We start from the raw sequence: 42,728 nt of genomic DNA, 5'->3' as shown, positions 1-42,728 counted from the left end.
GGCCATGGCCGCGCAGCTCACCGGAGACGGCGCCGGCGTCGCCGATCAGGGTGTGCAGCACCCCGTTCGCGGTGGCAGCGGGACACGGCGGCAACAGCAACGACGCCTCCCCTGCCCCATTGACACCGGTCATCACCGCATCCAGGCGGGCTCCGCCGAACATCCGCACCAGCAGCGGCTCCCGAATGGTGCCGCCCCGCAATCTGCGCATGTCGAAGGTGTGTTCACGCACCCGCAGCAGACCGTGCTGCAAATGCAGAGTGTCGGTGGTGTCGGTGTGCCGCCTCCGCAGCACCAGGTTGCCGTAGGTCAGCAGCGACCGCCCCACCGACAGGACCACCGAGGCCACCAGCACCGCTACCGCCAGCGCCGCGATCGACGCCGCGACGCCGAACCGCTGTGCCGCATCCAGCCCGGACTCCACGACCTCCGAGCGTTGCAGAGCCGGACCGACACCCGCCTGATAGACCAGTCCGAACGCCGCGGCGATCATCACCAGCCCCGACAGGCTCAGGGGGCTGTACCGCAACCATGACGGCTGCCACCGGGCCAGTACCGCGTCGTCGACCTGGACATCGGGGCGCCGCTGATCGATCTGGGACAGCAGCACCGACCGTAACCGCGCCACCTCCTGAGCCGGAACCGCGTCGAGCTCGAACACCTTGTCCCCGTGGGCTTCCTGGCCGGTGCTGACCCGCAGCACGGTCAACCCGAGGAGCCGGTGCAGCAGCCGGGCATCGGTCTGCACCGACCGGATCCGGTTGCGCGGCACCGACAACACGTTCCGCTGGACCACACCGGAGCGCAGCTGCACGTCGTCGGTGTCGATGCGGTAGGTGGTGGTGAACCAGCGCGCCAGCCCGTAGGCCAGGATCGCGGCCAGACCCAGCAGCGACCACAGTGGATTGTTGGTCGCCGATCCCAGCACGATCGACCCGATCAGCAGCGGCAGCTGCCGCAACACCTCGTGCACCGGATGGACCAGCAGCATCCGGGGACTCAGCCGGCTCCAGACCGGTTCCGGCGGGCAAGGCGGCACCGGCGGCTCAGGTGGCACCGGCGGCTCAGGTGGCATCGTTGCCGCCGAGTGCCGCGATATCGGTCAGCCGCGCGACGATGTCGTCGGCCACCGGCGCATCCAGGGCCACGATCCGCACCGCACCCGCCGAGGACGCCGTCGTCACCGTCACGGTGGCCAGCCCGAACAGCCGATCCAGCGGGCCACGTTCGGTGTCGACGGTCTGAACCCGAGAGATCGGCGCGATGCGGCGCTCTTGCACCAGCCAACCGGTGCGCGTGTACACGGCCTGGTCACTGATCCCCCACCGGTGCACCCGGTAGCGCCACACCGGAACCACCCCCACCGACACGATGGCGCCGATCACCGCTGCCGAGATGGCCCCGACCTGCAGCCACAGCAGGTGCGAATCGAGGGCAAACCACACCCCGAAGCCGATCAGCACCATCGTCCACGGGACGGCCGCACCCAACGCCCACACCACCGGGGCCTTGGCGCTGGGACGATTCACCGGTTCACGCAGAGTCATCGCCGGGGTCGCCGGCACACCATCCATGGTGTCGAGCATGCCCTGTCCGTAATGTGCCTCGCATGACCAAGCACGTGAGGATCGCAGCGCAGCGAGGACCGGAACGAGCGGAGGCCGACCGATGAAGTGGAGCGAAGCCGATGTGCCCGACCAGAGCGGCCGCATCGCGATCGTCACCGGCTCCAACGCGGGGCTGGGCTTCGAGACGGCGCGCGTGTTGGCCGCCCGCGGCGCACACGTGGTGATGGCCGTCCGCGACACCGAGAAGGGCAACGCGGCCGCCGCAAAGATCGTCGGCACTGTGCCGCGCGCAGATCTGAAAGTGCAGCCGCTGGACCTGGGGTCGCTGCAATCGGTGCGGACCGCCGCCGCGGAGATCAAGGCCGCCTACCCGAAGATCGACCTGCTGATCAACAACGCCGGCGTGATGTACCCGCCCAAGCAGACCACCCAGGACGGCTTCGAGTTGCAGTTCGGGACCAACCATCTCGGACACTTTTTGCTCACCGGGTTGCTGCTGGGCCAGCTGCTGCCGGTGGAAGGGTCCCGGGTGGTCGTGGTCGGCAGCATCGCGCACAACATCCGCGCCGGAATCCATTTCGACGACCTGCAATGGGAGCGCAGCTACAACAGGGTGGCGGCCTACGGTCAGTCCAAGCTCGCCAACCTGATGTTCGCCTACGAGCTGCAACGCCGGCTGGCGACCGCCGGCGCCCCCACCATCGCCGTCGCCGCCCACCCGGGTGTGTCGAACACCGAGCTGATGCGTCATCTGCCGGGAACATCGCTGTCGCTGGTCAACCGGCTCACCGACCTGGTGACCAACAGTCCGGCGATGGGCGCGCTGGGCACCTTGCGGGCCGCCACCGACACCACCGTGGCGGGCGGGCAGTACTACGGCCCGGACGGATTCCGCGAACTGTGGGGATCCCCGGTTCTGGTGAAGTCGAACGCCGCATCACACGACGTTGCGGTCCAGGAACGGCTGTGGACGGTCTCCGAACAGCTCACCGGCGTGAAGTTCCCCGTCTGAGATGCGCACCGTCGAAGAACACCAGCGTGTTGTCGCAAACCTGATCACCCCCCGCAGCGGAGTCCGGCTGCCGCTCATGGACGCCGAGGGATTGGTGCTGGCCGCCGACGTGGTGGCGCCGATGTCGCTCCCCGGTTTCGACAACTCCGCCATGGACGGGTACGCCGTGCAGGCGGGCGACGTTGCGGGCGCCTCCGCCGAGCACCCGGTCCGGCTGCCGGTGGCCGAGGACATCCCCGCCGGACGCACCGACACTCTCACTCTGGCTCCCGGGACCGCCCACCGGATCATGACCGGCGCGCCCCTGCCGGCGGGCGCCACGGCCGTCGTGCCGGTGGAGCAGACCGACGGTGGCACCGTCGACGTCGAGATCCGCAGCAGCCCCGGCGCCGGCCAGCACATCCGAACCGCGGGTGAGGACGTCACGGCAGGCGCCACGGTGCTGCGGGCCGGGCAGCTGGTCAGCCCGGCCGCGCTGGGACTGACCGCCGCTCTCGGGGTCGTCGAGCTGGAGGTGCGGCCCCGGCTGCGGGTGCTGGTCATGTCGACGGGCACCGAGCTGGTGGCTCCCGGTGAGCCGCTGCAGCCGGGGCAGATCTACGAGTCCAACGCGCCGATGCTGGCCGCCGCGGTGCGTGACGCCGGAGCCGACGCGGTGGTGGCCTCCACATCGGCCGACGACGTCGACGAGTTCCGGGCCACCCTGAGCAGGCACGCGGCCGATGCGGATCTGATCATCACCACCGGCGGGGTCAGTGCCGGCGCCTACGAGGTGGTCAAAGATGCCCTCGGCCGGGTCGGCGACGGGTCGGTGGACTTCGTGAAGGTGGCCATGCAACCCGGGATGCCGCAGGGCGCGGGCCGTGTCGGCGACACCCCGATCGTCACCTTGCCGGGCAACCCCGTCAGCGCACTGGTGTCATTCGAGGTGTTTGTCCGGCCGGCGTTACGGGCGGCAATGGGCCTGGCGGACACCGACCGGCCGCGACGCACCGCCGAGCTCACCGAGACGCTGACCTCCCCGGCCGGCAAACGGCAGTTCCGCCGCGGGGTGTACTACGCCGCCACCGGCACCGTCAGCAGTTATGGGCCGCCGGCGTCACATCATCTGCGATATCTGGCATCGGCGAACTGTCTGCTGGAGATCCCGGAGGAGGTCACCGAGATTTCGGCGGGCACACCGGTACGGGTCTGGGACCTCACGGGCTGACAGGTAGCTCGACCCCGTCGGCTGCATACCTACAATGGCCGTCGTGGCCAGACGCCCCCGCTCGTCCGAAGCAACACACGTGATCGACCTGGTGCGCTCCACGGTTCCGCCGATGCACCCCGCCGGGTTGCCGTTTGTCGGCGCCAGCCTGGCCGTGGCGGCACTCGGCTACCGGTCGCGGTGGCTGCGTACCGCGGGTCTGATGGCCGCCGCCGCCAACGCCGGATTCTTCCGGCATCCGAACCGGGTACCGCCGACCCGCCCCGGTGTGGTGGTGTCCCCCGCCGACGGCCAGGTGTGCCTGATCGAACATGCCGTGCCGCCGCCGGAGCTCGGGCTGGCCGACACCCCGCTGCCGCGGGTCAGCATCTTCTTGTCCGTCCTCGACGCGCACGTGCAGCGGGCGCCCATCGGCGGCGAGGTGATCGCCGTCGCGTACAAACCGGGCCAGTTCGCTTCCGCCGACCTGGCATCGGCCAGCGCCGACAACGAACGCAATTCGGTGGTCATCCGCACCCCCGAGGGTGTCGAGATCATCAGCACCCAGATCGCCGGACTGCTGGCCCGGCGCATCGTCTGCGATGTGCACGTCGGCGACACCGTCGGTATCGGCGACACCTACGGCCTGATCCGCTTCGGCTCCCGGCTCGACACCTACCTGCCCGAGGGATCGGATCTGCAGGTCAGCCTCGGGCAGCGGGCCATTGCCGGCGAGACCGTCCTGGCTGTCCTTCCGTGACCGGCAACCGCGGCGGCTCCAGCGGCAGCAAACCCCGCCCGTCGGCCATGCGGATCCTGCCCAGCGCCACGACGGTGCTGGCGATCTGTTGTGGTCTGACGTCCATCAAGTTCGCGCTCGACGACCGGCCGCACATCGCGTTGGCGTTGATCGGCGCGGCGGCGGTGCTCGACGGGATCGACGGCGGTATCGCCCGCGCCCTGGATGCGCAGTCACGGATGGGCGCCGAGATCGACTCGCTGGCCGACGCCGTGAACTTCGGGGTCGCGCCGGCGTTGGTGGTGTACGTGACGCTGCTGCCGACCTCGCCTATCGGCTGGATATTTGCGCTGTTGTACGCGGTGTGCATCGTGCTGCGGTTGGCGAGGTTCAACGCGCTGCTCGACGACGACACCAAACCGGCCTACACCCGGCAGTACTTCACCGGCATGCCCGCACCGTGCGGCGCCGTCGGTGTCATCGGGCCGCTGGCGGCCATGCTGCAGTTCGGCGACGGCTGGTGGACCTCACCCTGGTTCATCTGCCTGTGGTTCGCCGCGAACGCCACCCTGTTGGTCAGCCGGGTACCGACGCTGGCACTGAAATCGGTGTCGATGCCGCCGAACGCCGCCCCGATCCTGCTGATCGCCATCGCCGCGGCGGCCGCGGCTCTACTGCTGTTCCCTTACATCCTGGTGCTGCTGATCATCGTCGGTTACGTGTGCATCATCCCGTTCACGGTGCGCAGCCAGCGTTGGGTCGCGGCCCGGCCGGAAGCCTGGGACGCCAAACCGAAGGAACGACGCGCGCAACGCCGCGAGATCCGCCGGGGCAAGCAACCCAACCGGCGGTCGATGCTGCGGCTCGGGTTGCGCCGGCCGGGCAGCTGACATGTTGACGCTGACCGCCCGGTTGAACACCTCGGCGCTGGACGCGCGCCGCGGGGTGATCCGGTTGCATCCCGAAGCCATCGCCGCGCTCGGGATCCGCGAGTGGGACGCGGTGGTGTTGACCGGGGCCCGCACCACCGCCGCCGTCGTCGGGGTGGCACCGTCGGGGACCGCACCGGGGACCGCCCTGCTCGACGACGTGACGCTGGCCAATGCGGGGCTGCGCGAGGACACCGGGGTCGTGATCGCGCCGGCGACGGTGCACGGCGCCCGTTCGGTGTCGGTGTCCGGTTCGAGGTTGGCGTCGGGCTCGGTCTCCCCCGCGACGCTGCGTCAGGCGCTGCTGGGCAAGGTGATGACGGTCGGTGACACGGTGTCGTTGCTTCCGCGCGACCTGGGGCCCGGCACCTCGACGTCGGAGGCCAGCGCCGCGCTGGGACGGGCGGTCGGTATCACCTGGACTTCCGAGCTACTGACGGTGACGGCGGTGGACCCGGCCGGACCGGTGAGTGTGCAGCCCAATTCGGTGGTGGCCTGGAGCAACGGAACCACCCCCACCCCAGGCGCCGGCTCTGCGACCGGGACCGGATCGGGGCGCGACGCGCGTGCCCCCGAACACCCTGAGGTCGGCTTCGACGACCTCAAGGGCGCCCACACCCAGGCCGGCAAGTTGACCGAATGGCTCAAGCTGGCCCTCGATGAACCCGAACTACTCGAAACCCTGGGCGCCACAGCCAATCTCGGGGTGTTGGTATCCGGTCCCGCCGGGGTGGGCAAGGCCACGCTGGTCCGCACCGTCTGCGAGTCCCGCAACCTGGCGCAGCTGGACGGACCGGAGATCGGCGCACTGGCCCCCCAAGAGCGGCTGGCGGCCGTCGCGACCGCCACCAGCCGGGTGCGCGAGGCCGGCGGAGTCCTGCTCATCACCGATGTCGATGCGTTACTGCCGGCCTCGACCGATCGTCCACCCGAGCCGGTGGCCAGCCTGATCCTGTCGGAGCTGCGCACGGCCGTCGGTACCGGCGGGGTCGCGTTTGTCGCCACCTCGGCGGTGCCCGACGGGCTCGATCCGCGACTGCGCGCCCCGGATCTGTGCGACCGAGAGCTCGGGGTGCCGCTGCCCGACGCCGATGTGCGTCGCCAGCTGCTCGAGGTGCTGTTGCGCACGGTACCCACCCGGGATCTGAACCTGACCGAAATCGCCTCTCGCACACCGGGATTTGTGGTGGCCGATCTGGCCGCCCTGGTCCGCGAGGCGGCACTGCGCGCCGCCGCCCGCGCCAGCGGCGACGGTGGCCCACCGGTGCTGACCCACGACGACCTCAAGGGCGCGCTGACCGTCATCCGGCCGTTGTCCCGCTCGGCCACCGAGGAGGTGTCCGTCGGCTCGGTCACCCTCGACGACGTCGGCGACATGGTGGCCACCAAACAGGCCCTCACCGAAGCGGTGCTGTGGCCACTGCAGCACCCCGACACATTCACCCGTCTCGGCGTCCAACCGCCGCGGGGCGTGCTGCTCTACGGGCCACCCGGCTGCGGTAAGACGTTTGTGGTGCGGGCGCTGGCCAGCACGGGACGGCTGTCGGTGCATGCGGTCAAGGGCGCCGAACTGATGGACAAGTGGGTGGGCTCCTCCGAGAAGTCGGTCCGCGAATTGTTCAGACGGGCAAGGGATTCAGCGCCATCGCTGGTGTTCCTCGATGAGATCGACGCGCTGGCGCCCCGGCGCGGGCAGAGTTTCGACTCCGGAGTCACCGACCGGGTGGTGGCCGCGCTGCTCACCGAGCTCGACGGGATCGAACCGCTGCGCGACGTCGTGGTGCTCGGTGCCACCAACCGCCCAGACCTGATCGACCCCGCGTTGCTGCGGCCGGGCCGGTTGGAGCGGCTGGTGTTCGTCGAACCGCCCGACGCGCAGGCGCGCCGCGACATCCTGCGCACCGCCGCCAAGTCGGTGCCGCTGAGCGCCGACGTCGACCTCGACACACTGGCCGGCCAGCTCGACGGGTACAGCGCGGCCGACTGTGTGGCCTTGCTCCGGGAGGCGGCGCTGACGGCGATGCGACGCTCGATCGATGCCGCCGACATCTCCCTGGCCGATGTCGAACAAGCCCGCGCCACGGTGCGGCCGTCTTTGGACCCCGCTCAGGTCGATTCGCTGCGGGCGTTTGCTGCCGGCCGCTGACAGCTCGGGGCATCAGGGCCGCCGCGGCGAGGTGAACCGATAGAGGGCGGCCACGGCAGCGCCCACCACTGGTCGGCACCGGATACCCGAACCTTGCGAGGTGACCGGCGTCATATACTCAAAAACGTTGCAGCCAGCGTCTATTCACACCAAATTGGAATGTGTTGAAGCCCGCCGTAGTTCAACACCGTAGAATGGCCGTAAAGAAGCCGTAAAGATCAGAGCCCACCAGTGGGCTGACACCCCGACGTAAGTCGACGCGTACGTGCGTGTATTCGCACGCTCCGCGCCTGAGAAAACGAAAACGGAGTGCCATGCTCGCCGTCCTGTTCGCCCACGCCGTGGCCGCTGCGATCGCGCCGCTGTTGGTGAACAGGTGGGGCCGGCGGGCCTTCTACCCGCTGGCATTGGTACCTGCGGCGTCGCTGTTCTGGGTCTTCGACAACTGGCCCACGAGTCAAGGCAGTGACACCAAGCTCACCATAGCCTGGGTGCCCGAGCTGTCGATGGACATCGATCTGCGCTTCGACACCCTGGCCGCCGTGATGAGCGTGCTGGTGCTCGGCATCGGCGCCCTGGTGCTGTTCTACTGCGCCGACTACTTCCACCACCACGACGAACACACCGAGAAACGACTGCCGAGCTTCGCCGCTGAGCTCGTCGCGTTCTCCGGCGTGATGTTCGGCCTGGTGGTCAGCGACAACCTGCTACTGCTCTACGTGTTCTGGGAACTGACGTCGGTGCTGTCGTTCCTGCTGGTCGGCCACTATGCCGAACGCGCCACCAGCCGCCGCGCCGCCACCCAGGCGTTGATGGTCACCACCGCGGGTGGACTGGCCATGCTGGTCGGCATCATCATCCTGGGCGAGCTGGGCGGCAGCTACCTACTGTCGGACCTCATCGCCGCGCCGCCGACCGGCCTGGCCGTCAATGTGGGCCTGGTGCTGATCCTGATCGGCGCGCTGTCGAAGTCGGCGATCGTCCCGTTCCACTTCTGGCTGCCCGGCGCGATGGCGGCCCCCACCCCGGTGAGCGCCTACCTGCACGCCGCGGCGATGGTGAAGGCCGGCGTCTACCTGGTGGCCCGCATGGCCCCCGGGTTCGCCGAGGCCGGCCCGTGGCGCCCCATGGTGGTGGCATTCGGGCTGGTCACGATGATCCTGGCCGGTTGGCGCGCGATCCGCGAGTACGACCTCAAACTGATCCTGGCGTTCGGCACCGTCAGCCAGCTGGGCATGATCACCGTGCTGGTCGGTACCGGCGACGGCGATGTGATGCTCGCCGGTCTGGCCATGTTGTGCGCGCATGCGATGTTCAAAGCCGCACTGTTCATGGTGGTGGGAGTCGTCGACCACTCCACCGGAACCCGGGACATCCGCAGGCTGGCCTGGCTGGGCAACAGAATGCCCCTGCTGTTGACCATTGCCGCGGGGGCCACCGCCAGCATGGCTGCGTTGCCGCTGTTCCTGGGCTTCGTGGCAAAAGAAGCTGCCTTCGAGACCGTCCTGCACGCCGAGCCGCTGGGCGCCTGGGCGCCGTGGGTCCTGGCCGGCATCGTCACCGGATCGGTGTTCACCACCATCTACAGCCTGCGGTTCCTGTGGGGTGCGTTTGCCAAGAAGGGCCTGCGTGAGCCGAGCACCCGAGTCGCCAGCCTGCACCGGCCGCCGCTGACCTTCCTGGTGGCACCCGGCGTCCTGGCACTCCTCGGCCTGGTCTTCGGCATCATGCCGGGCCTGCTGGAGAAGGTGCTCGATCCTTACGCCGAATCGATGCCCGGCGGCGCCGACTACCACCTCGCGCTGTGGCATGGCTTCAACCTGCCGCTGCTGCTGTCGGCGCTCGTCCTGACCGTCGGAACCGTGTCGTTCTTCACCCGCAGCCGGCTGCGCCGTGCCCGGTTGCACTTCCTGCCGCTGGGTAACGCCGACCGGGTCTACGACACCAGCCTTCGGTGGCTGGACTTGGTGGCACTGCGGATCACCGGCACCACTCAGCGTGGTTCCATCCCGGCCACCCTGTCGGTGATCCTGACAACGTTGGTGCTGATCCCACTGGTGGCGTTGGCTGCGGGAGATCGGGCCCGCCCCCAGCTGCAGCTGTGGGAGTCGGTGCTCACCCCGGTGGTGGGTCTGCTGATGCTGGCGGGCGCCTTCGGCGCCGTCGTCATGCGCAACCGGTTGGCCTCGGTGCTGCTGGTCGGGGTGGCCGGCTACGGATGCGGCGTGATCTTCGCCTTCCACGGCGCCCCCGACCTGGCTCTGACCCAGTTCCTCGTCGAGACGTTGACGCTGGTGTTCTTTGTGCTGGTGTTGCGCACCCTCCCGGCCGAAGCCGAGGGCAATCTGAAGCGACTCCGCCTGCAACGGGCCGCGCTGGCCATCGCAGTGGGCGCGACGGTAACGGCGCTGGCGGTGTTCGCGATGGCCGCCCGCACCATGCGGCCGGTAGCCGAGCTGCTGCCGGACGCCGCCTATTACCGCGGGCACGGCTCCAACACGGTCAACGTCATCCTGGTCGACATCCGCGCCTGGGACACTCTGGGCGAGATCTCGGTGTTGCTGGTCGCGGCCACCGGCGTCGCGTCGCTGGTCTTCCGCCATCGCCGGTTCGGTTCGGCCCCGCGCGTCCCGACCACCGTGCAACCGGCCGGACAGCCCGATATCGGGGTGGTGATGGCCTACAGCCCGGCCGTCAGCGACACCACCTGGTTGCGCGGCAGCGAGTACCGCGATCCGCGGTATCGCTCACTGGTCCTCGAAGTCGCCACCCGGCTCATCTTCCCGCTGATCATGGTGCTGTCGGTGTACTTCTTCTTCACCGGCCACAACACGCCGGGCGGCGGGTTCGCCGGCGGGCTGACCGCCGGGCTGGCGCTGGTCCTGCGGTATCTGGCGGGCGGCCGTTACGAGCTCGGCGAGACCCTGCCGCTGGACGCGGGCAAGATCCTGGGCGTCGGCCTGGGCTTTGCCGCATCCACCGCGGTGGCCTCGGTGATCCTGGGTGCGCCGGCACTGTCGTCGGCCGTTGTGGAACTCGACGTGCCGGTGCTGGGCCACATCAAGTTCGTCACCGCATTGTTCTTCGATTTGGGGGTGTATCTCATCGTCGTCGGCTTGGTGCTCGACGTGCTGCGCAGTCTGGGAGCTCGGATCGATGTCGAGGTGCCGCAACGGGCACCCATGATGTCGGGGGTGCGCCGATGACGACCTATCTGGTGCCGCTGGTCCTCATCGGTGGTCTGACCAGCTGCGGGGTCTACCTGCTGCTGGAACGCAATCTCACCCGGATGCTGTTGGGGCTGTTGCTGATCGGCAACGCGTTGAATCTGCTGATCCTCACCGTCGGTGGCCCGTCCGGGAACCCGCCGGTACGCGGACGCACCAGTGGCGACGAGACGGCGACGGCCGATCCGCTGGCCCAGGCCATGATCCTCACCGCGATCGTCATCACCATGGGTGTCGCCGCGTTTGTCCTGGCGCTGACGTACCGCTCCTACCGCCTGACCACCGCCGAAGAAGTGGCCGACGACCCCGAGGACACCCGGGTCTCCCAAGAGGCCGAGGTGGCCGAGATCGACGAAGACGCTGCGACCGTTTCCGCACCTCGCCATCCCGACACCGACGAACCCGACGAGCTCGACGCCCTACCCGGGCATGAGGGGTCCCGGTGATGCCCAGATGAACGACTACTTGGCCCAAGTCCTGATCCCGCTGCCGGTGCTGATCCCGCTGCTGGCGGCGGCGGCGACCTTGATCGCCAGCCGCGAACCCCGCACCCAGCGAGTCATCACGGTCTCGGCGCTGGCCGCGGTGGTCGCCGTCTGCGCCACCCTGCTGTATGTGGTCGACCAGGGTGGCACCCAGGCATTGCAGGTCGGCGGTTGGGGGCAGAGCGAACCGGGGATGGGCCCGCTGGGCATCACCCTGGTGGCGGACCGGCTGTCGACACTCATGCTGGTGGTGTCGTCGATCGTGCTGGTGGCGGTGGTGTTCTACGCCATCGGCCAGGGTATTCGCGACGGCGACGACCGGCAGCCGGTGTCGATCTTCCTGCCGACGTACCTGGTGCTGTCGGCGGGTGTCTGTTACGCCTTCCTGGCCGGCGATCTGTTCAATTTGTTCGTCGGCTTCGAGATCTTCCTCACCGCCAGCTTTGTGCTGCTGACCATCGGCGCCAGCAAGGACCGGGTGCGAGCGGGCATCTCCTACGTGATGGTGTCCATGGTGTCGTCGCTGATCTTCCTGCTGGGCCTGGCCCTGGTGTACGCGGCCACCGGCACCCTGAACATGGCAGAGCTGGCGTTGCGTCTCGACGACGTCCCCTCGGGCACCCGCAGTGCGCTTTTTGCGGTGTTGCTGGTGGCGTTCGGGATCAAGGCGGCGGTGTTCCCGTTGTCGACATGGTTGCCCGACTCCTACCCGACAGCACCCGCCCCGGTGACGGCGGTGTTCGCCGGACTGCTCACCAAGGTCGGCGTCTACGCGATCATCCGCTCACACGCCCTGCTGTTCCCCGACGGCGGGATGAACCCGATGCTCCTGATCGCCGCCCTGGTGACGATGGTGGTGGGCATCCTGGGTGCGATCGCGCAGAGTGACATCAAACGGTTGTTGTCGTTCACCCTGGTCAGCCATATCGGCTACATGGTGTTCGGTATCGCGCTGTCGAGCGAGCTCGGGATGTCGGGCGCCATCTATTACGTGGCGCACCACATCATCGTGCAGACCACACTGTTCCTGGTGGTGGGCCTCATCGAACGTCAGGCCGGCGCCTCGACCCTGCGAAGACTCGGCGGGCTGGCCGGCGCCAGTCCCCTGCTCGCCTTCGTCTTCATCATTCCCGCGCTCAATCTCGGTGGCATTCCACCGTTCTCGGGATTCATCGGAAAGGTCGCGCTGTTGGAAGCCGGTACCGCCGATGGTTCCGTACTCGCCTGGATCCTGGTGGGTGGCGGCGTCGTCACCAGTCTGCTCACGTTGTACGTGGTGGCCAGGGTGTGGACGAAGGCGTTCTGGCGGGCCCGTAACGACGCTCCGGAAGGCGAACTGTCGGCGGCGGTACCCGCGGTGCTGCTCGACGACGAAGAGGACATCGCGTTCGACGAACGTGACGACGTGGGCCGGATGCCGGTGGCCATGCTGGCGCCCACCATGGCGCTGATCGGTGTCGGGGTGGCACTGACCGTGGCCGCCGGACCGATCTTCGCCTACAGCGAGCGTGCGGCAAACGAGGTGATCGACCGTAGCGAGTACATCACCGCGGTGATCGGAGGTGACCAGCCGTGAAGAAACCCACCATGCGCTTGGTGACGCTGCGAATCTGGGTGCTCATCTGGCTGACACTGGTGTGGGTCCTGTTGTGGGGTGACATCTCTGCGGCCAATGTGCTCGGCGGTATGGCGGTCGCCCTGACCGTCACCCTGCTGCTGCCGTTGCCGCCGGTCCCGGTGCAGGGCAAAGTGCACCTGCTGTCGTTGCTGCATCTGCTGGCCTGGGTGGCCTGGAATCTGTTGGTGTCGAGCGTCCAGGTGGCTTGGCTGGCGTTGCGGCCCGGGCCGCCGCCGCTCAACGCGGTGCTGCGCGCCCAGGTCAACGTGAAGTCGGATCTGGTGCTGGCGTTGGCGGTCAACATCTGCAATCTGATCCCCGGCTCGATCGTGCTGGAGATCGACCAGGTGCGTCGCCTGATCTACGCCCACGTCATCGACGTCGGCTCCGAGCGTGCCGTCAAGCAGTTCTACAGCCAGGTCGCGGCAACCGAGCGGTTGCTGATCGCGGCCTTCGAGCGTGAATCCGAGTGGCGTCCGGCATCGCGGGAAGAGCTCGCCCAGGACAGCGAGGAGACCCCACGATGACGTCACAACCGGGCACACCCGGCTCGGCGCCCCGCATGAACCCGAGGGGCCGCGCATGAACTCCATCTGGTTGATCGCGGCCGTGATGCTGATCGCCGCGGCGTCCATCACCATGTTCCGGTTGTTGGCCGGGCCGAGCACCCTGGACCGCCTGGTCGCGCTGGACACCCTGGTTGCGGTCACCATGTGTTCGATCGGCACCTGGGCGGCGTTCAGCCTCGACACCACCGTCACCTACAGCCTGGCGGCGCTGGCCCTCATCAGCTTTGTCGGCTCGGTCAGCGTCGCCCGGTTCCGGGTGCCTGACAACACCGGGGTCAAGCCCAAGGGGATGAAGCGATGAACACGTTGGACATCATCTCCGGCCTGCTGATCCTGGGCGGTTCCGCGTTCGCCCTGACCGCCGCAATCGGTGTGGTCCGGTTCCCGGATACGTTGTCACGCATGCACTCTGCCAGCAAACCGCAGACCCTCGGGCTGCTGCTGGTCCTGATCGGTGCGGCAATCCGGCTGCGCGGGCACGCCGACGTCGGCATGATCATCCTGACGGGGTTGTTCACCGTGATCACCGCGCCGGTGATCGCCCAACGCGTCGGGCAGCTGGCCTACCGGGAGCAGAGTGAACAGGAAGACCTGTTCACGATCGACGAGATGCGCCAGAAGGGCAAGTAGCGGCGCTACTCGCCGGCGAGCTGGAATTCCACCATCGCGGTGACGGTGTCGATGGCATCGGTGAGCGCCGCCAATCGATCGGCGGGTGAGGGTGCCGCCAGGATCGAGTACTTGTCGGCAGTGCCCATCGGCATCCGGCCGGCCAGCTCATAGAGCCGTCGTCCAGCCGGGACGTCCTGACCGTCGCCCAGGAGTTCGGTCCGTTGCGGCAGCCGGGCATCCTTTGCGGTGGCTATCCGCTCGAACAGCCCCCAGATCCGCTCCTCGATCTCGGCGACGCTGCCGTCTCGCACCGGACCGGTTTCATCGGGCCACGGCTCCACCACGGCACGCGGATACGGGTCGTCGGGCAGCCACTCCCGGACCCGGATGCGCTCGGTCAGCCGGCACCTGAGCCGGTACTTGCCGTCGCCGAAATCCTCGAACGCCGCGATCTTGGCCCGGACCCCCACATCGTGGCGTTCATCGCCTCCGCCGACTTCCCGGCCGCGGGCGATCAGCACCACCCCGAACGATTTGTCGTCGCGGTCGAGGGTGTCGCGTACCAGCGCGGAATAGCGCGGTTCGAAAATCCGCAGTGGCAGTTCTTCGCCGGGCAGCATCGCCGACTCCAGCGAAAACATCGGTATCGCCGCTACGCTGCCCTGGCTCATCAGCGAATTCCCTGACCTTCCAGCACTTCTCGCACGGTGGTCGATGGTGTGGCGAACGTACACAGCGCACTGGCGAGGCTGATCCACAACTCGGGGTTCAGCGACACGAGGTCGTTCTGCGCGCCGATTGCACTGATCACCCGCCGCTGGGATTCCTCGTCGAGATCGACGTAGTCGCCGCAGGTGGTGTTCGCCAGGCCCGGGGCGCCGGTTGAACTCGGTGGGGTGCGGGTCGGCACCGGCGGCACCGTCGGCGCTCCCGGGGTCCCTGAGGTCCGCGGTGCCGGCGTGGTTGTTGTCGGTGGCGAGGTTGTTGTGGTGGGCGCCGACGTGGCCGCCCCCGGTTGCGCTTGCGGCGTCCCCGGCACGGTGGTGGAGCACGCCGCGGCACCCACCGCGACGACCGCGGCGAGGAGCGGCACATACTTTCGGAGCGTCACATTCATGGACCTGACCTAGATGACGAGTTCGTCGATCAGCGCATCGACCACCATACGCAGGTCTCCGTCATTCTCCTCGGCCACCCGCCGCTGACGCTGCGAGGAACCGCCTAGCCGGGGAATGTCGGCGACGCGGGCCAGCTCGTCGGCACAGCCCAGTGATCGCGCCACCGGTTCGAGCCGGGTCAGCAGATCGTCGAGATCCTCGGTGACCAGCCGCTCGTTGCTGTCGGCGTCGAGGATGATGATGGCATCCAGGCCGTAACGCGCGGCGCGCCACTTGTTCTCCTGGACATGCCACGGCGGCATGGTCGGCAGCGCTTCGCCGGCGTCGAGTCGCCGGTCGAGATCCACGACCAGGCAGTGGGTCAGCGCCACCAGCGCACTGAGTTCGCGCATATTGGAGACACCGTCGAAGATCCTGATCTCGACCGTGCCCAGATGCGGCGACGGCCGGACATCCCAGCGGACCTCGTTGATGTGGTCGATGATGCCGGTCTTCTTCTGGTCGTGCACAAAGCCTTCGAATTCGCGCCACGTCTGGAACTGGAATGGCAGGCCCGCGGTGGGGAGCTGCTGGAACATCATCGCCCGGTTGCTGGCGTAACCGGTGTCCTCCCCCTCCCACCACGGTGACGACGCCGACAGCGCCAGCAGGTGCGGGTATTGGTTGAGCAGCGAGCTGACGATCGGCATCACCTTGTGGGCGCTGGACACCCCGACGTGGACGTGCACTCCCCAGATCAGCATCTGCCGGCCCCACCACTGGGTGCGGTTGATCAGCTCGGCGTATCGCGGTGCGTCGGTGAGTTTCTGCTCAGACCACTGCGCAAACGGATGGGTTCCGGCGCAGAACAGTTCCATGCCGCGGTCGCGCACCACCTGCCGCACCGTGCGCAGTGTGCCGGACAGATCGTCCATGGCCTGTCCGGCGTTGTCGCAGATGCCGGTGACGACCTCGACGGTGTTGCGTAGCAGTTCTTTGTGCACGCGCGGGTTCTCGCCCAGTTCGGCGATCACCCCCGCGGCATCATTGCTCAGGTCGCGCGTCGCCGCGTCGACGAGGGCGAACTCCCATTCGACGCCGACGGTCGGCCGGTAGGAACCGGCGAAGTCGATGTGTTCGGGGCTATTCCCCGCCGATGACACCGCAAGCCACCCGGCTACCGGCGTCGCCGGTGGCCATGGTCACGGCATCCGGACCCGGCGTGCCATTGACCTGGTTGTAGCGCTCCGGCGGGATGTTGGCGAAGTTGTCCGCGTTCTCGTGGATGATGATCGACGTCTTCTGCCCCGCCAGGAGGTCGTCCTCGGTGAAGGCGTCGGTGGTGGTGACCAACAAGGCCGAGCCGTCCTCACGGACCTGCAACGAGCTCAGGTCGCCGCTGGCGGGGTGGCCGCTGTGACCGGGGGCCTGGAAGTGGCCGCCGGCAGAGTTGAAGTCACCGGGCGCGCCGCCGGTCGGGGCCACCGAGTTGGCCTCACAGACACCCACCGAGTGGATGTGCAGACCGTGGAAGCCGGGAGTCAACTGGCCGGTGCCGGTGGTCTGGACCGTGACGGTGGTGTATCCGGAGCTGAATTCGAATGTGGCAGTGGCCACTTCGGAGCCCCGGGCGTTGTTGATCGGCACTTCGAGGGTGGAGCCGCCGCCCGGAGCGCTGCCACCGGCGCCACCGTGGGCCTCCCCGCCGGGGGATGCCGACGGAGAAGGCGAGGGCGTCCAGACCGCGGGAGTGGTCCCGGGTGTGGTCGCGACCGGTTCGTACGGGGCACACGCAGTCAGTCCGACCACGGGGGCGACTAGCGCAAGGGCGATAGCGGGCTTCTTCAGCAAGCTGGCGGGCATGCGCGCCAGCCTAACTGTTCGCAGTCCGGCCCTGCCTCCCCGGCTCCTCCGTCGCCGCATCGCCGACCGTCCTAACCTGTGACTACCACGATCAGCCCGGGTGGTAGCTCGGCAACCTCGGGGATGCGGGGTTCGACGGGCGCCTCGAGCAACCGTCCCAGCTCGTCGGCGGCTTCCTGTTCGCCTTCACCGAAGTAGACGGTGGTGACCGGCACCCCCGGCAGCACCAGGTTGCCGGTTTCCGCAACCGTCCAGCCATCGGTGCGCAGCCGATCCGCGGTGCCTTCGGCCGCCCCGGGGGCTTCGGAGATGTTGAACACCCGCACCTCGGGACGTGGCACGTCCGGCTCGGGTGATTTCGACGTGGTGGCCGGTGCCGCGGATGTTGTGGTGGTCACGGTCGGTCCGGTGGCGGTGTCGTCATCGTCACCGCCGGATCCCAGAGCCTGGAATCCGACCAACAAGAACACCACACCAAGAAACAACAGCACCATGACCATGGCGCGCAGTGGCAGCCCGGAGGAGTCTGGAACGCGCTCGTTCATCGCGTCCACCCTAGCTCAGGTGATGTCAAAGCCCAGCTTGCGCGCCGCACGGGCCTTCTGCCTGCTGGCCCGTAGCCGACGCAGCCGCTTCACCAACATCGGATCGGCGGCCAGCGCCTCCGGACTTTCGACAAGTGCGTTGAGCACTTGGTAGTAACGAGTCGCCGACATCGAGAACAATTCTTTGATCGCGTCCTCTTTGGATCCGGCGTACTTCCACCATTGCCGCTCGAAGGCCAAGATGTCGTGTTCACGACGAGTCAGCCCATCGCTGAGCTCAGCGTCATCCCCCGAACGCTCAGCCCTCGCCATGGCGCCTTCCATATCGCTCCCTGTGGCCGTTCGCCAACTAAATGACATCGCTGTGGTTCCGGCGATTATTCAACCACGCGGGCGACACTTGGGACGGCACCCGTGCCCGCGCGTCGGCTGACTTAAGCTTGCCGACCATGGCCGTCGTTCCGATCCGCATCGTCGGGGACCCCGTTCTGCACACACCGACCCAACCGGTACCCGTGGGGCCGGACGGGAAACTGCCCGACGACGTCGGTGACCTCATCACCGATCTCTACGAAACCATGGACGCCGCGTACGGAGTCGGCTTGGCCGCCAACCAGATCGGCGTGCCGCTGCGGGTATTCGTCTATGACTGCGCCGACGATCGCAAGCAGACCGCCCGGCGCCGCGGGGTGGTGATCAACCCGGTGCTGGAGACCTCTGAAGTGCCGGAGACCATGCCCGACCCCGACGACGACGACGAGGGCTGCCTGTCGGTGCCCGGAGAATCGTTCCCCACCGGCCGGGCCGACTGGGCGCGCGTGTCGGGTCTCGACGCCGACGGCTCCCCCGTCACCCTCGAAGGCACCGGACTGTTCGCTCGCATGCTGCAGCACGAGACCGGCCACCTCGACGGGTTCCTGTACCTCGACCGCCTCGTCGGCCGGCACGCCCGCTCCGCCAAGCGGGTGGTCAAGAGCCAGGGCTGGGGTGTGCCCGGCCTTTCCTGGACACCCGGCGAGGGACCTGACCCGTTCGGGCACTGACCGTGGAACTGCCGGCCGTCGGCAATCGGGTCAGCATCCGGTATCGGCTCCCCGACGGACTGACCGACGTGATCGGGCACCTGATCGCCACCAACCCGGTGGTGCTGGTGCAGACCGTGTCCGACGGTGTTGTGGAGGTCATGCCGGCCGCCATCGTCAGCGTCCGCGAACTGTCCCACCGGCCGATCCGCAACTCCGAGATCCGCGCGCTGGAGCACGCTGCCGCGCTGGCCTGGCCGGGCACCGAACAGCACTGGGTCGGCGGCTGGTTCCTGCGCGCCGCCGACGGCCACACCAGCAGAGCCAATTCTGCTGTACCGCTGCAGATGTCGGCTGCACTGACCGATCTGCCCGCCATTGCCGACTGGTACCGCGACCGTGATGTACCGGCAGTCCTGGCGCTTCCGGAGCGGCTGCTGCGGGTGCCCGCCGAAGGCACGAAGGCAAGCCGGGTGATGGTGCGCGACATCCAGCCGGGGCCGGCTCCCGAGGTGACGTTCGCGACAGCGCCGGACCCGGGTTGGCTGGCGCTGTATCAGCGTGAGGTACCCGCGGACGTGCTCACCGCGGTCGTCGACGGCGTGGTGACCTTCGCCTCGATCGACGCGGCGGCGGTGGGGCGCGGCGCGGTGACCGAAGCGCCCGACGGTACCCGTTGGCTGGGTATTTCGGCGGTGCGGGTGACGCCGAACCGGCGGCGCAGCGGACACGCTCGCACCCTCTGCGCGGGGCTGCTGGCCTGGGGCGCCGAGCACGGCGCGCAACGCTGTTATGTGCAGGTACTCGCCGACAACGCGGCGGCGATCCGGCTCTACGAGACGATGGGCTTCGCCCTGCATCACCGCGTGCGGTACGTGTCTGTGGAATCGATACTGCCATCTGGAGTCTGAGGGATAGAGCATGAGACTGGCGACATGGAACGTCAATTCGATTCGCACCCGGGTGGATCGGGTGGTGGATTGGCTGGCCCGTGCCGACGTCGACGTCCTGGCCATGCAGGAAACCAAGTGCACCGACGCCCAGTTCCCCACCATGCCGTTCGCCGCACTGGGCTACGAGGTGGCCCACGTCGGCCTCAACCAGTGGAACGGGGTGGCGATCGCTTCCCGGGTCGGCCTCGAGGACGTCGAGGTCGGGTTCGCCGGCCAGCCCACCTGGAGCAGTAAGCCCGAACTCGAGGCGGCCGCCGAGGCCCGCGCGCTGGCGGCCACGTGCGGCGGGGTGCGGGTGTGGAGCCTCTACGTTCCCAACGGCCGCAGCCTGGCCGACCCGCACTACACCTACAAACTGGATTGGCTTGCCGCCCTTCGCGATACTTCAGCGCAATGGCTGCGTGACGACCCGGCCGCGCAGATCGCGCTCGTCGGCGACTGGAACATCGCCCCTACCGACGACGACATCTGGAGTGTGGCCGCCTACGAGGGGTCCACTCACGTTTCCGAGCCCGAGCGGGCCGCATTCCAGGCCATGAACGACGCCCAATTCTCGGATGTGGTACGGCCTTTCACACCCGGTCCCGGGGTCTACACCTACTGGGACTACACGCAGCTGAGCTTCCAGAAGCGGCGCGGGATGCGCATCGACTTCATCCTCGGGTCACCGGCTCTGGCGGCGCGGGTGTGTCTCGGCGAGATCGTGAAGGACGAACGACGGGGCAAGGGGGCCAGTGACCACGCGCCGGTGCTGGTCGAACTGGACCGCTCGGGTCCGGCTCAGGTCGGGGGCACCACACAGTAGGTGCTCTTCGGCTCGGGGAACACCGCCCCCTGCGCCCCCGCCGGGCACAGCGACAGATCGGATTGTCCCTTGATGATCCTGTCGATCCTGGAGGTCGCGGTGGGGTCGGTGCAGTCGACGGGGGTGAACAGCTGCGCGTCCGGGTCGACGCGGAAACATTCACCTTCGTTGACGTTCAGGACAAAGCACAACGTACGAGAACTGTTGAACAGCACCGCATATCCCGAGTCTTCGCGTTGCCCATCCGGACAGGTGGCCGCGGGCCCGTTGCCCTCGTGGGCGAGTTCGTAGACCGCGTCCCGCTCGGCGCAGTCCGCCGGAGTGGGCGACATGTCGGCCGACGAGTACGACTGATCGGTGATGCATTGCCCTACCTGCAGGGCGGCGGCTGGTACCGAAACAGTTGATGCCCCCAGCGCGGTCAGGGCCGCCCCGGCCAGACCCAGCACGAAGAACACTCCGCCGGCGACGATCATCGTGACGGGGCCGCCGATACTCTTCGACCGGGTGGCCGGGACCTGGCCCGGGGGCAACCATCGTCGCGAAACCTGCTGCGCCTGCACCACGCGGTAGCGCCAGATCCCCAGGATCAACAGCAGCAGACCGATGACCGGTATCAGGAACGATCCCACTACATACCCGACCGATTCCCCGACCACGCCCACAGTGTGCCATCGATGCTCGTGACCCGCCGTCGATCCCGGCCGCCCCTGGAGGCGGGGCCCGGCACATCCGGGGGCCGCCGCCACCGTGCCTCGACTCCGCTGCTGTCGACCCTCCGAACACTGCCGCGGCCCGTCAGGCAAGATGATCGGCGTGGCCAGCGACCGTCTCTACCGGTTGATACGGGTGGCGCGACGAATCCTTTCGCTGCGCACCATCGTCATCATCTCCGAGATCGGCGTCATCGCGACGGTGGTCACCATCGGCGCCTGGGTGTGGATCGGGATCACCAACGACCAGTACAGCCAGTTGGACCGGCGCCTGGACTCGGTGAGCAGCCTCGGCGATTTCTCGAATCTGCTCAGTGCCCCCAGTGCCGACGATGTCGAGCAGGTCACCCCTGACGGCAGCCTGGTGCGGACCGCGCGCATCGGCGGCGTCACGGTGTCCGCGCCACCGTCGATCGTGCTGCCGCAGCTCGGCACCGGGTACGCGAACACCACGATCGACGGCGTCGAGTACCGGGTCCGGACGTTTGCCGCCGGTCCGGCGTCCATCTCGCTGGGCGCGCCGGTGGCCGAAACCGAACGCCGCATCGACGCGCTGCACCTGCGGGTGCTGATCATCTGCGGCAGCCTGATCGCCGGCACTTTCGGGATCGGCTGGGTGATCTCGCTGATCATGGTGAATCCGTTCCGGCTGCTCGCCCAGCAGGCTCGGGCCATCAACGCACAGTCCAACCCAGACGATGTGCAGGTTCGGGGGGTACGCGAGGCCGAGGAGATCGCCGAGGCCGTCGAGGGGATGCTGGCGCGCATCGGCACCGAACAGCAGCGCACCAAGGCTGCTCTGGAGTCGGCGCGGGACTTCGCCGCGGTCGCCTCCCACGAGCTGCGGACCCCCCTGACCGCCATGCGCACCAACCTCGAGGTGCTCTCGACCCTGGATCTGGATCGCCAGCAGCGTGACGAGCTGGTCAGCGACATCATTCGCACCCAGTCGCGGATCGAGGCGACGCTGACCGCGCTGGAGCGGTTGGCGCAGGGGGAATTGACCACGGCCGACGATCTGGCCCCGCTGGACATCACCGAGCTGCTGGACCGCGCCGCCCACGACGCCATGCACAGCTACCCCGAGCTGGCGGTGTCGCTGGCGCCCTCTCCGACGGTGTTGATGCTGGGTCTGCCTGCGGGTCTGCGCCTGGTCATCGACAATGCGATCGCCAATGCCGTCAAGCACGGTGGCGCGACGGAGGTCCGGCTCAGCGCGGTGAGCTCGGCCGAAGGTGTCGAGATCGCGGTCGACGACAACGGCTCTGGGGTGCCGGAGGCCGAGCGGACCGAGGTGTTCGCCCGGTTCGCGCGGGGATCCACCGCGTCACGGTCGGGTTCGGGTCTGGGCCTGGCGCTCGTCGCGCAGCAAGCAGAATTGCATGGTGGCACAGCGGCTCTGGAGAAGAGCCCGCTGGGCGGCGCCCGGTTGGTGCTGCGGCTGCCCGTCATCTATTAGGCCGATGCCCGAGGGCTCGCCTATGACGGCCTGACGCCCACTGTGATCAGGTCCGAGAGCAGCTGCGTCCACAGCGGCCGGTGCACCCGGTGCTGGTCGGTGACGGCCAGGCCGGCATCCTCGAACAGTCTCCGCATCTCGCTGGGCGACGGGTTGTGCGCCGGGGTACGGAGGTCGGCGGAGAGCGCGTGCAGGGGCAGCGGCTGGCGGGGGCTGATGGTGGTGACCGCCACGAGGCCGCCGGGTGCCAGCACGCGGTGGAACTCGCGCAGCGCGGCGGGCTGGTCGAAGAAGTGGAATGCCGAGGTGGTCACCACCGCGTCGAGGAAGCCGTCCGCAAACGGTAAGGCCTCGGCCGGACTCTTCATCCACCGCACCCGGTCCGTACGGTGCCGGGCCTGTGCCAGCATGCCGTCGGACATGTCCAGGCCGTAGATCTCGTCAGGGCGCAGCTCCCGCTCGATGCGGTCGGTGAGGATGCCGGTGCCGCAGGCGATGTCGGCGATGCGTTGCGATCCTCGCGAACGCAGCGTGTCCACCACTTCGTCCTGGGCGGGCCGATAGACCCAGCGCTGCAGACAGGGCTGGTTGTAGGCCGGGGCGGCAAAGCTCCAGAACCGGGTGATCGAGTCGTTGAAGCCGCGTCGTTGCGTGGTGAACGTCACCTACCCGAGTGTAGGGATCGTCACGGTCACCGACGTCGGAGCCGAGTTTTGTCAGACGCTCGGGCTAGCGTGTCGCACATGAGTTCGAAGAATGAAATTCTCGCCGCTCTCGACACCATTGACGAAGGTGCACGTACCGTCGCCACCCATCTCCACCAGCTCCGGCCGGCGGACCAGCGGGCGGTGCTGCTCCGACTGGAGGGCGTCACCAAGCAGCTGGCCACCACGCAGCGCACGCTGCTCGCCCGCATGGTCTCCGGCCCCACCCCTGTTGAGTTCGCGGGTGCCACCTGGGCAGACGTGCTAGCGCGCCGGTTACGCATCTCTCCGGGTGAGGCGCAGAGACGGATCGCCGACGCCGCGGCGGATATCGCGCCGAGATCAGCCTGACGGATACGCGTTCAGCCTGGTCGGACATGAGTGGGTGGGGCCCAGTCACATGTGAACGCGGGCTCCCGACAGGAAATGGGTCCTGTCGGGAGCGCCACAAGATGTGCGAGCCCCAGTGAACATTCAGCGCACGAGCGTTGGCTTGGATGTGCACGCGCGTTCGGTTGATGCGTGTGCTCTGGATGGGGTTCCGGCACGACACCGAGTCTTGAAACTCAGGACAACTCGGCGGTCTACCGCAACCCTGACCAGCAGCCATAACGCCATCGAAGCGAGTGTCACCGCTGCGCTCGCGAAGCAAGGTCCGTAGATCGGATACCCTGCGCCACTGCTGATTCGACTGGGGATACTGTCTGCGACGCTACCGCATCGATCGAACGGAACCGTCTATTGCGCAATCCGATCTATGCGTACCGATATGCCGTCGAGTAGCGTCATTCCGGCGAGACTCTCGATATCCTCGATCTCTGTCGAGGCCAACATGTTTTTTGGTCCACCTGCTTGATTTGCCCGGTGCCATCCAGCATTTCGATGGCCCCAGCCATGCGGCACAGTGATTGTGCCCTCGATGATTTCATCGGTCACGAGTGCTTCAGTTTCGATTTCCCCCGCAGCGGAAGATATACGCACATGGTCACCGCTGACAATCCCGGCGTCAGCGGCGTCCTTGGAATTCATCCGTGCGGTGTGTGTACGGCGCGTTGGCATCAGCGATGGAAGGTTGTGCATCCACGAGTTGTGAGATTTCAACTCCCGCAGACTAATCAGCCTGAGCGGAAACTCTGGATCGACTCGGTGACGCTCGCCCAGCCTCAACGCCTCGGCGACAACTTCCGGTGCATCGAAGTGCACAAGTTCATCCTCGTGCCGAATACGTTTGTGCTGCTGACCAGTTGGTTGATGGTCGCCGAGAACGATGCCAGCCTCAGACGCTGCGAGCTTTTGAGGCTCAACCCGCCACGTCGCAACCCATACAGATCCCCGTAGGGCCCGGTGCGAATTGCAATGTCAGCAAGGGCCCGAGGCGTTGGCCGGATTCCCAGCTTCGAAGCCAGGCGCAGGATCGGCACGCTATACGGTGCGATCCCTGCCCGGCGAGCGATTTCATCGATGATCTTTCAATCCGCGAACCAGCTCATCGGGGTTCGGGTTCGACAGCACGGGGTTGCAGTTCACACGCGTCGATAAGGGTGTCCGATCGGGTTGGGGCACCGTTGCGGGTTTCGATGGCGATCACTCATGGCGTTGTTAGAATGCGATTAACTGATCGCATTTTTTCTACGCATGTGTTGGGAGCACGAGCACAGCCATGACCGATCGCCGAGTACCGCAGATTTCGTCGCGAAAGCAGCCCAAGCAGACCCGCTCGACCGAACTCGTTTCCGCGATCCTGGAGGCCGCCAGTCAGGTTTTGGCGGACGAAGGAGCACAACGCTTTACAACGGCGCGAGTCGCGGACAGGGCTGGGGTCAGTGTCGGCTCCCTGTACCAGTACTTCCCGAACAAGGCGGCCATCCTGTTCAGGCTGCAAAGCGATGAGTGGGAGCAGACGGCGCAGCTGTTGGCCAGCATCCTGCAGGATGTTCGCACGCCGCCAGCCGAACGGCTTCGTGCGCTGGTTCACGCCTTCCTCCGTTCCGAATGCGAAGAGGCCGACATGCGGCTGGCACTCAACGACGCTGCGCCGCTGTACCGGGATGCGCCCGAAGCTCGAGCAGCGAAGGAGTCTGGAGACAAGATCTTTCACTCCTTCATGCAGGAAATGCTGCCAACCACGCCGAAGCGAACTCGTACCGTGGCGGCGGACATGATCACTACCACACTGACCACTGTCGGGAAGGACTTCTCCCAGAGCCCCCGCACGTCCGCAGAGATCCGGACTTACGCCGATGCGATGGCTGACATGTTCTGCGCTTACGTCGCTGAGCTGGCGCATGCAGCGCCCGAGAAAACCTGACGAGCTTCTATCGGCCTACTGCCCCCAGCAGCGAGAAGCGAGCCCGCTCAACCCGTCCAATCCCTGCTCACCCGGGTTACTCACCAGTGCCGATGTCTGCGGTCTGAAATGCGACTAACAAATGCGATTAAATCGTCGTATTCTTGCTGCACATCCGAATCTTGGGAGTCACGCCATGAATACCCTCACCGCCGCCCCAGTCGCCGGGTTGCTCGATCGCCTTTTCGAGGCCAACGATTCCGTCTCGCCGTGGCACAATCCCTCCGTCGCCGAACGCTGGCAAGGCATGTCAGAGCAAGAACAGCAAGCGATGGTCCGGAGTAGGACCGACTACACCGAGTTCTACGGCCTCCTCAAGGATGTGCCGATGTCAGTTTCACGGGAGACGGGCCGCGTCCTGTATATGCTCGCGCGTAGCAGACGCGCAAGCATGATCGTGGAATTCGGTACGTCTTTTGGCCTTTCGACCATCTGTCTCGCAGCCGCGTTGCGCGACAATGGCGGTGGCCGTCTGATCAGCAGCGAATTCGAGCCCTCCAAGATCGCGCGCGCGAAGGCGCATCTGGAGGAGGCAGGTTTGGCCGATCTCGTCGAACTCCGCGAGGGTGACGCACTCACAACGCTGAGCGCCGACATTCCCGACAATGTTGACCTGTTGTTGCTCGACGGCGCCAAGCCCCTCTATCTCGACATCTTGGCGCTCATCGAACCCCATCTGTCGACAGGAGGCCTGGTCGTGGCCGACAACGCCGACTTCTACCCTGAGTATCTGCCATACATGCGTGATCCCGCCAACGGTTACCTGACTGCACCGTGTGGCCAGGACGTGGAACTCTCGCTGCGCGTCGGCTGACCTCGATACTGCTGTTCGGCGCACTCCGCGTGTGACGGACGCGCCCCCAGGCCGTAGTTCGGCAACCGAACAACAACACTCATGAACGCTCAGAAGGACAACTGCATGAACGTCGAGAAGAAGGTCTTGATTTGCGGCGGCGGCATCGCAGGCCCCGCCTGCGCATACTGGCTACACAAATACGGTTACACCGTCGTGATCGCCGAGAAGGCGGAAAAGCTGCGGGACGGCGGACAGAACATTGATGTCAAAGGACCTGCGCAGCAGGTCCTCGAGAGGATGGGGCTCAACGAGGCGGTCGACGCCAAGAACACGTTGGAACAAGGTCAACAATTTCTCGACGCCGTCGGCAACGTGGTCGCGACGTTCCCCAGGGGCGCTGTCGGTGCTCTCACCCAAGACTTCGAGATCCTCCGCGGCGACTTCGCTCAAATCCTCTACGACTCAACGCATGAACAGTGCGAGTACCGATTCGGTATCTCTGTCGCGCAGCTCGAAGAGAAAGAGCACTGCGTCTCGGTCACGTTCAGTGACGGTGCGACAGAGGATTTCGAGTTTGTGATCTGTGCCGAGGGCATCAACTCCCCCACCAGGAAGATGGTCATGGCTGAGGATGTTCACTTTCGTTACCTTGGGGCCTACATGTCCTTCTTCATGATTCCGCGACGCCCCCACGATGATCACTGGGCCAACATCGTGAATGGTGTTGGCGGGACGTTTATCGCCCTGCGGCCGGGGAACGACCAAAAGACGACAGTCATAGCCACTTTTCTCAAAGCAGACCCCTCCGCGCCGCGCGATGAAATCGCTCAAAAAGACCTGCTCCGCAAGGCGCTCAAAGGTCGGGGAACCGTCGCCGAACGGGTCAGCGCAGAGTTGGATACGGTCGAGGACTTCTGGTTCGGACCAATGAGTCAGGTCCAGCCTTCGAAGTGGTCGAAGGGCCGGTTCGTGCTGCTGGGTGATGCTGGATACGCTCCTACGCCGTTCACCGGATCCGGCACGGCTTTGGCGCTCGTCGGCGCCTACGTGCTCGCCGGTGAGCTCAAACAGCGTCGGGACTACGCCGCGGCATTCAGCTCGTACGAGCGGCTCATGCGCCCCTACGTTGAGGACACCCACAAGAAGTTGAGCCCCCGCGTGATCCGGTTCATTCATGTCAGGAATCGGCTGGAAGTTGCGCTCGCCCATATTGTTTGGAGGGTTTTTGCGCACAGGTTCACCCAGCGGCTACTCGCGCTGCGTGCCACGAGGCCCAAGAAGAGCACCGCCACTGATTTTGTCTTGCCGGACTATTCGTCGATCCAGTGATTGCGGGGACCGGCGGTGTTCCCGTGAACGACTGGATCAGACCGGCATGAACCTGCTGGACCATGCAAACGGTGCGCACCGCCTTCAGGACCTTCAGGTCACTCATCGTCACTGACAGTGGCGGGGGCCGAGCAATCACGCTGTGCCGCAACTGATGAAGCTCGACCACCTGGCCAAGGAGGCGGCAGCCACGACGACGGTCTCGGTCGCCGCTTCACCCTGCCCCTCGACAGACCGACCTACGTATCAGCCGGTGACCAGTGCCACCGAATTGGCGCGGCGCAGCTTGCCCGACGGGGTCTTGGGGATCGTGCCGGGTCCGAGCACAACAACGTTGCGTGGTCGGACATCGACCTCGGCAACCACCTCGTGGGCCACCTGGCGCTCGATGCGGTGCACCTCGTCGGGGTCCTGGTAGGCGTTCGACTCGACCGCAACCGCAAACGTCTCACGCGAGTGCCCCGCGTCCAGCCGCACGGCCACGGCACATCCGGCACGGACGCCCTCGACTCGACCGGCGGCGCGCTCGATATCGGTCGGGTAGATGTTGCGTCCCGCCATGATGATGACGTCCTTGACGCGACCGCACACCACAACGTGTCCGTTGTCGGTGAGGTAGCCCAGGTCACCGGTGTCGTACCAGCCGTGCTCGTCCTGCGCCGGGATGAAACCGCCCATCGTGATGTAGCCGGGGGTCAGGCACTCGCCGCGCAGTTCGATGACGCCGACGCCGCGGGCGGGCATGACACTGCCGTGCTCGTCGACGATCCGCGCCTCCAGATCGGTCAGCAGCGGCCCCAGGGTGGCCAACCGGCGGGTGTTGCCCTTGGTGGCCGGCACCGCCTGGCGCAGCGCAGCCAGCAGATCGGCATCCACCTCATCGACCACCAGGCCGGCGTTGCACTCCGAGAACGACACCGCCAGGGTGGTCTCGGCCATGCCGTAAGCGGGCAGGATCGCAGATGACCGCAACCCGAACGGCTTGCCGGCATCCAACAGGTCCTCGACGTCGGCGGGCTCCACCGGCTCGGCACCGGAGAGCGCAAACCGCAATGTCGACAGGTCGAACTGGCCAGGCTGGGCCTGGCGGCGCAACCGCTTGGCCAACAGTGCATAGGCGAAGTTCGGGGCTGCCGTCATGGTGCCCTGGTACTTGTCGATGAGCTTGGCCCACAGCAGGGTGTCGCGCAGGAAGTCCATCGGCGTCACCTTGACCAGTTCGGCGCCGAAGTACATCGGGATGGTCAGGAAGCCGACCATGCCCATGTCGTGGAAACAGGGCAGCCAGCTGACCATGACGTCTTTGTCGACCTCGTACTCCGCGCCGATGAACATCGCTTCGGCGTTGGAGTAGATGTTGCGGTGCGTGATCTGCACCGCTTTGGGCGATCCGGTCGAGCCCGACGTCAGCTGCATCAGCGCCAGGTCGTCCTCATCGGTCTCCACCGGGTCGATCGGGTCGGCGGCCAGCAGGTCACTGACCTTGAGCACCTGGATGCCCTTTTCCTCGAGCACCGGAATGGCGACCACAAACGGTTCGGCGACGATCACGGCTTTGGCCTCGATCATCTGGATCACCGTCAGGGTGTCCTCGGCCCAGACGGCCAGGTCGGTCCGGGGGGTCGGCTGGTGCAGCATCGTGAGGCTGGCGCCGCGCATCCAGAGTCCCTGGGCGGTCGGGGCGATTTCCACCGGATATCCGGCCAGCACGCCCACGGCGTCCCCGGGGCCCACGCCACCGGCGGCCAGCCCACCGGCGATGCGGCGGGCCCGCTCGTGCACCTCACCCCAGGTGTGGCGGACCGGCTCGTGTGGTTCTCCGGTGACCATGCCTTTCGAACTGGTCGCGGCGTTGTAGTACATCTTCTCGGTGAACCTGCTCACGAGGACCTCCTCGGCTTCCGGAGCGAGTCGAACGTAGGGGATTTCCGCAGCGGACGAGCGGAGGCGCGCGCACACAGAAAAGCTGCGGTTAGGTCTCGAATCGGGTAAGCCCCGGATGCGGCGTGAAGCCCACGAAAGCGCCCACCGACGGAATCGGCGGGCTCACCCGATGTATCACTCACCTGCTCGGTACTCAGCACCGCGATTCATCTTAAACTCCTCTTAAGTAACTGCCAAACGTTGTGACCGCAAACTCGTCAAACAGTCCCCAGGGGCGTGGGGATGACGCGGGCGCCCTGGACCGGTCCACTGGCCACCCGGACCGTGCGGCACACGCCGGCACCGGCCAATTCGGTACCGATATCGACGGCCGCGCCGGCCGACGGACACAAGAACGCGCAGGTCGGACCGGAGCCCGAGACGATCCCGGCGAGCGCGCCCGCCTCCATACCGGCCCGCAGGGTGCGACGCAGGTCGGGATCCAGACTGATCGCGGCCGGGGCCAGCTCGTTGCCCAACAGCGGGGCCAATTCGGCGGGGTCACCGGAGGACAGTGCGGCCAGCAGCGCGTCGCTGTCCCCCAGCCGTGGCGGATCGCCCACTTCACGCAGTCGGTCGATCTCGCCGAACACCTGCGGTGTCGACAGACCGTTGTGGCCGAATGCCAGCACCCAGTGGAACGTGTTGCGGGCCAGTACGGTGGCCAGCTCCTCACCCCGACCGGTCCCCAGAGCGGTACCGCCGTGCAGCGCAAACGGCACGTCACTGCCGAGCTGGGCGGCCAGCGCGTGCAGGTCCCGCCTCGGCACCGCCTGCTCCCAGAGGTGGTTGACGGCCACCAGGACCGCCGCTGCGTCGGCGCTCCCGCCGGCCATACCCCCGGCCACGGGAATGGCCTTGTCGATGGTGATGGCCACATCGGGAGCCCGGCCGACGTGCTCGGCGAACAACAATGCGGCCTGCCAGGCCAGATTGCGCTCATCGAGCGGCAGTGACTGCGCGCCCTCGCCGGTGATGTCGAGCGACATCACGTCGGCGGTACGCACGGTGATCTCGTCGAACAGCGACACAGCGTGGAAGACGGTGGTCAATTCGTGGTAACCATCGGCCCGGGTGTCACCGACGGCGAGGTACAGATTCACCTTGCCGGGGACACGAACGGTCACCGATCCAGTCGGCACCCAGGCTGCGGCGGTGCTCCCGTCGGATGCGGACACCGCACGAGACTAGCCCGATCGGCGATGCAAGTGAGGAACGAGCCCGTCGAGCGCGGGCCGCCCCCGCGGAACCCGGCAGGAAACTACGCTGAGACGGTGCCGCGTCCAGGTGAGGACTTTCACGGTTACGTCGTGGGCGAAGAGCTGGGCCGTGGCGGTAGCGCCACCGTGTACCTGGCGCATCAGGTGTCGGCACCCGAGCGCGGCCCGGTGGCGTTGAAGGTCCTGTCCCCCCGGCAGCGCACCGATACCGGACTGGACCGGATAGCTCGCGAGTTCGACTTCGCCTACCGACTGCACCATCGGCACATCGTGGAAATGTACGAACGCGGCCCGGACTGGCTCACCATGCGCTATCTCGACGGGGGTAACGCCGGCACGTTGAAGAATCTCGACACCCAACTCGAGGCGCTGGCAGAGATCGCCGACGCACTCGACTACGCCCACCGTCAGGGCGTCGTGCACTGCGATGTGAAACCATCCAATATCCTTGTCCACAAGACGTTTTCCCAAGGCGGCGCGGTGCTCATCGACTTCGGTGTTGCGCACTCCCCGGCAGCGGATGTTGCACATCTACTCACTCGCGATGCCAGCCAACGGCTTTCGCTCGATCCCGCCAAACGCATCACCCATCAGTGGCCCGCACAGACGGCAACGGTACAAGCGTCACTGCCGTACGCGGCGCCGGAGCTGTTGACCGGGCGCACCCCGTCGGCCGCCACCGATCAATACGCGCTGGCCTGTACCGCTGTCGAAATACTCACGGGTACACCACCATTCGTGGCTTCTACGGCTGCCGCTGTCATCGATGCACAGATCCACCAGCCTGCGCCACAACTGTCCCGCACCGTGACGTGGATACCGCGCGCCTTCGACTCGGTACTGACCAAAGCGTTGGCCAAGAACCCCGACATGCGCTACGAGAGCTGCCAGGACCTGATCCGCCTCATCACCGGCATTCTGCGCTGACCGGTTGCCGGTACCGGCGATCAGCCGGGTCTTCTTGGGCTCCGAACGAAGGAAGCCGGTCCGCATTGGCGGACCGGCTTCCTTCGATTCAGGAATGATTCAGTGCTGATTGACGTCTTGCCCGGCAGGCTCAGCCTGTTCGGCCTGTTCGACACCCGGGGTGGAGCGTTGCAGCAGTCGGACGAACTCGGCCACCGCCAAGGTCTCGCCGCGGCGGGCGGGATCGATGCTGGCGGCCAGCAGCCGGCTCGCGGATTCGTTGCCCGAACCGGCCCATTCCAGAAATGCGTTTCGGGAGGTCTTGCGTCGCTGCGCAAATGCGATGTCCACCAGCTCGAACACCTGGTCCCGGAAGGACTCTTCCGTCGGCCATGGCGACGTCTCGTGGCGGTCGATGCGGACCAGCCCCGAGTACACCCGCGGGATGGGCCAGAACACCGTCGGGGACACCATGCCGAAACGCCGGACGCGGCCATAGAACCGCACCTTCACGCTGGGCACGCCGTAGTCCTTGCCACCCGGCTCGGCCGCCAGCCGCTCGGCCACCTCGGCCTGCACCATCACCATGACAGTGCGGATCGACGGGAACTCCGCCAGCAGGTGCAGCAGCGCGGGAACCGCGATGTTGTACGGCAGGTTCGCGACCAGCGCCGTCGGTTCCTTCTCCAGGTCCGCCTTGTGAACAGTGAGAATGTCCTGGTTGAGCACCGTGAGGCGATGGATCTCGCTGTGTGAATGCTCGGCGATGGTCTGCGGGAGCCGCTGCGCCAGAACGGGGTCCACCTCGATCGCGGTCACCGTCGCGCCGCGGTCCAGCAACCCGAGGGTCAACGACCCCAGTCCGGGTCCGACCTCGATCACGTTGTCGTGGCGGTTGATCCCGGATGCCGAGACGATTCGCCGCACCGTGTTGGCGTCATGAACAAAGTTCTGGCCCAGCGACTTCCGCGGTCGGAAGTCGAGCTCTTTAGCCAGATTCCGAATCTCGGTCCGACCGAGGAGACGAATCGTCATGAAATTCCTGCCTTACCACTGCACGTCGGCCATGCGCCCCAGCCCTGGCGGGCTCTCGTAACCTCTGCGATGGCGATCTGTTCTTCACGAGTTGCCAGGTCTGCCCGAGAAGCATAACGCAGCCCCCCTTGGCGTTCCCAGGTGTTTTGGTCAAATTGAACGCCACCGAAGTAGCCGTTGCCGGTGTTGATGCCCCAGTTGCCGCCGGATTCACACCGTGCGAGCGCATCCCAGATCAGTCCGCTGCTCACCGGGGGAACCTCGGTTCCCGGTTTGGCGCCGACACGCAAGACCGATGCCCGAGCGGGGGCGATGACGACGTTGGCAACGGGCAGCCTCCCGGTCTCCTCGCCGTTCACCTTTGCTACGGCAAACGTAACGTCTTGGGTTCCAGGGGTTCCCGGATCCTCCACTACCTGCCGACTCATGTTCATGGTCGGGTCTTCGATGCGCTCGGCGTTGGGCTGCAACGGAAGTCGTTCGGTGACCTTGTCGATCCGGATCCTGGTCACCTGGATTTGCATTCCGGAGATCACCGGTGAGGATGCCGCCGGAACCACACGATCGTTCTGCTCGAGGGGAACCCCGGCCGCGGCGAGTAGGCCGGCGACGTTGGGCGCCGCCAGCGTCACCGTGCGCACACTGCCCGCGTCGTTGATCTGCACCGTCTTGGCGCTGACCACCGGCAGGGCCATGCCCTCGAGCGGCACGCGGCTGCCCCGGGATGCGGCAGCCGGTGCGGTATCGGTCATCGCCAGCTGTGTCAGCGCTTCGTCCACCGTCGATGCGGTGGTCCACACCTGCAGGGCGTCCCCGCCGTCGAACGAGATCTCCAACGGCTTGCTGCGCCGCAGCGTGATGTTCTCGGCATCGTGGATGCGCTGGTCAGCCGCAGGAAACAGGTCGTCACGCTCGTCGACGTTGTAGCCGTTCTCGGTAACAACGTCGATGACACGGGATTTCATGGTCGTGACGGTCATCGGCGCCCCGTCAACCGTCAGCGTGACTGTTTTGTGGGCGGCGACTGCCAGGGCGCCGGCGGTTGCCAAGACGACAAGCAGCGCTGCGACCAGCCCGCGAAGTATCGGCGAGCGAGTGTGATGAAGCTCTGTCAGTGCATTCAACGTCTGAATATCCCGGTCCTGCTGTCCAGCGTCTGAGTGACGGGAGTCCTGGCGAACTTCCGATTGTCACGAGACGGTAACGAACCGAGCAAGGGGGCGGCAACTCCGCGAGAGACGTCACAGTGCCTCTTCTCCCCTTCGGCTAAATTCTTGAATCCAAACCATACACCCTACATGCGTTTGCTGTCGTCGCTGCGGCAAGGTTTTCTTCGGAGGCGTCAATCACCTCTGCGAGCGCTCTCACGGTGTACGGCAGGCAGTACGGCTCGTTCGGTGCTCCACGGTATGGATGCGGCGTCAGAAACGGTGCGTCCGTCTCCACGAGTAGCTGGTCATCGGGGATCACAGCGGCGACCTCGCGCAGGGCCGTGGCGTTGCGGAAACTGACGGTGCCGGACAGGCTCAAGTACCAGCCGGCGTCCACGCACGTCCGCGCCATCTCGGCGCCGGAGGAGAAGCAATGGAAGATCACCGTCTCCGGGGGACCTTCGCCACGCAGCACGTCGAGCACCGCCTCATCGGCATCGCGATTGTGGATCATCAAGGGCTTTCCGGTGCGCTTGGCCAGATCGATATGCCAGGCAAATGCCTCGCGCTGCGTATCGGGATCGGCACAGCCATCGAGTCGACCCGGCCAGTACAGATCCATCCCCGTCTCACCGATCGCCACCACCCGCGGGTGGGCGGCCAGCCGCTCGAGTTCGGCACGCGCCGCGTCGTCGAGCGAGTCGGCCCGGGTCGGATGCAGCGCCACCGCCGCAAACACCCTGGTGTCCCAGTCCGCCGCCTGCGCGGCCCAGCGCGCCGAGTCCAGATCGTCGGCGATCGTCACCACCGCCTGCACACCGACCGCCGCGGCGCGGTCCAGGATCTGGCCGACACCGGCGGCATCGGTGGCCCCGCACGCGTCGAGGTGGGTGTGCGCGTCGATCAGCGGGGCCAGCCGCGGCGGTGGCGGGGGCGCGTCACGCGTGGCTGAACGTTTCGAACTCACCGCCACACCATAGGGTGGGGCCTGATGAGCAAGCCTTACTACCTCACGACGGCGATTGCCTACCCCAACGGCGCGCCGCACGTCGGACATGCCTACGAGTACATCGCCTCCGATGCGATAGCGCGCTTCAAGCGCCTCGACGGTTTTGATGTCCGCTTCCTGACCGGAACCGACGAACACGGCCTGAAAATGGCGCAGACGGCCGCGGCCGAGGGTATCCCGACCGCGGACCTCGCCCGCCGCAACTCAGATGTCTTCCAGGGTCTCCAGGAGAAGCTGAACGTCACCTTCGACCGCTTCATCCGCACCACGGACGCCGACCACATCGAGGCGTCCAAAGCCATCTGGGCCCGGATGAACGACGCCGGAGACATCTACCTGGACTCCTATGCCGGCTGGTACTCGGTCCGCGACGAACGTTTCTTTGCGGCCGACGAAACCGAGGAGCGCCCCGACGGCACCCGGATCGCCACCGAGACCGGAACCCCGGTCACCTGGACCGAGGAACAGACCTACTTCTTCCGGCTGTCGGCGTACACCGACAAGCTGCTGGAGCTGTATCAGGCACACCCGGAATTCATTGCTCCCGATACGCGGCGCAACGAGATCGTGAGTTTCGTTTCCGGCGGCCTGACCGACCTGTCGATCTCGCGCACCACCTTCGACTGGGGCGTTCCGGTCCCCGATCATCCCGACCACGTGATGTACGTGTGGGTCGATGCGCTGACCAACTATCTGACCGGCGTCGGCTTCCCCGATACCGAATCTCCGGAGTACCGCCGATTCTGGCCCGCCGACCTGCACATGATCGGCAAGGACATCATCCGATTCCACACCGTCTACTGGCCGGCATTCCTGATGTCGGCGGGGCTGCCGCTGCCGAAGCGGGTCTTCGCCCACGGCTTTTTGTTCAACCGCGGTGAAAAGATGAGCAAGTCGATCGGCAACACCGTCGACCCGCTGGCCCTGGCCGACGCCTTCGGCCTGGACGCACTGCGTTTCTTCCTGCTCCGGGAGGTGCCGTTCGGCCAGGACGGCAGCTATAGCGAAGAAGCGATCATCGCGCGGATCAACACCGACTTGGCCAATGAACTGGGCAACCTGGCGCAACGCTGCCTGTCCATGGTGGCCAAGAACCTCGACGGCGTGGTCCCCGACCCGGGTGAGCTCAACGCTGAGGACACCGCGCTGCTGACCGAGGCCGACGCACTGCTGGACAAGGCCCGCGCCGCGTTCGACCAGCAGGCGATGCACCAGGCACTCGAGGCGATCTGGCTGACTCTCGGTGCCACCAACCGGTACTTCTCGGCACAGGAACCGTGGGTGCTGCGCAAGTCGGAGTCGGCGGCGGATCAGCAGCGGTTCGCCGCGGTGCTCTACACCACGATGGAAGTGGTCCGGATCGCCGCGCTGCTGCTGCAGCCCGTCATGCCCGACTCCGCGGCCAAGCTCCTGGACCTGTTGGGCCAGCCCGAGCAGGAGCGGGATTTCACCGCCATCGGCACCCGGCTGGCGGTGGGCACCACTTTGCCGGCACCGGTCGGAGTGTTCCCCCGTTACCAAGTGGAGTGATTTAGGACACAGTATGCTCCGCCCTGTCACACCACGGCCGCCGCCGGTGTCTTGAGGTCAGATGACTCGACCGGAGTCACCGACCGGCAGGGAGCAGACATGACCGACACCACTCGGGTAATCATCATCGGCGGCGGGTACGCCGGAGTGCTGGCCGCCAACCGGCTCACCCAGCGGTGCGCGGTCACGCTGGTCAACCCGCGGCCAGAGTTCGTCGAACGGATCCGGCTGCACCAACTGGTGGCCGGCAGCGACGACGCCGTCGCCCAGTTCGGGGGCCCCGACGGACTGCTGCACGCCGATGTCGAGATGGTGGTCGACACCGCCGCCTGCATCGACACCGCCGCGCGACGGGTGCTGCTGGGTTCCGGCGCCGAGCTGGACTACGACTTCCTGGTGTATGCGGTCGGCAGCACCGGGACAGTACCGGCTGGCGTGCCGGGTGCGGCCGAATTCGCTTATCCCCTCAGCGAACTCGAACAGGCCCTGCGGTTGCGCGGCCGCCTGGCCGACGTGCCGGCATCCGCACCGGTGCTGGTCGTCGGAGGTGGCCTGACCGGTATCGAGGCCGCCGCCGAATTCGCCGAAGCCGGCCGTGCCGTCACCCTCGTCACCAATGTCCTGGGCCCGTCACTGTCGGCAGGTGGCCGCAGATCCGTGACCAAGCGGCTGCGCGCTCTCGGGGTGCACATCCTCGACGGTGCCGCGGTGGCCCGCGTCGGCGCCGACACCGTCGAGTTGACCGACGGCCGGTCGCTGCCCGCCACCGTGACGGTGTGGACCACCGGATTCGGTGTCCCCGATCTCGCGTCCGCCAGCGGGCTCGCCACCGACGACACCGGGCGGCTGCTGGTCGACGAGACGCTGACCAGCGTGACCGACCCGCGCATCGTCGCCGCGGGCGATGCCGCCTCCCCCTCGGGGCTACCGCTGCGGATGAGCTGCCAGGCGGCGCTACCGATGGGCGCCCAGGCCGCCAACACCGTGCTGGCCCGGATCGCGGGTTCGGATCCGGCCGATCTGAACCAGGCGATGACTGGCCAGTGCATCAGCCTGGGCCGAGACGGTGGGACCATCCAGCTGGCCCACACCGACGACACCGTGCGCAACCTCTACATCGGCGGTCGCGCCGCGGCGTTCATCAAAGAGCAGGTGTGCAAGGGCACGCTGAGCTTCCTGCGCAAAGAAGCACAAAAGCCCGGCTCGTACTTCTGGCTCAAAGGTGGCAACCGGGCTCAGCGGGTCGCCGAGGCTGCACAGCTTCCGGTTACGGCACCGTGAGCGAGCACGCCGACCGGTTCACCCAGCTGCGGCCGCTACTGTTCACCATCGCCTACGAAATCCTGGGCTCGGCAACCGAATCCGATGACGTGCTGCAGGAGAGTTATCTGCGGTGGGCGCAGGTGGATCTGGCCGGGGTCACCGACACCAAGGCCTATCTTGCTGCGCTGGTGACCCGGCAGTCGCTGAACACGCTGCGCACCCAGTCCCGTCGGAGGGAAGACTATGTGGGGCCGTGGCTGCCGGAGCCGCTGTTGGTCGATGTGACGCCGGACGCCTCGGCAGACGTGGTGCTCGCCGAGTCCGTGTCGATGGCGATGATGGTGGTGCTCGAAACCCTGTCCCCGGATGAACGCGCGGTGTTTGTGCTGCGCGAGGTGTTCGGCTTCGGTCACGACGAGATCGCTTCGGCGATAGGAAAATCCACGAGTGCCGTGCGTCAGATGGCCCATCGGGCCCGCGAGCACGTCCAGGCCCGCCGCAAACGGTTCGCCCCCGTGGACCCACAGACCTCCGAAGAGCTGACGAGTCGGTTCTTCGCCGCTGCGGCCACCGGCGATCTCGACCAACTGCTGTCGCTGCTGTCCCCTGATGTGGTCTGGACCGCCGACAGTGACGGCAAGGTCAGTGCGGCACGGCGCCCGGTGGTCGGCGCGGCCAACGTCGCCAAGCTGGTCCTCGGTCTCCTGCGGATGGCCGGCGACATCGGACGCGTCGAACCTGCGGTGTACAACCACACCCCGGCGCTGAGGCTGTACCTGGGTGAGCACTTCGAAGGCGTGATCCTGCTCGAGTACATCGACGGCAAGATCACCAATTTCTATGCGATGCGCAATCCGGAGAAGTTGGGCACCGTGCAAGTGCCACGCCGGATCAGCCGGTGAGTTCCCCCGTCTGCCAAGCTTGACGGATGCGCATCGACCGACTCGGCGACCTCGGCAGCTTTTCCGCCGTGTTGCGGGCGGTGGGTGCCGCGACCGCCCGGCTGGGCCTGGCACCGCCGGCAGCGCTGTCCGGGGACTGGTTCGGTTCGTCGGCGGTGATCGCACCGACGCTGCAAGCGCAGCCCACCGCCGACGTCTTCGATGTTGTCCAGGCCCAGGTGCCCGCAGCTGACGGACCGGCGGTGGGCGGCGGCTGGATCGGTTATCTGTCCTATCCGGATGCCGGCGCGGGCGCGCCGGCGCCGCGCATCCCGGAGTCCGCCGGCGGCTGGACCGATTGTGTGCTGCGCCTCGACCGCGACGGGGTGTGGTGGTTCGAGGATCTGACCGGAGCCGCGATGCCGGAGTGGCTGCACGACGGCTTACACACCGCCGCGCCCGCCGGCCGCTGGCACATCGACTGGGCCGCACCCGACCGGCAGGCGCACCAGGCCGGCGTGCTGGCCTGTCTGGAAGCGATCGGCGCGGGCGAGGTCTACCAGGCCTGTGTGTGCACCCAGTTCACTGGCGCCGTGACCGGTCGTCCGCTGGACTTTTTTGCCGACGCGGTGAACCAGACCTCGCCGGCGTGGGCGGCGTTCGTGGCGGGCTCGTGGGGTGCGGTGGCGTCATTGTCGCCGGAGCTGTTCCTGCGCCGCAGCGGCGAGAAGGTGTGGTCCAGCCCGATCAAGGGCACCCTGCCGCTGCACGCGGACCCGGAACTGCTGCGCAGTTCGGTCAAAGATGTCGCCGAGAACGTGATGATCGTCGACCTGGTGCGCAACGACCTGGGACGTGTGGCGGTGACGGGCACCGTGGCGGTGCCCGAGTTGCTGAAGGTGCGTGCCGCCCCGGGGGTGTGGCATCTGGTGTCGACGGTGATCGCGCAGGTCCCCGCCGGGCTGCCCAACCGGGCGCTGCTGGAGGCCACCTTTCCGCCGGCATCGGTCACCGGAACCCCGAAACAGCGTGCCCGAGAACTGCTTTCGACATGGGAGCCGCATCGCCGCGGTGTCTACTGCGGCACCGTCGGCCTGGCCTCGCCGGTCGCGGGCACCGAGCTCAACGTCGCGATCCGCACCGTGGAGTTCGACAACGCGGGCACCGCGGTGCTGGGCGTGGGCGGCGGCATCACCGCGGATTCGGATCCGGCCGCCGAATGGAACGAGTGTCTGCACAAGGCCGCACCGACGGTGGGCCTGCGTCAGCCACGCGACTTGAGCACCGCTTCGTAGAGGTCGCGCCGCGACGGGGCGCCCGGGTGCGCGGCGACCACCCGCTGGCAGGCGTCCTTGACACCCACACCGTCCTCGGTCAGCTCGGTCACCTCGGCGACCAGAGTGTCCAGATCCGCCTGCGGCACCGCTCCGGCCAAGACGACGGTGATCTCGCCCAGCACCCCGTCGGCAGCCCAGGCGGCCAGCTCGGCGAGGGTGCCGCGCACGATGTCCTCATGGGTTTTGGTGAGCTCGCGGCAGACCACCGCCCGCCGGTCGCCGCCCAGGACCTCTGCGGCCTCGGCAAGCAGCTCGGCCAGCCGTCGCGGTGACTCGAAGAAAACACACGTGCGCGGTTCGGCGGCCAGCATCGTCAGCCAGGTCTTGCGTGCCTTGCGGGGGGCAAACCCCTCGAAGCAGAACCGGTCCGAGGGCAGGCCGGAGACGGCCAAGGCCGTGGTGACCGCGGACGGGCCGGGTAGGCAGGTCACCGGCACCCCGGCCTCGACGCAGCCGGAGACCAGTCGGTAGCCGGGATCGCTGATCAGCGGCATTCCCGCATCGGTGACGGCCAGCACCGTCGCACCGGAGCGCATCTCCTCGATCAGGGCCGGCGCCCGCGTCGCCTCGTTCTGGTCGTACAGGCTCACCACCCGGCCGCCGATCCGCACCTCGAGCGCGGTGGCCAGGGACCGCACCCGCCGGGTGTCCTCGGCGGCGACGATATCCGCGGTTGCCAGCGCCTCGACCAGTCGCGCCGAAGCATCGGAGGGCTGCCCCAGCGGCGTGGCACCCAGTAATAGTCGGCCACCACTCATGAGTGCCAAGCCTACGATCCGTAGCATCTGAGTCGATGACCGCTCCCACCACTGTGCTGCCGGAGCGTGCCGTACCCGTGATCAGTCCCGGCCCGCTCGTTCCCGTCGCCGACTTCGGCCCGCTCGACCGGCTGCAAGGCTGGATCATGACGGCCGTGATCACCGGCCTTGCGGTGCTGACCCGGTTCCTGAATCTGCAGTCGCCGACCGATGCCGGCACCCCGGTGTTCGACGAGAAGCACTATGCGCCGCAGGCCTGGCAGGTGCTGCACAACGGCGGCATTGAGGACAACCCCGGTTACGGCCTGGTGGTGCACCCGCCGCTGGGTAAGCAGTTGATCGCCGTCGGGGAATGGATCTTCGGCTACAACGGGCTGGGCTGGCGGTTCACCGGGGCGCTGCTGGGTGTGCTGATGGTGGCGATCGTGGCGCGGACGGTGCGCCGGATCAGCCGTTCGACGCTGATCGGCGGTATCGCCGGGGTGTTGCTGGTCGCCGAGAGCGTGTCCTTTGTGACCGCGCGGACCGCGCTGCTCGACGGTTTCCTGGTGTTTTTTGTCGTCGCCGCGTTCGGCGCGCTGATCGTGGACCGCGATCAGGTGCGCGAGCGGATGCACACTGCGCTGCTCGACGGCCGGATCAACGAGACCCCGTGGGGCCCGCGGCTGGGGGTGCGGTGGTGGCGGTTCGGCGCCGGTCTGCTGCTGGGGCTGGCATGTGCGACGAAGTGGTCCGGCCTGTATTTCGTGGTGTTCTTCGGGTTGATGTCGTTGGCCTTCGATGTGGCCGCACGCAAGCAGTACCGGGTGCTCCGGCCGTGGACCGGCACGCTGCGCCGCGACCTCGGTCCCACGGTGTATGCCCTGGGGCTGCTCCCGCCCGCGGTGTACCTGGCCAGTTACTGGGGCTGGTTCCGCTCGGAGACCGCGGTCAATCGGCACGAGGTGGGGCAGGCGATCGGCGCCGGGCAGTGGTGGCAGCCGCCGGATGCCATCCGGTCGCTGTGGTACTACACGACCCGGGCCTACGATTTCCATTCCGGGCTGACCAATGCCGCGGGCAACCATCATCCGTGGGAGTCCAAACCGTGGACGTGGCCGATGTCGCTGCGGCCGGTGCTGTACGCGATCGATCAGGACAACGTGCCCGGCTGCGGGGTGCAGTCGTGTGTGAAGGCCGTGATGTTGGTGGGTACGCCGGCGATGTGGTGGCTGGCGGTCCCGGTGCTGTTCTACGCCGCGTGGCGCGCTTTTGTCCGGCGGGATTGGCGCTATGCCGTGGTGTTGGTCGGCTATTGCGCGGGCTGGTTGCCGTGGTTCGCCGACATCGACCGGCAGATGTACTTCTTCTATGCGGCCACCATGGCGCCGTTCCTGGTGATGGCGATCGCCTTGATCTGCGGTGACATCCTCTACAAACGTCGGCAGAATGCCGAGCGCCGCACCCTCGGCTTGCTGGTGGTGTGTTTTTACCTAGCGGTGGTGTTGACGAACTTCGTCTGGTTGTTCCCGGTGCTGACCGGCCTGCCCATCTCGCAGGCGACCTGGCACATGCAGATCTGGTTGCCCAGCTGGCGGTAGCCGGCTAGTGCCGTGAGTCGTTAATTCGATGGCAGTAGTTGCCGATTGATTCGAGGATTTGATCGGCGGTCTTGGTCCCATGCGCGGGGCGCGGGTGCTGTTGACCGAGGCGCGGATGTCGTTGTTGAGTTGCCGGACTGAGGTGTGAGTGCCGCGGCGCAGCTTCTTGGTGGTCGACTCGGCGGACCAGTGTTCGATGCGGTTGAGCCACGATGAACTGGTCGGGGTGTGTCCCGCCGATCTGGATGTTCACCTCGTCCTCGATAACGCCTCCAGCACCCTTGCCCGACGAAAAGGTTACGACTGCAGTCACGTTCATGCACCGAGCCCGCGCCTGGTTCGCCGCGCGCGGCATCACCCACATCGAGAAGACCGTTGCCGACTGCCGTTTGAGGCCCGTTTTTTGTC

At 66.9% G+C, this 42,728-nt stretch carries 42 protein-coding genes and 1 pseudogene; 25 read left to right on the top strand and 18 right to left on the bottom strand.

Annotated elements, in window-relative coordinates; translation table 11 throughout:
• Together WBB07_RS10980 and WBB07_RS10975 are read right to left on the bottom strand one after the other, a co-directional pair.
• Positions 1–991 (bottom strand): PH domain-containing protein (locus WBB07_RS10980; RefSeq protein ID WP_526307529.1); only part of this gene is annotated, 991 nt, incomplete at its 3' end.
• Positions 992–1,064: 73 nt separating this feature from the next.
• Positions 1,065–1,547 (bottom strand): PH domain-containing protein, encoded by a 483-nt coding sequence (locus tag WBB07_RS10975; RefSeq protein ID WP_526307535.1) that lies wholly within the window; start codon positions 1,545–1,547, stop codon positions 1,065–1,067.
• A 121-nt stretch (positions 1,548–1,668) separates the two neighbouring features.
• Here WBB07_RS10975 and WBB07_RS10970 point away from each other — a divergent pair, with 121 nt between their 5' ends.
• From WBB07_RS10970 to mnhG, 11 genes are all read left to right on the top strand, one after another.
• Positions 1,669–2,580, top strand: a complete 912-nt coding sequence (locus WBB07_RS10970; protein ID WP_526307527.1) for an oxidoreductase — start codon at positions 1,669–1,671, stop codon at positions 2,578–2,580.
• A gap of 1 nt (position 2,581) precedes the next feature.
• Complete coding sequence (gene moeA / locus WBB07_RS10965; protein ID WP_526307525.1) at positions 2,582–3,790, top strand: molybdopterin molybdotransferase MoeA; 1,209 nt, start codon at positions 2,582–2,584, stop codon at positions 3,788–3,790.
• Between the two features lie 43 nt (positions 3,791–3,833).
• Positions 3,834–4,529 (top strand): phosphatidylserine decarboxylase, encoded by a 696-nt coding sequence (locus WBB07_RS10960; RefSeq protein ID WP_526307523.1) that lies wholly within the window; start codon positions 3,834–3,836, stop codon positions 4,527–4,529.
• Between the two features lie 47 nt (positions 4,530–4,576).
• Positions 4,577–5,398: a CDP-alcohol phosphatidyltransferase family protein gene (locus tag WBB07_RS10955; RefSeq protein WP_526307533.1), complete on the top strand. Its 822-nt coding sequence runs from the start codon at positions 4,577–4,579 to the stop codon at positions 5,396–5,398.
• A gap of 1 nt (position 5,399) precedes the next feature.
• A complete protein-coding gene (locus WBB07_RS10950) occupies positions 5,400–7,583 on the top strand; it encodes an AAA family ATPase (protein ID WP_526307521.1) in 2,184 nt (727 codons plus the stop codon).
• A 314-nt stretch (positions 7,584–7,897) separates the two neighbouring features.
• Complete coding sequence (locus WBB07_RS10945; protein WP_526307519.1) at positions 7,898–10,789, top strand: Na+/H+ antiporter subunit A; 2,892 nt, start codon at positions 7,898–7,900, stop codon at positions 10,787–10,789.
• Entirely contained in the window at positions 10,786–11,256 is a 471-nt protein-coding gene (locus tag WBB07_RS10940) for a Na(+)/H(+) antiporter subunit C (protein ID WP_526307517.1), read from the top strand. The genes WBB07_RS10945 and WBB07_RS10940 overlap by 4 nt, the downstream gene beginning before the upstream one ends.
• A 7-nt stretch (positions 11,257–11,263) precedes the next feature.
• Positions 11,264–12,871 (top strand): Na+/H+ antiporter subunit D, encoded by a 1,608-nt coding sequence (locus WBB07_RS10935; RefSeq protein ID WP_526307515.1) that lies wholly within the window; start codon positions 11,264–11,266, stop codon positions 12,869–12,871.
• Between the two features lie 11 nt (positions 12,872–12,882).
• Entirely contained in the window at positions 12,883–13,440 is a 558-nt protein-coding gene (locus tag WBB07_RS10930; RefSeq protein WP_526307531.1) for a Na+/H+ antiporter subunit E, read from the top strand.
• Positions 13,441–13,495: 55 nt separating this feature from the next.
• Positions 13,496–13,783 (top strand): monovalent cation/H+ antiporter complex subunit F, encoded by a 288-nt coding sequence (locus WBB07_RS10925; protein WP_526307513.1) that lies wholly within the window; start codon positions 13,496–13,498, stop codon positions 13,781–13,783.
• The gene (mnhG, locus tag WBB07_RS10920; RefSeq protein ID WP_526307511.1) at positions 13,780–14,112 is read left to right on the top strand and encodes a monovalent cation/H(+) antiporter subunit G; all 333 of its coding nucleotides are present in this window, start codon (positions 13,780–13,782) and stop codon (positions 14,110–14,112) included. The genes WBB07_RS10925 and mnhG overlap by 4 nt, the downstream gene beginning before the upstream one ends.
• 5 nt (positions 14,113–14,117) lie before the next feature.
• Here the strand turns inward: mnhG and WBB07_RS10915 are convergent, their stop codons facing one another.
• The 6 genes from WBB07_RS10915 to napA form a co-directional block, all read right to left on the bottom strand.
• Positions 14,118–14,765 carry an LON peptidase substrate-binding domain-containing protein gene (locus tag WBB07_RS10915; RefSeq protein WP_526307509.1) on the bottom strand — a complete coding sequence of 216 codons (648 nt, stop codon included), beginning with the start codon at positions 14,763–14,765 and terminating at the stop codon, positions 14,118–14,120.
• Complete coding sequence (locus tag WBB07_RS10910; RefSeq protein WP_526307507.1) at positions 14,765–15,211, bottom strand: hypothetical protein; 447 nt, start codon at positions 15,209–15,211, stop codon at positions 14,765–14,767. Before WBB07_RS10910 ends, WBB07_RS10915 begins: the two co-directional genes overlap by 1 nt.
• Before the next feature lie 9 nt (positions 15,212–15,220).
• Complete coding sequence (locus tag WBB07_RS10905; protein ID WP_526307505.1) at positions 15,221–16,354, bottom strand: glutamate--cysteine ligase; 1,134 nt, start codon at positions 16,352–16,354, stop codon at positions 15,221–15,223.
• Positions 16,335–17,054, bottom strand: a complete 720-nt coding sequence (gene sodC, locus WBB07_RS10900; protein ID WP_526307503.1) for a superoxide dismutase[Cu-Zn] — start codon at positions 17,052–17,054, stop codon at positions 16,335–16,337. Before sodC ends, WBB07_RS10905 begins: the two co-directional genes overlap by 20 nt.
• A gap of 71 nt (positions 17,055–17,125) precedes the next feature.
• Complete coding sequence (locus tag WBB07_RS10895; RefSeq protein WP_526307501.1) at positions 17,126–17,599, bottom strand: LytR C-terminal domain-containing protein; 474 nt, start codon at positions 17,597–17,599, stop codon at positions 17,126–17,128.
• 15 nt (positions 17,600–17,614) lie between these two features.
• Positions 17,615–17,923, bottom strand: a complete 309-nt coding sequence (gene napA / locus WBB07_RS10890) for a nucleoid-associated protein NapA (RefSeq protein ID WP_526307499.1) — start codon at positions 17,921–17,923, stop codon at positions 17,615–17,617.
• 125 nt (positions 17,924–18,048) lie between these two features.
• On the opposite strand from napA, the gene WBB07_RS10885 reads away from it, so the two are divergent.
• From WBB07_RS10885 to WBB07_RS10875, 3 genes are read left to right on the top strand one after another with little or no spacing between them, the layout of a single operon-like run.
• Positions 18,049–18,642, top strand: a complete 594-nt coding sequence (locus WBB07_RS10885; RefSeq protein ID WP_526307497.1) for a peptide deformylase — start codon at positions 18,049–18,051, stop codon at positions 18,640–18,642.
• 2 nt (positions 18,643–18,644) lie between these two features.
• Complete coding sequence (locus tag WBB07_RS10880) at positions 18,645–19,532, top strand: N-acetylglutamate synthase, CG3035 family (RefSeq protein WP_526307495.1); 888 nt, start codon at positions 18,645–18,647, stop codon at positions 19,530–19,532.
• Between the two features lie 10 nt (positions 19,533–19,542).
• Entirely contained in the window at positions 19,543–20,379 is an 837-nt protein-coding gene (locus WBB07_RS10875) for an exodeoxyribonuclease III (RefSeq protein WP_526307494.1), read from the top strand.
• Here WBB07_RS10875 and WBB07_RS10870 read toward each other — a convergent pair.
• A complete protein-coding gene (locus WBB07_RS10870) occupies positions 20,355–21,038 on the bottom strand; it encodes an LppU/SCO3897 family protein (RefSeq protein ID WP_526307492.1) in 684 nt (227 codons plus the stop codon). The genes WBB07_RS10875 and WBB07_RS10870 overlap by 25 nt on opposite strands.
• 157 nt (positions 21,039–21,195) lie before the next feature.
• Here WBB07_RS10870 and WBB07_RS10865 point away from each other — a divergent pair, with 157 nt between their 5' ends.
• Positions 21,196–22,551, top strand: coding sequence for a sensor histidine kinase (locus WBB07_RS10865; RefSeq protein ID WP_526307490.1), 1,356 nt, complete (start codon positions 21,196–21,198; stop codon positions 22,549–22,551).
• 20 nt (positions 22,552–22,571) lie between these two features.
• On the opposite strand, the gene WBB07_RS10860 is transcribed toward WBB07_RS10865, so the two are convergent.
• Entirely contained in the window at positions 22,572–23,216 is a 645-nt protein-coding gene (locus WBB07_RS10860) for a methyltransferase domain-containing protein (RefSeq protein ID WP_526307488.1), read from the bottom strand.
• Between the two features lie 78 nt (positions 23,217–23,294).
• Here WBB07_RS10860 and WBB07_RS10855 point away from each other — a divergent pair, with 78 nt between their 5' ends.
• The gene (locus tag WBB07_RS10855) at positions 23,295–23,606 is read left to right on the top strand and encodes a DUF222 domain-containing protein (RefSeq protein ID WP_526307486.1); all 312 of its coding nucleotides are present in this window, start codon (positions 23,295–23,297) and stop codon (positions 23,604–23,606) included.
• Positions 23,607–23,993: 387 nt separating this feature from the next.
• On the opposite strand, the gene WBB07_RS10850 is transcribed toward WBB07_RS10855, so the two are convergent.
• Positions 23,994–24,458, bottom strand: a complete 465-nt coding sequence (locus WBB07_RS10850) for a molybdopterin dinucleotide binding domain-containing protein (RefSeq protein ID WP_526307484.1) — start codon at positions 24,456–24,458, stop codon at positions 23,994–23,996.
• Between the two features lie 457 nt (positions 24,459–24,915).
• Between WBB07_RS10850 and WBB07_RS10845 the strand changes: the two genes are divergently transcribed.
• From WBB07_RS10845 to WBB07_RS10835, 3 genes are all read left to right on the top strand, one after another.
• The gene (locus tag WBB07_RS10845; RefSeq protein ID WP_526307482.1) at positions 24,916–25,563 is read left to right on the top strand and encodes a TetR/AcrR family transcriptional regulator; all 648 of its coding nucleotides are present in this window, start codon (positions 24,916–24,918) and stop codon (positions 25,561–25,563) included.
• A gap of 175 nt (positions 25,564–25,738) precedes the next feature.
• A complete protein-coding gene (locus tag WBB07_RS10840) occupies positions 25,739–26,416 on the top strand; it encodes an O-methyltransferase (protein ID WP_526307480.1) in 678 nt (225 codons plus the stop codon).
• 105 nt (positions 26,417–26,521) lie between these two features.
• Positions 26,522–27,727 carry an FAD-dependent oxidoreductase gene (locus WBB07_RS10835; protein WP_526307478.1) on the top strand — a complete coding sequence of 402 codons (1,206 nt, stop codon included), beginning with the start codon at positions 26,522–26,524 and terminating at the stop codon, positions 27,725–27,727.
• A gap of 246 nt (positions 27,728–27,973) precedes the next feature.
• Here WBB07_RS10835 and WBB07_RS10830 read toward each other — a convergent pair whose 3' ends face one another.
• Both WBB07_RS10830 and WBB07_RS10825 read right to left on the bottom strand, forming a co-directional pair.
• On the bottom strand, positions 27,974–29,611 hold the full coding sequence (locus WBB07_RS10830; protein ID WP_526307476.1) for a fatty acyl-AMP ligase: 1,638 nt from the start codon (positions 29,609–29,611) through the stop codon (positions 27,974–27,976).
• 257 nt (positions 29,612–29,868) lie between these two features.
• Positions 29,869–30,828, bottom strand: a complete 960-nt coding sequence (locus WBB07_RS10825; RefSeq protein ID WP_526307474.1) for a 4-(cytidine 5'-diphospho)-2-C-methyl-D-erythritol kinase — start codon at positions 30,826–30,828, stop codon at positions 29,869–29,871.
• 96 nt (positions 30,829–30,924) lie between these two features.
• Here WBB07_RS10825 and WBB07_RS10820 point away from each other — a divergent pair, with 96 nt between their 5' ends.
• Positions 30,925–31,797 carry a serine/threonine-protein kinase gene (locus WBB07_RS10820; RefSeq protein ID WP_526307472.1) on the top strand — a complete coding sequence of 291 codons (873 nt, stop codon included), beginning with the start codon at positions 30,925–30,927 and terminating at the stop codon, positions 31,795–31,797.
• A gap of 99 nt (positions 31,798–31,896) precedes the next feature.
• Here the strand turns inward: WBB07_RS10820 and rsmA are convergent, their stop codons facing one another.
• The 3 genes from rsmA to WBB07_RS10805 form a co-directional block, all read right to left on the bottom strand.
• Positions 31,897–32,811 carry a 16S rRNA (adenine(1518)-N(6)/adenine(1519)-N(6))-dimethyltransferase RsmA gene (gene rsmA / locus WBB07_RS10815; RefSeq protein ID WP_526307470.1) on the bottom strand — a complete coding sequence of 305 codons (915 nt, stop codon included), beginning with the start codon at positions 32,809–32,811 and terminating at the stop codon, positions 31,897–31,899.
• Positions 32,808–33,935: a transglycosylase family protein gene (locus WBB07_RS10810; protein WP_526307468.1), complete on the bottom strand. Its 1,128-nt coding sequence runs from the start codon at positions 33,933–33,935 to the stop codon at positions 32,808–32,810. Before WBB07_RS10810 ends, rsmA begins: the two co-directional genes overlap by 4 nt.
• 142 nt (positions 33,936–34,077) lie before the next feature.
• Positions 34,078–34,935: a TatD family hydrolase gene (locus WBB07_RS10805; protein ID WP_526307466.1), complete on the bottom strand. Its 858-nt coding sequence runs from the start codon at positions 34,933–34,935 to the stop codon at positions 34,078–34,080.
• Between the two features lie 18 nt (positions 34,936–34,953).
• On the opposite strand from WBB07_RS10805, the gene metG reads away from it, so the two are divergent.
• The 4 genes from metG (at position 34,954) to WBB07_RS10785 (ending at position 39,940) form a co-directional block, all read left to right on the top strand.
• Positions 34,954–36,501, top strand: coding sequence for a methionine--tRNA ligase (metG, locus tag WBB07_RS10800; RefSeq protein ID WP_526307464.1), 1,548 nt, complete (start codon positions 34,954–34,956; stop codon positions 36,499–36,501).
• Positions 36,502–36,600: 99 nt separating this feature from the next.
• Positions 36,601–37,782 carry an NAD(P)/FAD-dependent oxidoreductase gene (locus WBB07_RS10795; protein WP_526307462.1) on the top strand — a complete coding sequence of 394 codons (1,182 nt, stop codon included), beginning with the start codon at positions 36,601–36,603 and terminating at the stop codon, positions 37,780–37,782.
• On the top strand, positions 37,779–38,666 hold the full coding sequence (locus WBB07_RS10790; protein WP_526307460.1) for an RNA polymerase sigma-70 factor: 888 nt from the start codon (positions 37,779–37,781) through the stop codon (positions 38,664–38,666). Before WBB07_RS10795 ends, WBB07_RS10790 begins: the two co-directional genes overlap by 4 nt.
• A 26-nt stretch (positions 38,667–38,692) precedes the next feature.
• A complete protein-coding gene (locus tag WBB07_RS10785) occupies positions 38,693–39,940 on the top strand; it encodes an aminodeoxychorismate synthase component I (protein ID WP_526307459.1) in 1,248 nt (415 codons plus the stop codon).
• Here the strand turns inward: WBB07_RS10785 and rsmI are convergent.
• Positions 39,910–40,740 (bottom strand): 16S rRNA (cytidine(1402)-2'-O)-methyltransferase, encoded by an 831-nt coding sequence (gene rsmI / locus WBB07_RS10780; RefSeq protein WP_526307457.1) that lies wholly within the window; start codon positions 40,738–40,740, stop codon positions 39,910–39,912. The two genes, WBB07_RS10785 and rsmI, sit on opposite strands and share 31 nt — an antisense overlap.
• Before the next feature lie 35 nt (positions 40,741–40,775).
• Here rsmI and WBB07_RS10775 point away from each other — a divergent pair, with 35 nt between their 5' ends.
• A complete protein-coding gene (locus WBB07_RS10775; RefSeq protein WP_526307455.1) occupies positions 40,776–42,320 on the top strand; it encodes a dolichyl-phosphate-mannose--protein mannosyltransferase in 1,545 nt (514 codons plus the stop codon).
• Positions 42,321–42,324: 4 nt separating this feature from the next.
• Here WBB07_RS10775 and WBB07_RS10770 read toward each other — a convergent pair.
• Positions 42,325–42,548, bottom strand: a pseudogene (locus WBB07_RS10770) (IS630 family transposase); the annotation flags it as partial.
• Between the last annotated feature and the right edge of the window lie 180 nt (positions 42,549–42,728).

This window comes from Mycobacterium sp. (assembly GCF_049647605.1).
Lineage (GTDB): Bacteria > Actinomycetota > Actinomycetes > Mycobacteriales > Mycobacteriaceae > Mycobacterium.
The sequence above is the reverse complement of the archived record's forward strand: the minus strand, read 5'-3'. Positions and strand labels throughout refer to the sequence as shown.

Excerpts from the sequence above, each read along its gene's own strand:
- mnhG (WP_526307511.1), top strand. The coding sequence starts at position 13,780 with ATGAACACGTTGGACATCATCTCCGGCCTGCTGATCCTGGGCGGTTCC.
- WBB07_RS10840 (WP_526307480.1), top strand. The coding sequence starts at position 25,739 with ATGAATACCCTCACCGCCGCCCCAGTCGCCGGGTTGCTCGATCGCCTT.
- WBB07_RS10775 (WP_526307455.1), top strand. The coding sequence starts at position 40,776 with ATGACCGCTCCCACCACTGTGCTGCCGGAGCGTGCCGTACCCGTGATC.
- WBB07_RS10970 (WP_526307527.1), top strand. The coding sequence starts at position 1,669 with ATGAAGTGGAGCGAAGCCGATGTGCCCGACCAGAGCGGCCGCATCGCG.
- WBB07_RS10915 (WP_526307509.1), bottom strand. The coding sequence starts at position 14,765 with ATGAGCCAGGGCAGCGTAGCGGCGATACCGATGTTTTCGCTGGAGTCG.
- WBB07_RS10785 (WP_526307459.1), top strand. The coding sequence starts at position 38,693 with ATGCGCATCGACCGACTCGGCGACCTCGGCAGCTTTTCCGCCGTGTTG.
- WBB07_RS10955 (WP_526307533.1), top strand. The coding sequence starts at position 4,577 with ATGCGGATCCTGCCCAGCGCCACGACGGTGCTGGCGATCTGTTGTGGT.
- WBB07_RS10895 (WP_526307501.1), bottom strand. The coding sequence starts at position 17,599 with ATGAACGAGCGCGTTCCAGACTCCTCCGGGCTGCCACTGCGCGCCATG.
- WBB07_RS10910 (WP_526307507.1), bottom strand. The coding sequence starts at position 15,211 with ATGAATGTGACGCTCCGAAAGTATGTGCCGCTCCTCGCCGCGGTCGTC.
- WBB07_RS10795 (WP_526307462.1), top strand. The coding sequence starts at position 36,601 with ATGACCGACACCACTCGGGTAATCATCATCGGCGGCGGGTACGCCGGA.
- WBB07_RS10835 (WP_526307478.1), top strand. The coding sequence starts at position 26,522 with ATGAACGTCGAGAAGAAGGTCTTGATTTGCGGCGGCGGCATCGCAGGC.
- WBB07_RS10940 (WP_526307517.1), top strand. The coding sequence starts at position 10,786 with ATGACGACCTATCTGGTGCCGCTGGTCCTCATCGGTGGTCTGACCAGC.
- WBB07_RS10845 (WP_526307482.1), top strand. The coding sequence starts at position 24,916 with ATGACCGATCGCCGAGTACCGCAGATTTCGTCGCGAAAGCAGCCCAAG.
- WBB07_RS10855 (WP_526307486.1), top strand. The coding sequence starts at position 23,295 with ATGAGTTCGAAGAATGAAATTCTCGCCGCTCTCGACACCATTGACGAA.
- WBB07_RS10930 (WP_526307531.1), top strand. The coding sequence starts at position 12,883 with ATGCGCTTGGTGACGCTGCGAATCTGGGTGCTCATCTGGCTGACACTG.
- rsmA (WP_526307470.1), bottom strand. The coding sequence starts at position 32,811 with ATGACGATTCGTCTCCTCGGTCGGACCGAGATTCGGAATCTGGCTAAA.
- moeA (WP_526307525.1), top strand. The coding sequence starts at position 2,582 with ATGCGCACCGTCGAAGAACACCAGCGTGTTGTCGCAAACCTGATCACC.
- metG (WP_526307464.1), top strand. The coding sequence starts at position 34,954 with ATGAGCAAGCCTTACTACCTCACGACGGCGATTGCCTACCCCAACGGC.
- WBB07_RS10925 (WP_526307513.1), top strand. The coding sequence starts at position 13,496 with ATGAACTCCATCTGGTTGATCGCGGCCGTGATGCTGATCGCCGCGGCG.
- sodC (WP_526307503.1), bottom strand. The coding sequence starts at position 17,054 with ATGCCCGCCAGCTTGCTGAAGAAGCCCGCTATCGCCCTTGCGCTAGTC.
- WBB07_RS10935 (WP_526307515.1), top strand. The coding sequence starts at position 11,264 with ATGAACGACTACTTGGCCCAAGTCCTGATCCCGCTGCCGGTGCTGATC.
- WBB07_RS10875 (WP_526307494.1), top strand. The coding sequence starts at position 19,543 with ATGAGACTGGCGACATGGAACGTCAATTCGATTCGCACCCGGGTGGAT.
- WBB07_RS10945 (WP_526307519.1), top strand. The coding sequence starts at position 7,898 with ATGCTCGCCGTCCTGTTCGCCCACGCCGTGGCCGCTGCGATCGCGCCG.
- rsmI (WP_526307457.1), bottom strand. The coding sequence starts at position 40,740 with ATGAGTGGTGGCCGACTATTACTGGGTGCCACGCCGCTGGGGCAGCCC.
- napA (WP_526307499.1), bottom strand. The coding sequence starts at position 17,923 with ATGGAAGGCGCCATGGCGAGGGCTGAGCGTTCGGGGGATGACGCTGAG.
- WBB07_RS10950 (WP_526307521.1), top strand. The coding sequence starts at position 5,400 with ATGTTGACGCTGACCGCCCGGTTGAACACCTCGGCGCTGGACGCGCGC.
- WBB07_RS10975 (WP_526307535.1), bottom strand. The coding sequence starts at position 1,547 with ATGACTCTGCGTGAACCGGTGAATCGTCCCAGCGCCAAGGCCCCGGTG.
- WBB07_RS10885 (WP_526307497.1), top strand. The coding sequence starts at position 18,049 with ATGGCCGTCGTTCCGATCCGCATCGTCGGGGACCCCGTTCTGCACACA.